At 37.1% G+C, this 57,671-nt stretch carries 56 protein-coding genes, 2 pseudogenes and 1 other annotated feature (1 of these 59 running past the window's edge); of the genes and pseudogenes, 46 read left to right on the top strand and 12 right to left on the bottom strand.

Annotated features, from left to right (window positions below; translation table 11 throughout):
* The 10 genes from ACSR9O_RS23510 to ACSR9O_RS23465 form a co-directional block, all read left to right on the top strand.
* Nucleotides 1–297: the 3' portion of an MFS transporter gene (locus ACSR9O_RS23510; protein WP_101225727.1), read on the top strand. Its footprint begins 1,104 nt before the window's first position; 297 of the gene's 1,401 nt are visible here — the last part of the coding sequence; its start codon lies off the left edge, out of view; its stop codon occupies nt 295–297.
* A 145-nt stretch (nt 298–442) separates the two neighbouring features.
* Nucleotides 443–607 (top strand): hypothetical protein, encoded by a 165-nt coding sequence (locus ACSR9O_RS23505; RefSeq protein ID WP_230178570.1) that lies wholly within the window; start codon nt 443–445, stop codon nt 605–607.
* Nucleotides 608–691: 84 nt separating this feature from the next.
* A complete protein-coding gene (locus tag ACSR9O_RS23500) occupies nt 692–988 on the top strand; it encodes a DUF4181 domain-containing protein (RefSeq protein ID WP_491725201.1) in 297 nt (98 codons plus the stop codon).
* A gap of 240 nt (nt 989–1,228) precedes the next feature.
* Nucleotides 1,229–1,627 carry a hypothetical protein gene (locus ACSR9O_RS23495; protein ID WP_101225729.1) on the top strand — a complete coding sequence of 133 codons (399 nt, stop codon included), beginning with the start codon at nt 1,229–1,231 and terminating at the stop codon, nt 1,625–1,627.
* A gap of 413 nt (nt 1,628–2,040) precedes the next feature.
* Entirely contained in the window at nt 2,041–3,423 is a 1,383-nt protein-coding gene (locus tag ACSR9O_RS23490) for an aminotransferase-like domain-containing protein (protein WP_157831166.1), read from the top strand.
* 216 nt (nt 3,424–3,639) lie between these two features.
* Complete coding sequence (locus ACSR9O_RS23485) at nt 3,640–4,842, top strand: aminotransferase-like domain-containing protein (RefSeq protein WP_491725200.1); 1,203 nt, start codon at nt 3,640–3,642, stop codon at nt 4,840–4,842.
* Nucleotides 4,843–5,154: 312 nt separating this feature from the next.
* Nucleotides 5,155–6,048, top strand: coding sequence for a DMT family transporter (locus ACSR9O_RS23480; protein ID WP_101225732.1), 894 nt, complete (start codon nt 5,155–5,157; stop codon nt 6,046–6,048).
* A 370-nt stretch (nt 6,049–6,418) separates the two neighbouring features.
* Nucleotides 6,419–6,961, top strand: coding sequence for a sigma-70 family RNA polymerase sigma factor (locus tag ACSR9O_RS23475; RefSeq protein ID WP_397314200.1), 543 nt, complete (start codon nt 6,419–6,421; stop codon nt 6,959–6,961).
* On the top strand, nt 6,954–8,369 hold the full coding sequence (locus tag ACSR9O_RS23470) for a DUF4179 domain-containing protein (RefSeq protein WP_491725199.1): 1,416 nt from the start codon (nt 6,954–6,956) through the stop codon (nt 8,367–8,369). The genes ACSR9O_RS23475 and ACSR9O_RS23470 overlap by 8 nt, the downstream gene beginning before the upstream one ends.
* Before the next feature lie 315 nt (nt 8,370–8,684).
* Nucleotides 8,685–8,975: a hypothetical protein gene (locus ACSR9O_RS23465; RefSeq protein WP_101225734.1), complete on the top strand. Its 291-nt coding sequence runs from the start codon at nt 8,685–8,687 to the stop codon at nt 8,973–8,975.
* 204 nt (nt 8,976–9,179) lie between these two features.
* Here the strand turns inward: ACSR9O_RS23465 and ACSR9O_RS23460 are convergent, their stop codons facing one another.
* A complete protein-coding gene (locus tag ACSR9O_RS23460; RefSeq protein ID WP_491725198.1) occupies nt 9,180–10,652 on the bottom strand; it encodes a flavin monoamine oxidase family protein in 1,473 nt (490 codons plus the stop codon).
* Between the two features lie 558 nt (nt 10,653–11,210).
* On the opposite strand from ACSR9O_RS23460, the gene ACSR9O_RS23455 reads away from it, so the two are divergent.
* On the top strand, nt 11,211–11,498 hold the full coding sequence (locus ACSR9O_RS23455; RefSeq protein ID WP_289336388.1) for a hypothetical protein: 288 nt from the start codon (nt 11,211–11,213) through the stop codon (nt 11,496–11,498).
* Nucleotides 11,499–11,748: 250 nt separating this feature from the next.
* On the opposite strand, the gene ACSR9O_RS23450 is transcribed toward ACSR9O_RS23455, so the two are convergent.
* Entirely contained in the window at nt 11,749–12,240 is a 492-nt protein-coding gene (locus ACSR9O_RS23450; RefSeq protein WP_491725197.1) for a hypothetical protein, read from the bottom strand.
* A gap of 593 nt (nt 12,241–12,833) precedes the next feature.
* On the opposite strand from ACSR9O_RS23450, the gene ACSR9O_RS23445 reads away from it, so the two are divergent.
* The 9 genes and pseudogenes from ACSR9O_RS23445 to ACSR9O_RS23405 all read left to right on the top strand — a co-directional run bounded on the left by ACSR9O_RS23445 (nt 12,834) and on the right by ACSR9O_RS23405 (nt 24,157).
* Complete coding sequence (locus ACSR9O_RS23445; protein ID WP_101225737.1) at nt 12,834–13,391, top strand: cysteine hydrolase family protein; 558 nt, start codon at nt 12,834–12,836, stop codon at nt 13,389–13,391.
* Nucleotides 13,392–13,952: 561 nt separating this feature from the next.
* Entirely contained in the window at nt 13,953–14,705 is a 753-nt protein-coding gene (locus ACSR9O_RS23440) for a DeoR/GlpR family DNA-binding transcription regulator (protein ID WP_101225738.1), read from the top strand.
* 546 nt (nt 14,706–15,251) lie between these two features.
* Nucleotides 15,252–16,232, top strand: coding sequence for a substrate-binding domain-containing protein (locus tag ACSR9O_RS23435; RefSeq protein WP_222619974.1), 981 nt, complete (start codon nt 15,252–15,254; stop codon nt 16,230–16,232).
* Nucleotides 16,233–16,312: 80 nt separating this feature from the next.
* Nucleotides 16,313–17,878 (top strand): sugar ABC transporter ATP-binding protein, encoded by a 1,566-nt coding sequence (locus ACSR9O_RS23430; protein ID WP_353752156.1) that lies wholly within the window; start codon nt 16,313–16,315, stop codon nt 17,876–17,878.
* Between the two features lie 80 nt (nt 17,879–17,958).
* Nucleotides 17,959–18,861, top strand: coding sequence for an ABC transporter permease (locus ACSR9O_RS23425; RefSeq protein WP_225988884.1), 903 nt, complete (start codon nt 17,959–17,961; stop codon nt 18,859–18,861).
* Nucleotides 18,862–18,917: 56 nt separating this feature from the next.
* A pseudogene (locus tag ACSR9O_RS23420) lies at nt 18,918–19,952 on the top strand (glycoside hydrolase family 32 protein); the annotation flags it as partial.
* 78 nt (nt 19,953–20,030) lie between these two features.
* Nucleotides 20,031–21,965, top strand: coding sequence for a glycoside hydrolase family 32 protein (locus tag ACSR9O_RS23415; RefSeq protein ID WP_491725505.1), 1,935 nt, complete (start codon nt 20,031–20,033; stop codon nt 21,963–21,965).
* 116 nt (nt 21,966–22,081) lie between these two features.
* Nucleotides 22,082–23,047 carry a carbohydrate kinase family protein gene (locus ACSR9O_RS23410; protein ID WP_230178562.1) on the top strand — a complete coding sequence of 322 codons (966 nt, stop codon included), beginning with the start codon at nt 22,082–22,084 and terminating at the stop codon, nt 23,045–23,047.
* An 810-nt stretch (nt 23,048–23,857) separates the two neighbouring features.
* Nucleotides 23,858–24,157, top strand: coding sequence for a hypothetical protein (locus ACSR9O_RS23405; RefSeq protein WP_101225743.1), 300 nt, complete (start codon nt 23,858–23,860; stop codon nt 24,155–24,157).
* A 124-nt stretch (nt 24,158–24,281) separates the two neighbouring features.
* Here the strand turns inward: ACSR9O_RS23405 and ACSR9O_RS23400 are convergent, their stop codons facing one another.
* On the bottom strand, nt 24,282–24,413 hold the full coding sequence (locus tag ACSR9O_RS23400; protein ID WP_491725196.1) for a hypothetical protein: 132 nt from the start codon (nt 24,411–24,413) through the stop codon (nt 24,282–24,284).
* A gap of 589 nt (nt 24,414–25,002) precedes the next feature.
* Here ACSR9O_RS23400 and ACSR9O_RS23395 point away from each other — a divergent pair.
* From ACSR9O_RS23395 to ACSR9O_RS23385, 3 genes are all read left to right on the top strand, one after another.
* A complete protein-coding gene (locus ACSR9O_RS23395; RefSeq protein WP_491725195.1) occupies nt 25,003–26,355 on the top strand; it encodes a TrkH family potassium uptake protein in 1,353 nt (450 codons plus the stop codon).
* A gap of 515 nt (nt 26,356–26,870) precedes the next feature.
* Nucleotides 26,871–27,341, top strand: a complete 471-nt coding sequence (locus tag ACSR9O_RS23390; protein ID WP_491725194.1) for a DUF6530 family protein — start codon at nt 26,871–26,873, stop codon at nt 27,339–27,341.
* Between the two features lie 13 nt (nt 27,342–27,354).
* Nucleotides 27,355–29,601 (top strand): AAA family ATPase, encoded by a 2,247-nt coding sequence (locus ACSR9O_RS23385; protein WP_491725193.1) that lies wholly within the window; start codon nt 27,355–27,357, stop codon nt 29,599–29,601.
* 227 nt (nt 29,602–29,828) lie between these two features.
* Here the strand turns inward: ACSR9O_RS23385 and ACSR9O_RS23380 are convergent, their stop codons facing one another.
* From ACSR9O_RS23380 to ACSR9O_RS23370, 3 genes are read right to left on the bottom strand one after another with little or no spacing between them, the layout of a single operon-like run.
* Complete coding sequence (locus ACSR9O_RS23380) at nt 29,829–30,110, bottom strand: hypothetical protein (RefSeq protein WP_101225746.1); 282 nt, start codon at nt 30,108–30,110, stop codon at nt 29,829–29,831.
* A gap of 10 nt (nt 30,111–30,120) precedes the next feature.
* Nucleotides 30,121–30,510, bottom strand: a complete 390-nt coding sequence (locus ACSR9O_RS23375; RefSeq protein ID WP_063236560.1) for an SHOCT-like domain-containing protein — start codon at nt 30,508–30,510, stop codon at nt 30,121–30,123.
* Nucleotides 30,511–30,523: 13 nt separating this feature from the next.
* Complete coding sequence (locus ACSR9O_RS23370; RefSeq protein WP_491725192.1) at nt 30,524–30,889, bottom strand: DUF2089 domain-containing protein; 366 nt, start codon at nt 30,887–30,889, stop codon at nt 30,524–30,526.
* Nucleotides 30,890–31,444: 555 nt separating this feature from the next.
* On the opposite strand from ACSR9O_RS23370, the gene ACSR9O_RS23365 reads away from it, so the two are divergent.
* The 6 genes from ACSR9O_RS23365 to ACSR9O_RS23340 all read left to right on the top strand — a co-directional run bounded on the left by ACSR9O_RS23365 (nt 31,445) and on the right by ACSR9O_RS23340 (nt 36,383).
* Nucleotides 31,445–32,647 carry a macrolide family glycosyltransferase gene (locus ACSR9O_RS23365; RefSeq protein ID WP_491725191.1) on the top strand — a complete coding sequence of 401 codons (1,203 nt, stop codon included), beginning with the start codon at nt 31,445–31,447 and terminating at the stop codon, nt 32,645–32,647.
* A gap of 381 nt (nt 32,648–33,028) precedes the next feature.
* A complete protein-coding gene (locus tag ACSR9O_RS23360; protein WP_491725190.1) occupies nt 33,029–33,664 on the top strand; it encodes a Type 1 glutamine amidotransferase-like domain-containing protein in 636 nt (211 codons plus the stop codon).
* An 80-nt stretch (nt 33,665–33,744) separates the two neighbouring features.
* Nucleotides 33,745–34,056: a hypothetical protein gene (locus tag ACSR9O_RS23355; RefSeq protein ID WP_101225754.1), complete on the top strand. Its 312-nt coding sequence runs from the start codon at nt 33,745–33,747 to the stop codon at nt 34,054–34,056.
* A gap of 38 nt (nt 34,057–34,094) precedes the next feature.
* A complete protein-coding gene (locus tag ACSR9O_RS23350) occupies nt 34,095–34,592 on the top strand; it encodes an SRPBCC family protein (protein WP_491725189.1) in 498 nt (165 codons plus the stop codon).
* A 445-nt stretch (nt 34,593–35,037) separates the two neighbouring features.
* A complete protein-coding gene (locus tag ACSR9O_RS23345; protein WP_491725188.1) occupies nt 35,038–35,937 on the top strand; it encodes a DMT family transporter in 900 nt (299 codons plus the stop codon).
* 26 nt (nt 35,938–35,963) lie between these two features.
* The gene (locus ACSR9O_RS23340) at nt 35,964–36,383 is read left to right on the top strand and encodes a VOC family protein (protein ID WP_491725187.1); all 420 of its coding nucleotides are present in this window, start codon (nt 35,964–35,966) and stop codon (nt 36,381–36,383) included.
* A gap of 52 nt (nt 36,384–36,435) precedes the next feature.
* Here ACSR9O_RS23340 and ACSR9O_RS23335 read toward each other — a convergent pair whose 3' ends face one another.
* Nucleotides 36,436–37,302: an SDR family oxidoreductase gene (locus ACSR9O_RS23335; protein ID WP_491725186.1), complete on the bottom strand. Its 867-nt coding sequence runs from the start codon at nt 37,300–37,302 to the stop codon at nt 36,436–36,438.
* Between the two features lie 176 nt (nt 37,303–37,478).
* Here ACSR9O_RS23335 and ACSR9O_RS23330 point away from each other — a divergent pair, with 176 nt between their 5' ends.
* From ACSR9O_RS23330 to ACSR9O_RS23310, 5 genes are all read left to right on the top strand, one after another.
* A complete protein-coding gene (locus ACSR9O_RS23330) occupies nt 37,479–37,913 on the top strand; it encodes a GNAT family N-acetyltransferase (protein ID WP_260356729.1) in 435 nt (144 codons plus the stop codon).
* Between the two features lie 722 nt (nt 37,914–38,635).
* Nucleotides 38,636–38,899: a hypothetical protein gene (locus ACSR9O_RS23325; protein ID WP_101225759.1), complete on the top strand. Its 264-nt coding sequence runs from the start codon at nt 38,636–38,638 to the stop codon at nt 38,897–38,899.
* A 49-nt stretch (nt 38,900–38,948) separates the two neighbouring features.
* Nucleotides 38,949–39,140, top strand: coding sequence for a hypothetical protein (locus ACSR9O_RS23320; protein WP_101225760.1), 192 nt, complete (start codon nt 38,949–38,951; stop codon nt 39,138–39,140).
* A 205-nt stretch (nt 39,141–39,345) separates the two neighbouring features.
* Nucleotides 39,346–40,350 carry a phosphotransferase enzyme family protein gene (locus tag ACSR9O_RS23315; protein WP_427575479.1) on the top strand — a complete coding sequence of 335 codons (1,005 nt, stop codon included), beginning with the start codon at nt 39,346–39,348 and terminating at the stop codon, nt 40,348–40,350.
* 11 nt (nt 40,351–40,361) lie between these two features.
* On the top strand, nt 40,362–40,895 hold the full coding sequence (locus tag ACSR9O_RS23310) for a GNAT family N-acetyltransferase (protein ID WP_260356733.1): 534 nt from the start codon (nt 40,362–40,364) through the stop codon (nt 40,893–40,895).
* A gap of 92 nt (nt 40,896–40,987) precedes the next feature.
* Here the strand turns inward: ACSR9O_RS23310 and ACSR9O_RS23305 are convergent, their stop codons facing one another.
* Nucleotides 40,988–41,785, bottom strand: a complete 798-nt coding sequence (locus tag ACSR9O_RS23305; protein WP_491725185.1) for a peptidoglycan-binding protein — start codon at nt 41,783–41,785, stop codon at nt 40,988–40,990.
* 293 nt (nt 41,786–42,078) lie between these two features.
* Between ACSR9O_RS23305 and ACSR9O_RS23300 the strand changes: the two genes are divergently transcribed.
* From ACSR9O_RS23300 to ACSR9O_RS23265, 8 genes are all read left to right on the top strand, one after another.
* Complete coding sequence (locus tag ACSR9O_RS23300; protein ID WP_260357936.1) at nt 42,079–42,729, top strand: HAD family hydrolase; 651 nt, start codon at nt 42,079–42,081, stop codon at nt 42,727–42,729.
* A gap of 113 nt (nt 42,730–42,842) precedes the next feature.
* The gene (locus ACSR9O_RS23295; protein WP_101225765.1) at nt 42,843–43,337 is read left to right on the top strand and encodes a GNAT family N-acetyltransferase; all 495 of its coding nucleotides are present in this window, start codon (nt 42,843–42,845) and stop codon (nt 43,335–43,337) included.
* A 49-nt stretch (nt 43,338–43,386) separates the two neighbouring features.
* Nucleotides 43,387–43,620: a hypothetical protein gene (locus ACSR9O_RS23290; RefSeq protein ID WP_101225766.1), complete on the top strand. Its 234-nt coding sequence runs from the start codon at nt 43,387–43,389 to the stop codon at nt 43,618–43,620.
* 343 nt (nt 43,621–43,963) lie between these two features.
* Complete coding sequence (locus tag ACSR9O_RS23285; protein WP_101225767.1) at nt 43,964–44,896, top strand: ABC transporter ATP-binding protein; 933 nt, start codon at nt 43,964–43,966, stop codon at nt 44,894–44,896.
* Nucleotides 44,896–45,849: an ABC transporter permease gene (locus ACSR9O_RS23280; protein ID WP_491725184.1), complete on the top strand. Its 954-nt coding sequence runs from the start codon at nt 44,896–44,898 to the stop codon at nt 45,847–45,849. The genes ACSR9O_RS23285 and ACSR9O_RS23280 overlap by 1 nt, the downstream gene beginning before the upstream one ends.
* 387 nt (nt 45,850–46,236) lie before the next feature.
* Nucleotides 46,237–46,779: a hypothetical protein gene (locus ACSR9O_RS23275; protein WP_491725183.1), complete on the top strand. Its 543-nt coding sequence runs from the start codon at nt 46,237–46,239 to the stop codon at nt 46,777–46,779.
* A gap of 398 nt (nt 46,780–47,177) precedes the next feature.
* On the top strand, nt 47,178–47,381 hold the full coding sequence (locus tag ACSR9O_RS23270; RefSeq protein ID WP_034304303.1) for a zinc ribbon domain-containing protein: 204 nt from the start codon (nt 47,178–47,180) through the stop codon (nt 47,379–47,381).
* Between the two features lie 267 nt (nt 47,382–47,648).
* Nucleotides 47,649–48,545 carry a DMT family transporter gene (locus ACSR9O_RS23265; RefSeq protein ID WP_491725182.1) on the top strand — a complete coding sequence of 299 codons (897 nt, stop codon included), beginning with the start codon at nt 47,649–47,651 and terminating at the stop codon, nt 48,543–48,545.
* A 22-nt stretch (nt 48,546–48,567) separates the two neighbouring features.
* Here ACSR9O_RS23265 and ACSR9O_RS23260 read toward each other — a convergent pair whose 3' ends face one another.
* A complete protein-coding gene (locus ACSR9O_RS23260) occupies nt 48,568–49,977 on the bottom strand; it encodes a LysM peptidoglycan-binding domain-containing protein (protein ID WP_491725181.1) in 1,410 nt (469 codons plus the stop codon).
* Between the two features lie 1,024 nt (nt 49,978–51,001).
* On the opposite strand from ACSR9O_RS23260, the gene ACSR9O_RS23255 reads away from it, so the two are divergent.
* The 4 genes from ACSR9O_RS23255 (at nt 51,002) to argS (ending at nt 55,450) form a co-directional block, all read left to right on the top strand.
* Nucleotides 51,002–51,511, top strand: coding sequence for a DinB family protein (locus ACSR9O_RS23255; protein WP_491725180.1), 510 nt, complete (start codon nt 51,002–51,004; stop codon nt 51,509–51,511).
* A gap of 269 nt (nt 51,512–51,780) precedes the next feature.
* Entirely contained in the window at nt 51,781–52,812 is a 1,032-nt protein-coding gene (desA, locus tag ACSR9O_RS23250; RefSeq protein WP_491725179.1) for a Delta(5) desaturase DesA, read from the top strand.
* A gap of 92 nt (nt 52,813–52,904) precedes the next feature.
* The gene (locus ACSR9O_RS23245; RefSeq protein ID WP_101225774.1) at nt 52,905–53,450 is read left to right on the top strand and encodes a response regulator; all 546 of its coding nucleotides are present in this window, start codon (nt 52,905–52,907) and stop codon (nt 53,448–53,450) included.
* Between the two features lie 67 nt (nt 53,451–53,517).
* Nucleotides 53,518–53,736, top strand: a binding site (T-box leader).
* A gap of 34 nt (nt 53,737–53,770) precedes the next feature.
* Nucleotides 53,771–55,450 carry an arginine--tRNA ligase gene (argS, locus tag ACSR9O_RS23240; RefSeq protein ID WP_397314216.1) on the top strand — a complete coding sequence of 560 codons (1,680 nt, stop codon included), beginning with the start codon at nt 53,771–53,773 and terminating at the stop codon, nt 55,448–55,450.
* A gap of 52 nt (nt 55,451–55,502) precedes the next feature.
* Here the strand turns inward: argS and ACSR9O_RS23235 are convergent, their stop codons facing one another.
* The 3 genes and pseudogenes from ACSR9O_RS23235 to ACSR9O_RS23225 form a co-directional block, all read right to left on the bottom strand.
* Nucleotides 55,503–55,835 (bottom strand): SET domain-containing protein, encoded by a 333-nt coding sequence (locus ACSR9O_RS23235; protein ID WP_290370147.1) that lies wholly within the window; start codon nt 55,833–55,835, stop codon nt 55,503–55,505.
* 96 nt (nt 55,836–55,931) lie between these two features.
* Nucleotides 55,932–57,011 (bottom strand): annotated as a pseudogene (locus tag ACSR9O_RS23230) (CotH kinase family protein); the annotation flags it as partial.
* Between the two features lie 110 nt (nt 57,012–57,121).
* Nucleotides 57,122–57,496 carry a hypothetical protein gene (locus ACSR9O_RS23225; protein WP_491725178.1) on the bottom strand — a complete coding sequence of 125 codons (375 nt, stop codon included), beginning with the start codon at nt 57,494–57,496 and terminating at the stop codon, nt 57,122–57,124.
* Nucleotides 57,497–57,671: the final 175 nt, after the last annotated feature.

Here is a 57,671-nt window from a genome sequence, read left to right as displayed (position 1 = left end):
ATTCGATATCGAACATTATCAGTGACATTTAATGTTTCGGTTTCAATATTTGGTGGAACTACCCCTTTAGTTTCCACATGGTTAGTTCACCAAACTGGGAATAACTTAGCACCTGGTTTCTATCTAACAGCCGTGAATATTATCGGATTTTTAGTGATATTATTCTTGTTCAATAGTACTTCAGGAAAATCCCTAAAAGGTTCTTACCCAACAGTTGCTTCTAAATCTGAATATCAAGAAGCTGTTGAAAATCCAAAAGATTCCCTATGGTGGAAAACGGAAAAAAGAGAAAAATAAATGGAATTAAAAAGCACCCATTCAATGGGATGACTACTCGAAATACAGACACTCAAACATGAGTGTCTGTATTTCGGGTTTTTGTTTTACTTATTGAGGTCTCGCCAGCTATTTAACATTATCTATAAAAGGGTGGTGAGGAATTATGAAAAAGAATTATACGGTTTTCTTTTTACTTTTGTTTATTGAAGCTATTTCTAGTGGTATGCCACTTAAAAATTATTTCGACTATTCTATGATTATTGGAATTGGTTTAGCGACAGTATATTCGCTTGGAAAAAAGATCAGGGTAAATAATTCACATCATTAAATGGTTTATAATTGGTAGTCAGGGCAGGTGAGTTTTTTGTTAAATTACATCATTTTTATTATAACTTTTTTTATTATTGCAATAGTGTTTGAACGTTGGTTGAAGAAGAAATTGAAGATTGATAAAAGTAAGGGGGCATTTTATAAAGGTGTCAATCCATTTCAGAGGTGGACTGAAATAGCTATGATAATAGCATTTCTTTTATTAATATGGTTTGTTGATAATCCTATTTCCTGGCTTATTGGCTACTTTCTTATTTCATTAAGTTTTCGTGCTTTCATGGAATGGAAATATAAAAGGGAAGAAAAAGAATACATCTTAACTTTATACTCTATGTTTATTTACCTTTTTGTTTTGGTCATAGGCTTTTATTTAATTTAATATTATCTAAATAAAAACAGCCCCAATAAGGGACTTTTTTTACTGTGTCCTTAATGAACTAACGGGTGCTTTAGCTGAAGATCGGAGCTGTCTTTAAGGCAGCTCTTTCTTTATCCAAATAACGGTGCAGGTTAGTTTGTTTAATAAGCGTAGTATGTTCGTACTGTGTAAAAACAAACACGAGCATTTTATGGAAAAAATTACATTAATTAGTTAAAATGTTTACGAGGTGATTTTGTTTTGGGATACACAGGTTTGTTCGTAATGCTGGCAATTATCTTTTTAATAGTAATTTCCAATAGGCATTTATTTTGGTGGATAAAAGCCACAATAGCAGTCTATTATTTTGTAATTTCTTATATCTTTATCACTACTAAAAACAAAATTGATAAACAATATGAGAATATACTTCCTGTACCAGATGCATATTGGGATATGAATTCAGGATGGGTTAATACAATGGTTGGTTATTATTTCTGGCCTTTGGCTGTAATTCTCCTTTTTATTTACTACAAATGGTATAGAAGTGTACAAAGCAGGATAGCAAAAGGATGGATTGTTGTTAGTTTCATTCCAGCAACTGCTATTTTTTTAATTATTACTTTTTTCTTTGGATTCGGATACGGGTACAGACCATAAGGTTTGTACTTTATTTTTATTGCATAGTTTGTGTCAACTCTACACTAAGCCTTTTAGAACTAATGGTGCTTTACTTCAATAAGGCAAGCCTTTTTCTTATAGAACTATCGGGGGAGAGGGCTGTTTGATCTTTAATTGGGCCATATTCTGGAGTAACTGATTGTGCAAATGACTAAAATTAGAAAAGAAACTGGTGGATAAAAAAGGTAATATGAAGACTGCAAGTAACTCCATAGTTCTTTCCCCCACTAATGGGTTCCTTTCCGGAATATCCATGCTGCGTGAATATTCCAGGGCACGAGCGTTCCGCACACTACTAGTAAAAAATTTAAAAAGAATTTATGGATTTGAATTTGTTGCCATACAATTTTATAATTGTATGATTAATGATTGTATGAAAAAGGATGAGGAATGTGCCGATTAATTCGTTTGAGGATTATCCAATGACATGGAAGCCGACAATAAATCGAGAAGACAGACCGATTTATCAGGCATTAGCTAAGCAGTTAGAATATGACATTATAGAGGGGCGCTTAGTGCCTGGCACGAAACTTCCACCACAAAGGGAGTTAGCGGATTACTTAGAGGTGAATCTAAGTACGATTTCGAAAGCTTTTAAAGTATCTGAGTTAAAAGGACTGGTCAGTGCGACCATAGGTAGCGGCACTTATGTTTCGTATGATGCGATTTCGAACGCTTATTTGCTTGCAGAAGAAAAGCCAAAGCATTTAATTGAAATGGGAGCAATTTTACCAGATCGTGTGTCGTATGGGCCTTTATTTGACTTATTGCAATCGATGTTACAAGAATCAGATTGTGCGAGATGGTTTGGATACAGTCGACCAGGCGATTCGATTTGGCAAAAAGATGCAGGCGTCAAATTATTGAAATTTGCCGGTTTTGAAACGACCAGAGAACATATCTTACTTGCTAATGGCGGACAAAACGCCATCACAGCAACACTTGCAAGCCTTTGTCAGCATGGAGATCGAATTGGAGTAGATCACCATACATATCCAGGCTTAAAGACAGCAGCCGCGATGCTGGGGATTCAGCTTGTACCGATTCGTTCAGAGTCTGATGAAATGAGTCCGGAAGCACTTCTTTATGCATGTAAAAATGAAAATATTAAAGGATTATATATTATCCCAGATTATCAGAATCCGATGACATATACGATGAGCGTTGAAACTCGTAAGGCTATTGCTGAGATTGCTGTAAAGTATAATTTATTTATTATTGAAGATGGAGCGTACCATTTAATCCAAGAAAAAGTCTTGCCGGCTGTAGCGACATATGCCCCTGAGCATACGATTTATATAGCGAGTTTATCGAAATCGATGGCACCTGGACTCCGTCTTGCTTATGTGGCAGTTCCTTTAAAATACCTGAATTCTACTCGAAAGGCTCTTTATAATTTAAATATTTCCGTATCGCCACTACTTGCAGAGTTAGCATCACGAGTAATTGTATCGAATCAGTTTGAAAACATTGTTGCATTTCATAAAGAGGAAACAAAAGCTCGCAATCAGTTGGTTAATCAATATTTAGGTAAAGAGAACTGTTTAGGTGAAGAAACAGGGATTTTTCATTGGTTACATCTGCCGCATCAGTATACAGGTGACCAATTTGAACAACTAGCTGCAGCACAAGGTGTACAGGTATATAGTGGACGGCGATTTGCGGTAGGTAATGTCGCTCCAGCAAATGCCGTACGTGTGGGGGTTTGTGCTCCAGAAACGAGAGAGGAACTTGAAAAAGCTCTTATTATACTTAGAAAAATAATTGAAATGTAAAATAAATATTGTTTGCCATACAATAATTATATTGTATGGCTTTTTTTTTACGTGTTATGATAATTCAAACTTAGTTGGGGGATGAAAGGCAATATTAATTTTGGTGTCATAAGCTTATCATTGGAATATGTTTATTATAAAAAATCTGAATATTCCAATAAAACCGGAATTGGGTAGGTAAAAAAATTGAAATGTTAAAGGAAGGAAGGTTTACAAATGGATAATAAATTTGCTGAGAGGGCCCGTCTAGTTAATTCGTCTGAGACCCGTGAAATATTAAAAGTAACAGAAAGGCCAGAAGTCATTTCTTTTGCGGGAGGACTTCCAGCTCCGGAGCTGTTTCCTGTTGAAGCCCTTAAAGTTGCTTGCAATGTTGTATTGAATGAAGAGGGCGCGGCTTCTCTTCAATATAGTACCACTGAAGGCTATGGTCCTTTGAGAGAAGCTATTTGTCAAAGGATGAAAGCCATTGGGATTAACTCTGCTATTAACAATGTTCTTATCACTTCAGGGTCCCAGCAAGCGATAGATCTTACTGGAAGACTATTTATTAACGAAGGAGATACTATTATTTGTGAAAGCCCAACCTATCTTGCAGCAATTAATGCATTTAAATCATACAATGCAAACTTTGTGGAAGTTGCTATGGACAATGATGGGATGATAATGGAAGAGCTGGAGAGGAAACTGCAAGAGCATCCAAGCGCAAAATTCATCTATACTATTCCCGATTTCCAGAACCCTACAGGTCGTACATTAACACTTCAAAGACGTAAAAGAATGATCGAACTTGCTAATCAATACGATGTACTGATTGTAGAAGATAATCCCTATGGAGCTATAAGGTTTGCTGGAGAGGGGATACCGCCGGTGAAACGTTTTGACACAGAGAACAGAGTAATTTATATGAGCACGTTCTCTAAAATTTTCACTCCAGGCATGCGAATTGGATGGATTTGTGCAGATCAATCGTTTATTGATAAGTACGTGGCTTTCAAGCAAACAGCTGATTTACATACTGACAGCTTTGCTCAAAGGATAACAGCAAAGTATATGGAACTTTACGATATGGAAGAGCATATTAAAAAAATCAAAGCAGTTTATAAAGCAAGATGTACAATAATGTTAAAATGCATAAAAGAATTCTTTCCGGAAGATTTGTCTTACAGTAAGCCAGAAGGTGGATTGTTTATTTGGATTGAGCTCCCAATGGGGGTTGATTCCAAACATATATTTTCAGAGTGCTTGAAAAATAATGTTGCTTGTGTTCCTGGTGTTCCATTCTTTCCAAATGGCACACAGAAGAACACTTTACGTTTAAATTACTCGAATATGCCTGAAGAGCAAATCATTGAAGGCATGAAGCGTATGGGTGATGTATTACATCGTGAACTAAATAAAGAGACAATATGTTTGTAACTAAAGGAAACAAAATATAATTAAATCAAACACCAAAACCATTAATAAATACCTTCTAAATGTTTAATGAAAGCACTAATCTTAAAAATATCCAATTCAAAAAATAAGATTTTAATTATATTTTTTTATAAATCTTACATTTGAATAATCAGGAGGCTTATTATGCCAATATCATTTATAAATCCATATATTACAAAGTCCGTTTCGACATCACCACCACCACCGTTTACTCCTTTATATACGCTTATATATAAAACAGATTAAGAATCTGCGAAATATATAAGCTGTTTCGCAGATTCGAAGGAGTAAACGATGAAATCTAAAATTCAGTTTATATTATCAATGATTATTTTCGGTACAATGGGTTTAGTTGTGAAATACATCGATTTATCTTCGAGTGAAACAGCTTTTCTAAGCAGTTCAATTGGGTGTCTATTTTTAATGTTTGTATTTTTCATTATGAAGAAATCCATTCCATGGAATTTAGTGAAAGTTAATGCTTCTGCCCTTTTTCTTTCTGCGATTGCATTAGGAGGGAATTGGATTTTTCTTTATCAATCCTACGATCATACAACACTTGCTAATGCAACACTGGGGTATTATTTTGCGCCAGTGTTTGTCATGGTTCTCTCGCCATTTGTACTTAAGGAGCTTTTACCAATTAAAAAAATTGTTTGTATTGGTGTAGCGATATTAGGTATGTTATTGATTATTGGAAACGGCATTAGCGCCTCTGGTAAAGATGATCTACTTGGAATCCTTTTCGGATTAGTTGCGGCTGCATTTTACGCAGCCTTAATGTTATTAAATAAATTCATTCAAAACATGGGCATGTTAGAGATTACAATCATTCAACTTGGAACAACTGCTTTACTTCTCTTTCCCTATGTATTATTCACTGAGGGATTTGGTATCTTGGAAGTCTCAAGATCTTCCATTCCTTTTATAATACTATTAGGCGTTGTTAACACTGGTATTGGCTTTTGGTTATTTTTTTCTGGTATGCTAAAGTTAAAGGGACAAAGCATTGCTATGCTAAGCTATGTAGATCCTTTTGTAGCTATACTGATTTCTGCTGTAATCTTACAAGAAAAAATGACAATTGTTCAAATTATAGGTGGCACACTCCTTTTAGGTTCAACTTTTATTAGTGAAAATAATTCAATTAATTTTCGAAAACGACATACGAAGATTTTAACAAAATAAAGAAATGGGGCAGTGAGGGGAAATCCCGCACTGCCTTTTATTATGTTCAAGTAAAAAGACTAAGCTTTATTAATCACCTTACTTCCACCAAACTACTTCTTTATTTAACTTACGCAGAGTTTGTGTCACTCTACAATAAGTCTTAATGAGCAAACGGGGCAGGATAGTTCAATAAGATGTCGCAGCACACACTAAAAGAATGGTACAGCTTTCAAGAAAAATAGAAAGCGGAAACCAAAAATGGTTTCCGTTTGTTTATTTTGAACTTAGGATTTTAATTGCATGATATGCTTTTCTTGGAAAATACTTAAACTTTTTGAAACTTTTCTTGTTTATAGATTCCACTAATTAGTAAAGGGGGTCAAATAAGATGGAAATAGAAAGCCACCGGCTAGTTAAAAAAGCAATCAAAGGTAATAAAAGCGCCTTTGAAAAGTTAGTTCAACAACATTATGAAAGAATCTACCGTACTGCCTATCTTTATGTACATAACGAAGAAGATGCGTTGGATGTTGTCCAAGAAGCAACCTATCAGGCCTTTACATCTATCCATTCGTTAAAAAATCCGGAGTATTTTATGACCTGGCTCACCAGGATTGTCATACGATGTTCGGGACATGTCTTAAAGAGAAAAAGCAATGTCGTTCCTTTGAGTGATGAGATATTGTCAAACCTGCCGGGTCAAGTAAATCCAAACATTGAAGAATCATTACTGCTGATTGATGCAATTCAGCAGCTGAAAGAGAATTACCGTACTGTTATTATTCTATTTTACTATTACGACTACTCGATAAAAACGATTAGCAGTGTCATGGAAATTCCAGAGAATACCGTAAAAACTTATTTAAGCAGAGGGAAAGCGGAGTTAAAAAAGTCCTATAAAAATGAGGAGGAGGACAAATGCCATGGATAAGAAGGAACTCAAAGAAGCAATAGAACAAATAGCTGTACCGAAAGAAAAAGTATTTAGTGCCATTTCCAAAGGGATAAACAAGGAAGGTAATAGTGGAAAGGCAAAGAAAAAAAAGGTTCTTGTAGGTGTGGCGACTGCTGCTGCTCTTCTTGGAATCACCGTAGCCTCAGGATTTGTTAATCCTACAATGAATAGAGTATTAGCTAATACCCCTTTAATAGGCGGGATTTTTCAAGAATTTAATGATTCAACAGGCGTGGAATTAGCTAACCAGGATGCAGTTACAGAATTAAACCAATCAATTACAAAAAATGGGGTAACTGTAAGACTGACCAGCGCTTACTTTGATGGCAATGTAGTATCAATTACAGGATTTGTAGATGAAGATGTTGAAAAGGGGCATAACGAAAAAGGAGAAGTAAGCTTTGATGTAAACTTTGAACACAATAAAGGGGATCATGACCCTTGGTTAAATGGAAAGTCAAATGACATTAAGAAAGTGGAAAATGGATATAACTTTCAATGGAAAATGGTATATCCTTATAAATCATTTAAGGAGAATTCTACTCTTCCCATAACGATTCATAATATCAACGGGATAAAAGGTGAATGGAATTTTGATATTCCAATTCAACAAGAAAAAAATCGTACATTAGCTATTAATCAAGAGCAAGGATACCCGGACGATGAGGTCAAAATTCGTATTAAAGAGATTCTTACCGCAAAAGCGTCATCTTCGCTTGTTTATGAGACCGTGGAGAAATACAAGGGTGATGACATTATTATATTAAAAGCTGTTGATGATAAAGGAAATGTGTATAGGTTTGGAAACCAAACAGTTCTCGAGGATTCTGAACAAAAAGATGGATATCATAGTACCGTTCGGACAGAGATGACCAAGCTGAATTCTACTATTACTTCCCTTACTTTTAATCCGCAGATAAATATCGCAGATCCAAAAGTAAAACAGCTTTTGAATATTAAATCTTTCACCTTAAAAAGCACACGGTTCAATTTAGGCCTGCAGGTAAATGATGTTACTCAAAAAGGTGAGAAATTGGTAATAGATTATCAACTTACAGGGCTTCCGAAGAATTTGAGTAAAGGTAAACTTGAAATAATTAACCATAATTTGAAATACCTTTTCTGGTTGGTTGATAAGGAATATTTAACTAAGATCGACCCGGAAAATCCATGGCCTCCTAAAAACCACGGTATTCCCTTTAATAAAGTAAAAATGATTGATAAGGAAACAGCACACTTCCAATCTACCTTTGACTTAAACGGAGAAGAAAGGATTGAGAATTTTAAGCTGGAAAATACAATGTTGCTATTTGATTTTTCAAGCTTGGTCCCAGCTAAGGAATTAAAACCATTTACTGTTGTACTTTCAGTGGGGAATGAATAAACAATTAAAGTAGCTCATTTTAGGGACCATATAGTTGACAAGTGGAATGCTACTAGTGCATTGAATAATTAGTAATATCGGGGCGATGACTTATATAAGTCACCGTCTTTTTTTATTAGTTAGAAGTCTGTGAAATATTGTACTTAAACTATAGGGTGCTTTAGTTCATTAACAGGGGTTGTTTCGGCAGCCTTTTTCTTATGGCACTAACGGGGCAGGTTAGTTCTACAATATGTATAATATTGGATATAAATATTTAGAGGGGGATTATTATGTTAAAATTAGGTAACTAACAATATAAAAAGGAGTGATCTTATGGAACGTAGGAAATACACTCGCTTATCTTTTTTCTGTTTAGTTCTTTGTATCATTGCATTCATCGCTTTATTAGTCATCGGTACATTAGGAAATGGCAGTGTTTTAGGTCCATTGTTCGCTTGGATTGCGATGTTATCCCCCATTTTCGGAATAATCCTAGCGATCCTAGGAGAAAAAGGTAATATGAAGTTGGTAGCCATTACTGGAAATATAGCCGTTTTATGTACGATATCTTTGTTCGTTGGTGCTATGAGTTTTTATGATGTTTTAGATAGAATACTTGCTTAAAATAAAGAAAAGTACCCCATTTTAAGGGGTATTTTTCTTTTCTCACAGTTTGTGTCAACTCTGCGATAAGTCTTAAAGAACTAACAGGTGCTTTAGCTGAAGATCGGAGCTGTCTTTAAGGCAGCTTTTCTTTATGGAACTATCGGGGCAGTTTAGTTGTATAAGAAATTTCTATAAAGTCCTAATTTATCTATTTTTCCTGTTTTATTTTGGCAAGTCATTCACTTCATATGCAACCCGTATTCCAGATTCAATCGCCCCTTGCATCCAAGCGTGGGTAAGCGAAGTATGTTCACCGGCAAAGTGCACTCTTCCTTCAGGTATAGGGATATAAGGATACAACTCGGTTTCCTGGCTCGGTTCAAAAGCAGTGAAAGCTCCAGAAGAATATTCATTATCGACCCAACTAAAGGAAGTTCCTGACACAAACTCAGAATAGACTTGGTCTCCATAAATTTCAGCTAAGTTCCTTAAAGCATATTGAATGCGTTTTTCGTTGGATAGACCGTTCCATGATAAAGCCTCATCTGCCCATGTATAGCTTGCCAAAACCACAGCAGGTCCTTTTGTACCAATCCCCTGACTGGGGTAATAAGTGAATCGAATCGGAAGGTCAGTTATGGATTTACCACCATATTGATGGTGCCTTTCCCAAAACCTGCTTTTAAACTCGATTCCGATCTTTGTTGCGCTCATATAGTTTAGTTCACGAATCGCTCGCCGTTTATAATAGGAAAAAGAATGGTATGGTTCAACTTTCACAAATCGTAACACTGAAAAGGGGATGGTTATGATGGCAAGATCACCAGTTATGGTGGAATCCTCTAAGGTGTGCTGATGGGTGGAATGGATGGTTACTCTGTTGTTATGTTGGAGAATTTTCATCATCCTTTGATTGAACATAATAACTTCTTTTAATTGCGGGAGAAATGCCCTTGGCAGCAGATCCATACCGCCGGTTATCTCATAGAAACGATTTGCTCCGAAGGACGCCTCTTCTCGCAAAACTTCAATAAATGACATCCCCATATATGCTTCTAAGTCAAGGAGTACACCAATCATATCAACCGCGCCATCTGAAAAAGTCGTTCCATATTGATAATGGTAATAGTTTAAGAAAGTACCTAGTGAGTAGTTTTTAAATTCTTTTTCTACGAGATACCAATTTTTCGTTGGGTCTTGTTTAATAAAATCGAGAATTGGCTGTGTAGCTAATTTCACCAGCTCCTGTGCGCTTTTACCTCTTTCATTTGGGGCAACGGGAAAGTTTAGAATACCAGGAGAACGTTCAAAAATGTTAAGACGTGTTTTGATTCCATTGAGATAAAGAATATCCATTGGAGTTCGGTTAATAAAAGGGTTTACGGTTAGCCCCCATTTTTTTATATACTCTAAGGTCAAAAAATGAACATCAGGAATACGCATTGGGCCTGGGTTAAAATAAAGCCCATTGCTAAATGGGGAGCGTATGGTATAGGCACGTCCGCCTACCCTGTTGTTTGCTTCAAGGATTGTGACGTTGTGCCCTGCCTCCTTCAATAGAGAAGCAGCAACCAGTCCTGCTAGTCCTGCGCCAACAATAGTAATATGTTTGGGAACTTGTGACTTTTTAAGACCATTTCTAATAATGCTGATCATTTGTTGAGTCGTTAATTGATTATTTGTGTTATTAGGCATCTCTTTACCCCTAGTGAAATAGATTTATTACATTGTATTCCCTTGTATAGATGCCTATGTGTTCTTTTATGGATAAAAAAAGTATGTAGTTTAACAGATAAAGAGATAAAGTCTGCTTTTGTGAAAAACTCCTAACAAGGAACAAAGAGACAGGTAACAGCTTATTCGGGCTATCTTTGTACAGTATTTTGATAATTTCCCTAAAGATTTACAAAGATATTTATCGAAGATTGGATTTGATCTTTTAGAGGAGAAAAAAGCAAGAGAATTATGTAGGTTAAGTGATGAACTTTTAACCCGTTCTTGTTGAACTAACAGGTGCGTTAGCTGAAGATCGGAGCTGTCTTTAAGGCAGCTTTTTCTTAATGAACTAAAGGGGCAGGATAGTTGAAGAGTGCTGTTTGATTTTTATTCAACAATTGGGCCATTTTGTTAAAGATACTTCTTAAAGATGGTTGGATATTTATGTTAAAATCAGGGGGGTATACATCAATCTAAATCAGCAGAGGTACTTATATATAAGGGTATTGTGAAATTTGGAGAGGGGAGTAACAAAAGATGGCATTTGCCGTAGGGTATGGAATTGCATTTATAGGAGCACTTGTAGCTTATCAACTTAGCAAAGGTAAGTCGAAAAAAAGAAAACACATTGTTTGGGGTATTGCTCTTATGTTGGCAATTTCACCATTCTTATCTTTTGCGGTTGGGCTAACATACGCATTTATTGTTGGGAATGGTTGGGCAGCTTTGATTATGTGGTACTTGTTCCCAATAGGTTTCATCATAGGACTTATTATGCTACTGGTAGGCATATTTAAGAAAAAAGAAATAGAGAAGGTCATGTAACTTCTTCAACTAAAGGGCGCGATTCTTGAAGAAATTTCGCTTTTCTTAATGAACTAACGGGTGCGTTAGCTGAAGATCGGAGCTGTCTTTAAGGCAGCTCTTTTCTTATGGAACTAAAGGGGCAGTTTAGTTGAAAAAGGAATATTAATTTTATTGGGTTATGGAAAGAACAAAATATAATAAAAAACTCGCCAAAAACTGAACGAGTTTTAAATACCTATTTTTATTACTGGTTGAAATAATAATGCGCTCAACATAAAACGATTATACGATAGGGTGTGGTTTGAGCAGGGATACTTCTTGTGCCAGGTCCATAGAAAACAATTAAATCTCGGTTCGCTGGATATCTTGAAAAGAGTTGCCCATTTGTTAATAATATTTGGGTATAGGGAGATAATTTTAATTGTAATTGTCCATCACTACTCACCAATTGGTTATTAAAATAATCAACTTTTACATTCTGATGTGGGTTATCTTTTACCATGACAAGCGCTTGATATTGTGGAGGGTAAATAAGAATAGCAGGTAAATCTCCATCATAATATCCTGTCACGCGATCTCCTACTATGACCATTTCATGGTCAACGAAGTAAGTTGAGGGTGAAACCACGAAATTTACTATTGAACCCAATTCATTTTCTATTGTAAATAATTTATAACAACCTTCTCTTTCACCATTTTGACCTGTAAAAAAATCACTAATCACCGTGACAGTTCCATGAAATGAATAAAAAGTTGTCATACAATACCTCCAAAATTAAAAGATAGGGGCGATTTTTTATTTTGAGACTATTCGAGATAAGGCTTTTTTAGGATTTTAGTATAATGTAGGGATAGGAGGACAGGTAACAGCATCTATAAGTCTTGGGTCAATACCGTAGAATTGCCAGAAAGCACCGTTCCATCTATATCCAGATACTTCTCCATATTCCACACGAGTAGGGTAAAACCAAAATTGTCTGCCATTTATAAGCCATACATAAGTGTTTTGATATAGACAGTCGACGATATAGGACACAGAAGGTTTTGGTGGAATGAATGTTGGAGGAGGGGATTGTGGACTCATTGTCCCCTGGCGTGGGAAATATCTCATGTGATTTCACTCCTTTTAGTTAGGTTCTCAACATTATATGTTGAGAAGAAGTAAAAGGATTATTTAACGCGAAAACCAAAGATTGTGAAGTAATGTACTTAAACTAACGGGGCAGGTTAGTTCAAGAAGGTATTAGTAAATCTTTTGACGAAAATATAAAGAGCTTAGTAAGAAGCGCTTAAAATACCATTTAATAATAAACAGGAAAAAACTAACTGCTAAAAACTTTAGGGGGGAAAATATTGAAACAAACATTACTGATAATCGATGCTCAACAGGAATTAATAGAAGGTAATAAAGAAGAACAAGGAGTCTTTGAGAAAGAAAAAATCGTTAATAACATTAATACTGTAATTGAAAAAGCGATAAATGAAAGTATCCCCGTTGTTTTTATAAGAGATTTAGATGTTTCAAATGGAGAAGGACCTGGATTCCAGATACACAGGGATATTAAAATACCATCAACTGCTATCATATTTGATAAAGCTGCCACAAATTCATTTTATGGAACTCCATTACACGAACATTTAAGTAAAAACAATGTAGACCATATTGTAATAATGGGATGTAAGACGGAACATTGTATTGATTCAGCTGTTAGAACAGCAACAATCAATCATTTTGATGTAACATTAGTTGGTGATGGACATTCCACTTCTGACTCCAAAAACTTATCTGCAAAACAAATAATCCTTCATCACAATGAAACCCTTCACGGTCACTATAATGTAGACAATTTTTCACTTGTTAGAAATTCTAATGAAGAACTGTTTAAACCTATTCACAATAATTACCGATAATAATCATCTTCAATTAACGAATGCGTTAGCCGAAGATCGGAGCTGTCTTTAAGGCAGCTTTTTTTTATGCAACTAAAGGGGGAGGTAATCCGATAATAAAAAAATACATATATAACGAGGTTTGGTAAAATTAATTAGAGGCTTTAATCATCTTGGTTATTTGTTTCTTTTCTGGAAATATAACACAAGTGGTTGACCCTAGAGTAACAACTTTTCGTGTATTGATGATATGTGGAATCATTATATCTTTCTCTTTCTCTTTTCTCAGTGAGAAAGGACTTTGGAGAAAATTAGCTTAGGTCTTAGTAGATTTGTTGGTTTAGTTTACTTTATGGTTGTTGAATTAATGAGAATAATATTCCAGGGTAATGGATTTTAAATTGTTTATTCAACAAACAGGTGCTTACTTAAAATTACCAGGAGCTGATCAACAGCTCCTTTTCTTATGGGGGTACCCTAATAGTTCTCACATGTCACTGCAAAATTCTATATACTAAAATTAATTGAACTAGAATACACGAAGAATCTTTAAATAGAAGTGTAATACGAGGAGGAGATATCATGCTTATTACGGAACGGCATCAATTAATATTAAAGCTATTAAAAGAAAAGGGGAATGTTAAGATTCATGAGCTAGTAGAATTAACAAATACTTCAGAATCTACTTTGCGTCGTGATCTAGATCAATTAGAAAAGCAGAACTACTTAAAACGTGTACATGGTGGAGCTTCACTTTTACATAGTAAACGAGACGAACCGAGTGTGTTTGAGAAAATAACGCAGAACCTTGAGGAAAAAGCTAAGATAGCAAAATATGCGGCAGAACTAATTTTGGACGGCGACTGTGTTTATCTTGATGCTGGAACAACAACGTATCAGATGATCAAACATTTAAGACAAAAAGATATCGTTGTCATTACAAACGGAATTGATCATTTAGATGCATTACTTGAAAATGAAATATGTACATACTTTATTGGTGGGTTTGTTAAAAAGATTACCAAAGCAACAGTTGGACGTTATGCATACGAAAGTATAAAAAAATACAGATTTGATAAGTGTTTCATGGGTGCGAACGCTATTCATTATAATTTTGGATTGACTACCCCAGATCCAGAAGAGGCGCAAATAAAAGAAAGAGCCATCTTTTTGTCACGTGAGGCCTTTGTATTAGCAGATCATACAAAATTTGGAGAAGTATCATTTTCTAAGTTTGCAGATTTAAACCAAACAAAACTTATTACGAATGAAGAAGGTACAATAACGTTAGGAAAATATAAGGAGAAAACGGAGATAATTATTGTGAGGGACTAAAAACTAAATTTGCTATCGTTGAAGGAAAGCTGGTATTCAAACTGTCTGATTCAGACAGTTTGAATACCAGCTTTTTTGAAAATTCTGAAATTATTTTATTGAAAATTTTCCCCTTTGTTTTATCAATATAATAAAGAATGCTTGATTTATTGTAATGTGGCCAATTAACAATGAGGAAAATCTGCTCCATGTATTAAATATACCATTTGAAACGTTTAATATTTTATGTTATCAATATATTTTTTGTAATAATTGGAACCGTTGACAATTACAAACAGCTCTAATATAATCAAAATCAATCAAAAACAACCAAAATCAATCAATTATAATTCTAATGTGTAAAGGGTAATTATATTGTTTACAAGGGATGAAAGCGTTATCAATAAATAGTCAATGTGAAAAAACTATCAAAATCAACCATACTTCCATTTTTTCAACCAAAAATATTCATTTAAGGAGGTGATCTAGTTTAAGAGATTGAGAGCGTTAACAATTTCTCGTTCAGTAGCTAATTATTTTCATCTTCAAAAACTAGGGGGGACTAATATGGTGAAATATTTAAAAGTAATAGGAATGCTAGTTTTGGCGTTTGTAATTGCCGCGATGACGGCATGTAGTGGGGCTAGTGAATCATCAAATGGATCAACAGACGGTAACGAAGGACAAAAAGGTAACAAACAATTAACGATCGGTGTAGCGGTGGGTAGTTTAGCAAACCCTTTCTTCGTCTCCATGGCTAAAGGTGCTGAAGAAGCAGGAAAAGAATTAGGTGCTGAAGTTCTAGTTGAAAGCGCTGAATATGATTTAGCCAAACAAGCAGCTCAAATTGAAAACTTTATTACGAAAAAGGTAGATATCATTCTTTTAAATGCTGTTGATACAAAAGGAATTGCGGCAGCTGTTCAACAGGCCAAAGCTGCTGATATTCCAGTAGTTGCTGTAGATACCAATGCTGAAGGTGGTGTCGATGCCACTGTTACTTCAGACAACTATCAAGCTGGTAAACTGGCCGGAGAATATGTGATTGAAAAATTAGATGGAAAAGGAAAAATAGTTATTATTGATGGACCTCCTGTTTCGGCTGTATCTGATCGTATTCAAGGTTTTGAAGATGCAATAAAGGATTCCGAAATTAAAGTTATTGCGAAGCAAAATGGAGAAGGGAATCGCGAAAAGGCATTAACGGTGATGGAAAGTATTTTACAAGCTAATTCATCAGGCTCTATTGACGCTGTATTTGCGATTAATGATCCAGAAGCAATTGGTGTTGAAATTGCTCAAGAGCAAGCGAATCGTAAAGATGAATTTTTCATTGTCGGAGTGGACGGTGCTCCTGAAGCTACAGAAGCAATGGCAAAGGAAGGAAGTACAATTGCCGCAACTTCAGCTCAGTCACCTAGTAACATGATCAAAAAAGCTGTTGAAATCGGAATGAAAGTGAAAAATGATGAAGAGGTTGAGGAGCTTATTAAAGTTCCAGTTGAGATTGTAACTCAAGATACATTAGATTCTTACCAAGGTTGGTAAGAATCTTTCAATAAATAGGCTGATAAGGATTCCTCCTTTAATCAGCCTATTCAAATCAATATAAGGGGTGAGATAAAGGTATGGCTGTGAATGAAATGTCCCTTAAAGGCCAACAAAGTCTAAAAAAGCCAGTGTTGAATATGGAAGGTATTAGTAAGACGTTCTCGAGTGTAACCGTATTGAACAATGTGAGAATTGAACTTTATCCGGGTGAAGTACATGCATTAATGGGAGAGAATGGCGCTGGAAAGTCAACTTTCATGAAAATCCTCGCAGGCATTCATACACCTGATGACAATGGTGGGAAAATCTACTTGAAAGGTCAACCAATTTTATGGAAGGACCCTACTGATGCAAGGAACAAAGGAATTAGTGTTATTCATCAGGAGTTAAACCTTTCTCCTAATTTAACAATAAGTGAAAATATCTTAATGGGTTCCTCCTTTCCTAGAAATGGTTTAGGAATGGTGAAATGGGATAAGGTCCATGAACGTGCCCAAGAGGTGTTAGATTCAATGGGGTCGAATCTAAATCCACGCCAATTGGTTTCGACCTTAAGTGTTGCTCAACAACAAATGGTCGAGATCGCCCGAGCATTATCCTTTAATGCAGAGGTACTCATAATGGATGAACCAACCGCCTCTTTAACAGATAAAGAAATAAAAAAGCTATTTGAAATTATTGATGATTTGAAAAAGCAGGGAGTTGCTATTGTATATATATCTCACAGAATGGAAGAAATCTTTAAAATTTCTAATAGGTTCACTGTATTACGTGACGGCGAATGGATTGCAAGTGGGCCGATTGAAGAGACAAATCCTGATCATCTCGTAAAGCTGATGGTAGGACGGGATTTAAAGGACTTGTTTAATCGGTCAAAAGCCTTTGGCACAAAAAATCCAAAGGAAGTTTCACCTGTACTTGAATTGAAAAATGTTTCTGATAACACAATTGTAAAGAATGTATCTTTAAAAATTTACCCAGGTGAAATTGTTGGTTTAGCGGGGCTTGTTGGTGCTGGCAGAACAGAATTGGTTAGGGCCATTTTCGGTTTGTCCGAGTTGAAAAGTGGCGAAATATTGGTTGATGGTCAATCTGTTAAAATCAAATCCTCAATAGATGCTATTGCTAATAGGATTGCACATGTACCTGAAAGCAGGAAAGAACAAGGGTTATTTTTATCAATGTCCGTAAAAGAGAACATCATAATGGCTGAATTGAAAAAACACGCTAAAGCAGGAATTGTTAGTTGGAAGCAAGCAAATGAAAGCGCTAACCAATATATTGAAGACTTAAATATAAAAATAGCTTCCCCAGAACAGCAAGTATCAAACTTAAGTGGTGGGAATCAACAAAAGGTAGTGATCGCTAGGTGGCTATCAATTGCACCCAAGGTATTACTACTTGATGAGCCAACACGAGGGGTTGATATAGGTGCCAAGACTGAAATCCACAAGATTGTTTCAAAGCTCGCAGATGAAGGATTGGCCGTTTTAATGATATCATCTGAACTTCCTGAAGTATTGGGGGTAAGTGATCGAATACTTGTCATGAGTGAAGGAAGGTTAACAGGCGAGCTTTCGAAGGAAGAAGCTACACAGGAAACTATTATGCGTTTAGCTACCATAGGGGGGAGAGAGAAATGAGAGGGAATACGCAAACTATTACACATTCACAACGCCTAAATATAGGAAATGTCCTTTATTCTTTATGGAATAGGCTTGGCATGATCATGATTTTATTATTATTGTGTGTAGTACTTTCATTTACAGCACCAAATTTTTTAGATACAGCCAATTTATTGAATGTATTAAAACAAGTTTCCATTATTGCTATTTTAGCTGCTGGGATGACAATCGTTATTTTAACTGGTGGTATTGATTTATCAGTTGGTGCAACAGTTGCTCTATCTGGCGTTATCTCAGTCATGGTCTCTTCTGCAGGAGTTAATCCTATAATTGCGATGTTATCAGGCGTACTAGTAGGGTATGCAGTAGGACTGATTAATGGGTTTCTTACAGCCAAAGCAAAGTTACCAGCATTTATTGTTACACTAGGCAGCTTCACATATGTTCGTGGACTCGCTTATGTCATTAGTGGCGGTTATCCAATTGTTTTACAAAACGAAACATTTAAATTCATCGGTGGTGGAAGTATTTTCGGAATCCCCACTCCTATTTATATCATGTCTTTAGTATATGTCGTGATGTTTTTTGTTCTTAAATATACGATGTTCGGTCGTCATATTTATGCGATTGGTGGCAATGAAGAGGCAGCTCGGTTAACTGGAATTAAGGTTGAAAAGTCTTTAATCAATGTGTATTCGATTAGTGGTTTACTAGCTGGTTTAGGAGGAGTCGTTTTAGCGGGAAGGTTGTTTTCTGGACAGCCAACTGCTGGTCAAATGTATGAGTTAGACGCAATTGCTGCTGTTATTCTAGGAGGAACAAGTTTAACAGGTGGAAAAGGGAAAATAATAGGAACAATTATTGGGGTTTTAATTATGGGGGTAATCAGTAATGGGTTAACTCTAATGGATGTCAACTATTATTGGCAGTTAGTTGTAAAAGGTGGAGTCATTGTAGCAGCCGTTCTATTAGATCGATTGCGCGGAAATAGTCCAGCATAACGATCACATATCATTTTAGATTTTAAAAAAAGGGATGTGAAATAAAAGTGAAGAGGATCATTAGTATTCTACTAATATGTTCAACTGTCACTTGTTTACCATTTAATCGTGCATATGCAGAAGACCCTGGGTATTATAATGAACCATACCGTAATCAATTTCATTTTTCTCCTGAAGCTAACTGGATGAATGATCCGAATGGTATGGTTTTTTATAAAGGTGAATATCATTTGTTTTATCAATATCATCCGTATGGAACGACATGGGGACCGATGCATTGGGGGCATGCTGTCAGTAAAGATCTTGTTAATTGGGAGCATTTGCCGATTGCTTTATCGCCGGATGAAAACGGTCAGATTTTCTCGGGGAGTGCTGTTATTGATTGGAACAATACAGCTGGCTTTGGAAAAGAAGCAATGGTTGCCATCTTTACGCATGCAGGGGATAAGCAAGTCCAAAGTATAGCGTATAGCCTAGATAAAGGAAGAACTTGGGAAAAGTATAAAGGGAATCCCGTAATGCCAGACCCTCCTTCACAAGATTGGCGCGATCCTAAAGTATTTTGGCATGAAGAATCAAACCAATGGGTTATGTCGTTAGCGGCTAAGGATAAGATTATGTTTTATACCTCACCTAATTTAAAAGAGTGGGAGTATGCAAGTGAATTCGGCGAAGATGGTGGAATACAAGCAAATAGCTTAGACAGAACTTCTTATAGCATGTCATCCCAGACAGGTGAATCATTTAGCTATGAGGGAGATATTACCCTTAATGAAAAGAATGGGAGAGAAGGGACAGGCGGTTTAGTTTTTCGGTCAGATAGGCGTGCAAAGAACGGCTATGTTGCGAGCTTAGATGCCAAAAACGATGTTATAACATTAAGTAAGAATGTAGATGGAACAAACGAGGAAATTGCGAGAAAACCTTTTACCCTCAAAACTTCAACTAACTACCATGTGAAGGTGGAAACAGATGGGGATCAAATTCAAGTCTCTGTAAACGATCAATCCGTTATAAAAAAAACAGATATAGAATTCGATTATGGATACTATGGATTGTCAGCGTGGAATTCAACGGCTGCCTTTCGAAATGTGGAGTTCAAGAATACATCTAACTTTGAAACCAATTTATCAAAATGGACAAATGTAAATGGAAGCTGGGAGAACACGATGGATGGAAAAAGTGGAACCTCTACGGAGGATGCTTTTGTAATGAGTGGTCAAACAGGGGATAACTTTTTTTATGAAGCAAACATTGAGATATCTGGGGAAAAAGGTGGCAATGGAGCCGGCTCGCTCGTTTTTCGTGCAGATCCTCATGCAACAAACGGTTATATGGCAAATATCGATGCTTTAAACGATACAATAAAAATCATGAAAATCGAAAATGGAGACATATCCATTCTAGCTGAAAAAACAATAAATCTAGATACAGATAAAAGGTACCATTTAAAAGCAAGCACTCATGGAAAAAATATTAAAATTTTTTTAGATGGTAATCTCATTCATGATGTAAATGATTCAACTTTTTCGTCAGGACATTTTGGCTTAAATGTTTGGAATTCATCCACGTTATTCCAAGATGTTCAAGTTGGTAAGAACATCATGACAAATGAGAAGGAAGTTACTAATCATGATTTTGAGACAGGTGATCTAACTGGGTGGAGTACAATCGAAGGTAATGCTTTCACAAAAGATCATGTGACAAATGTACCATCTTACTGGGGAGGGGATTTCGGCCACCAAGGAAACTACCACCTATGGGGGTTTACTGATCTTCAAAAGGGAGATGACGCAACAGGTGAACTGCACTCCTCATATTTTAAACTAGGTGGCTCTGGAGAAATCAACTTTCTGTTGGGCGGTGGTAATGATATCAACAACCGCTATGTTTCGTTAGTGAGAGCCTCTGATGATCAAGAATTAATTCGACAAGCCAATACCAAATTTAAAGAAGAAAAATATCAAAAATACGTCTGGGATGCTTCTAAATACATTGGAGAAGTGTTATATATTAAAGCTGTAGACCAAGCTACAGGTGGTTGGGGTCATTTAAACATGGATGATGTTAATGTTTATAATGAAGGGGCCATGCCAAATGAAGTAGACCAAGTTGCCAAAGAGCCTGAGGAAGACGATTCGAAAGAAAGCGGCATCCTTACAGACTGGTCTGCTGTTTCTGGAGAGTGGATACCTTCTACTCATGGTAGTAACGGAGGGATTTGGGAATGTCCTACTCTAATCGAATTACCAATTGATGGTGACCCTTCAAAAACAAAATGGGTACTACAGGTAAGCATTAATGATGGCGCTCCTGCAGGCGGGTCAGGTATGCAATATTTTGTAGGTACCTTTGACGGGAAAACGTTTAAAAATGAAAATTCTTCCGATCAAGTGTTATGGACTGACTACGGGGCAGATTATTATGCCGCAGTAGATTGGAGCGGAATTGATGGTAAGAATGGCGAAAAATATTGGATTGGCTGGATGAGTAATTGGCTGTATGCAAATCATACACCAACTTCGACTTGGAGAAGTTCAACGACATTGCCAAGAAAGATGGAGCTAACTCAGACAGATGAAGGTTTACGTTTAAAACAAACACCAGTTTCTTTAAAAACCATTCGAGATAAGGGTGAAAAAATTTCATATAAAAATAAAGTCATATCTGGTGAAAGTAATCTCCTATCTAAACTATCAGAAGATACATTTGAAATGATAGCTGAGTTTGATGTAGATGATATAAAAGCAACTGAATTCGGCTTTCAAGTTCGTAAAGGAGCAACTGAATATACGACTATTGGCTATGATGTTGCCACCAAACAATTATTCGTAGACCGTTCAAATTCAGGAAGCTTTGATTATGGGAACAATGTGGTCGGTAAGCATGACGGACCGTTAAATGCATTAAATGGGACTGTGAAAATGCATATTTTCATTGACCGATCTGCTGTAGAAGTGTTTGGAAACAAAGGTGAAACGGTTATTTCTGATCAAATTTTCCCGGATCCATCAAGTAAAGGATTACAAATTTATAGCAAGGGTGGAGAAGTTACATTAAAGTCTTTGAAAATATACCCTTTAAAGAGTATATGGAAAAGATAAAGACTAAATTTCAATCCTATTAAAGATGGGTTGATAGTAAGAGTTTATGAAGGCTGTCGAAAATGATCGATAGCCTTTCATTTTACCTAAATCACAAGAATGGAGATGTAATGTAAATGAATAAAACAAACCGCGCAGTCATATGCGTTGGGGAGCTTTTGATCGATTTTTATTGTACAGATATTGATGTTAATTTAATGGAAGGTAATCATTTTCTAAAGAAAGCAGGGGGTGCACCAGCGAATGTCGCAGCTGCTATTTCAAGGCTAGGTGGGGAAGCAAGTCTTATTGGAAAAGTAGGAAATGACCCATTTGGATTATTTTTAATAGAAACGATAAAAGAGGTGGGGGTTGATACATCGATGATTGTTACTGATGATTTGGCACCAACTACTTTAGCATTTGTTTCTTTACAAGCAAATGGTGAAAGGGATTTTGTATTCAATAGAGGAGCGGATCGAAATTTAACAGAGGATAACTTATACCCAGATAGATTAAGTGGTGCAAAGATCATTCACTTTGGATCTGCAACTGCATTTCTGGAAAACCCTTTTAAAACAACTTATTTAAAGGCAATGGAATTTGCACAAAATAGGGGGATATTTCTATCGTTTGACCCTAACTTCCGACATGATTTATGGAAAAATAGAGTGGCTGAATTTATTAGTTTAGCTAGAAAGGGTATATCAATGGCTGACTTTGTAAAAGTAAGCGAAGTAGAGCTTGAACTAATCACGGGAAAAATGGATAAATATGATGGAATAGCAATGCTCCATCATTTAGGAGCAAAAATAGTGGCTGTTACCCTTGGATGTGAAGGCACTCTTCTTTCAAATGGAAGTGGAATGAGTGTAATAAACAGCGTCGAAGTAAATTCAATTGACTCAACTGGTGCTGGTGATGCATTTGTCGGTGCTGCTTTATTTCAATTTGCAAATCTTGAGTCCTATGACACAATTCTTAGTGATTTTAGTAAACTTAAAGAAATCATTCTTTTTGCAAATAAAGTAGGTGCCGTCGTATGTACGAAGGTAGGAGCGATTTCTTCTCTACCAAACGAAGAGGATATATATAAGGTTTAGTCTTCGTCGTATTGTTTCGAATATTTAGTTTATATTGGTCCCTTAGCGGATAAATATTATATATATATAAATAAGAAGAACCATGAACTGAAGTGAATTAGATTTTATTTTGATTAACTAGTAAAAAAACAGATGAATAACAAAATCATGCCTTAATCGTTACTTAGAACAGTAATTAGGTAATTACTAATAGTGCCTCGCCCATTTGGATTGAAGGCACTATTTAGTGATTTAAGAAAAATGAGCCCACTTAATGTGAACTTTGTGAAATATTGTACATAAACTAACGGGTGCGTTAGCTGAAGATCGGAGCTGTCTTTAAGGCAGCTTTTCCTTATGGAACTATCGGGGGCAGGTTTGTTCAATAAGGGACTTGAGTACAAGCTGCTAAAATAGTTAGAAATAGGCAGGGAAGGGTGAAGTAAATGTGTGGAATCAATTTCATTTTAGCTAACACTTATAAAGAAACGTATAAGGAAGAAACATATGTAGAATTTGAAGAGGGAATACATTCATATCTTTTAAGCAAGGAAAAGGACTCTAATAACGAGTTATGTTTACTTCTAAATCTTAATATTTATGGTGAAACAATATTGTATAGAGACGAGATTAATGAATTAAAATTTTTTTGCATAGAAGCGTTAGAGCGAAAAAAACATATATTTGCCATAGGTGATTAGTTTTAAAAAGTCTTAAACTTGGTGCGTTAATTCAAGATCGGAGCTGTCTTTAAGGCAGCTGTTTCTTATGGAACTAACGGTTTAATAAGGAATGCTATAATAGCAAACGATTTTAAGGAGTTAAACTCTTATGATAATAAAAATTGACTTTGGTGACGATTTTATTCAATACCTTTCTTGTTCAACAAAAGTAGGTAGGAAGATGAATAGTATTCAGGAGGACTTTCTAAATTGGATTTTTGACGAGGAAAAGAATACAGAACATTGGGCTTTAGAAAATGGGGAAAGAATTCACCCTAATTATGATGCAAAAGCAATTGTTGAATGGTTAAACAATGTAAGATTTAAGCGAGGAATGGCGAAAGCTAAATTAATCACGAATCCTCAATTATGTGTTAAAAAAAATTATATTTTTAGAGTGTTTTTTTAATATTTACTGGTCAAACCATAAGATTGTGGAAAAATGCACTTAAAATATCGGGGAAGGTTAGTTAAAGAAGGTATAATCAATTAATCAACAAGAATATGAGGAACACGAGGTCAAAAGTGATGTATCAACCATAAAAGGCTGTCAATTGGCGGCCTTTTGAAAGTAAATCAAAGTCATTGTTTTTTATTAAATCCTTGAAAATGTAAGCGCTTTCTATTATAATGATAATGGGTTGGATGGCATGTGTGGCTGTCATAGTATCTGGCGTAGGCGGGGCCGATACTAGGAAGAGGGCTTAGGAAATGTCCTTTTTTATTTGTTAAAACTAGTTTTTTTATGTGGTCAGAAGTCAAAATGTTAATGTCCAACGATGTATAAATACATACATAAACAATAAAAACGAAAGACATTAAACCCCTTGAGGCCTAAGGGGTTTTTAGCATGCTGCTTAATTACATATTGTTCGTAAAAGTATACTATTATGGACCTACAGCCTTCATAATTAGATAAATCAATGATTGAAATAGAAAAAGCTCTAGTGGTTAATCTAGTGGTTTTATTGATCATCTAGCAAACCCTTGCTACATCAAGGTTGTATAAAATCCTGAATATACGATAAAAAATGACTAAGAACCAAACCCTTGATACACATGGGTTTGGCTTTTTTAGCTACTACCTAAAATAGAGTTGTATAACATATTCATTCGTTCCTTTGAGGTCTTCTTCAACGGGGCAGTTTATTTTCTTAATTTAATGGACAAATTATTATAAGTTGAAATTGTGTAATGGTACGTTAGTACAAATAGGTTTATGTTTGTCAAAAAACATATAGAAATTGGAGAGAAATGAATAGTAAAATAGAGAACTTAACAAAACGACTATCTGCTGCTCAAATAATTGTTTTTTATTACCTAGTGGCTGTAGTGGTTTCAACCATTTTATTGCTGCTTCCTATTACTCAAACGCAGAATGCAGAGCTCTCATTTATTGATGGAGTATTCATTTCTATTAGTGCGGTAACTGTAACAGGATTATCTTCGGTAGATGTAAGCCAGCTGCTTAGTGTTCCCGGTACGTTTATTTTTGCAATCATCCTCCAGTTTGGTGGAATTGGGATCATGGCTTTCGGAACAATACTATGGCTTGCATCAGGAAAGAAAATAGGACTCAGGGCAAGAATACTCATGACGACGGAACAAAACAGCCCCACTTTTTCCGGGATTGTTCGGTTCATACGAATGATCTTCTTTTTCTTTGTCATGATTGAGCTATTAGGGGCTATTGTCTTCGGTACATATTTTTTGAAGTATTTCCCAACATGGCAAGAGGCATATTTGCAGGGTTTCTTCGCCTCTGTGTCTGCTACGACAAATGCCGGTTTTGATATCACAGGAAAATCACTGATTCCGTTTGCAGACGATTATTTTGTCCTGACCCTTAATATAGTACTCTTTATTATCGGATCCCTTGGGTTTCCTGTTCTAATGGAGGTAAGTCAGTGGCTGAGGCATAAGGGTAAGATGCCATTCCGGTTCACCTTGTTCACAAAAATTACAACCGTAACTTTTTTCATACTGATCGTAATCGGAGCCATTTTCATCTATCTGTTTGAGTACAGTCATTTCTATTCAGAAACCTGGCATCAATCCTTTGTCCATTCTTTGTTTTATTCGATATCTTCAAGGACTGGCGGAATGGCGATCAGCGACGTCAACCAATTTTCAGTGCCTACCATTTTGTTACTGAGTATTTTTATGTTCATAGGGGCATCCCCCAGCAGTGCTGGGGGTGGGATAAGAACCACCACGTTTGCTGTGATGCTGCTTACCATTTACAACTATGCGAAAGGGAACAGAACAATAAAAATATTCAAAAGGGAGATCGATGAGGAAGATATCATCAAGTCATTCATCGTTTTCACAACAGGTATGATACTGTGCAGTTTGGCAGTTGTCATTCTTGCATGCATTGAATCTGCCTTTTCCCTAATGGAAATTTTATTTGAAGTTTCCTCTGCTTTTGGCACTGTAGGCCTTTCGCTAGGCATTACACCGGAATTGAGTACTGCTGGGAAGGCCGTAATCATGATTTTAATGTTTATAGGGAAAATCGGGATGTTTACCTTCTTATTCAGTATGGGAGGCAAACCAGTTAAACATCCGTATCACTATCCCAAAGAGCGCATCATTATAGGATAAAAAATGTACTACAGCAAAGGTTATCAATTAATAAAGATATACAAAAGTGCAATAGTTGTATTGAAAATCCTTTTCTTCTTCAACTATCTCCTCCACTTATATTAAATAAGCAGTAAAAAGGATCCTTCAGTTTTGAAGATCCTTTTTTTATACCGTCTCATGAGGATAAATACGTATAAGAGACATATATAAATCAGACTCTCGAATATACCCCGTTCTTCTTCTAATAATGCGTTCCAAAAAAATCGTGAAATCTTCATTATTTAAACATAATCAATTTTATTATGCATAACAATAAACGTAATTAACTTTTGTTTGCAATATAACAAACATAATAATATAATGTTTGTTAATTAGCGAGAGTGGAATGTGGTGTTTAAAATATGAATTTCGCCTGTCCTATGTTTATCAGAAATCTTAAATAAGAAGATAATTAGGATTTCTAAGCAGGAATTTTTGACGGAACATCGTATTGGGGGAAGGAAAAAAACGAAAAAATAAAAAGGAGCAATGATATGAATAAAGATGAATATAAGTATAAATCAATTATCACTGTTGAAAATTACGACAAAGTAGATGGTAAGGCTGCCTATGGTAAAGAAATCGAATCGTTAAGCACAGGAATGCTACAGGGGAAATCTCCTAGAACAGGAGATATCGTTGGAAAAATTGTAATGACTGATGATTCTGCTCAAGAAATTGAGTTATCTGCCACTAGAATTTTAGATTTAGCCATCCTTATTTTATCGACCAACTTATATTTTAGAGATGCTTATAAATTTGAAAAGCTGTATGATCCTGAAAATCAAATCGTTACTGCTTTAGGGTTGCAGGGATATAAGATGCAATTAGAAATTGACACAAAAAATGAGAATTTAGATAAAGATATTCAATATTTTTATGATATGTTGCAATCGGATGGCGAAATTTTGGGAGAAAGATTTAGAATCATCAACGATATTATGAAGGAAATGGGATATCGGTAAGGAGAATCATAAAATGATAAGAGGATTTGTCGTTTCAGATGGCAGAAAATTTACAGAAGAAGAAAAACAAATGATTTGGAAAAAGTCTCCTAGCCATCAAGAAAGTGTGGAGGAATTACGTGTTGCAGATACAATCAATAGGAATTGGCATAATGGAGAACTGCGAGTCATCAATGTACTGCTAGAGGGGGATGCTGGCTCAGGTAAAACACAACTTGCCAAAGCTCTCTCTCATGATCTTCGATTGCCATATACGAAAATTACCTGTTTTGCCGACATGGATAAATCAGATGTTTTCGGCTCACTTTTGCCAGTAATGGAAGAAGCACAAGTGGAAGATAAAAAAATAATTCAGTTTTTTGAAAATAATAGCACGGCTCAGCAGCTTTTAGAAAATTTGTCTTCCTATCTACAGTTAAATATGGCAGAAACGAAAGAATACTTGGCAAAACTTGAAAAGAAAATCAAAGACACCGGTAAGAATGTAACATATAAGTATTATCCATCAGAAATTGTTCGTGCACTACAAGAAGGCTACCTGTTAGAGATACAAGAACCTACTGTCATTAGAGATGCATCGGTTTTAGTTGCATTGAATTCTGCTCTTGAAATTGATGGTATTTTAAATACTCCAACTGGAATGATCAAACGGCACCACGATGCTGTAGTAGTTATTACAACCAATAGAAATTATCAGGGGAATAGACCCCTTAATGAATCATTACGTGATCGAGTTCAACACACGGAACGAATGAATCTTCCTTCTAAGGGAGTGATGGTCAACCGGGCTCTCAGTAAAGTTGGTTTTGCAGATGAAGGGCTATTAGCAATGATGGCTGAAATCATTATTTTATTAGATGCTACTTCAAAAGCTAATGGAATCAAGGGTGTAGCAGGAATGAGAAGTTATTTCTATTGGGTGAATGCAGTGCAACAAGGAGAAAATATCTTTGATTCTATTTATCAAAAAGTCATCTATAAAATTACCACCGATGAAACTGAGATTAGAATACTAGAAAAAGAATTAGAAAGCAGTCAATTATTGGAGCGTATTCAATCTTATTTACTGAATCAAAAGAATCCAATGAACAAACCGCAAGCTCCTCCAGGGTCACCAATGGTAGATAATTATGAGGAACAACAAGACGGTGAGGAGGAACTTCAAAAAGATACATCTTCCATTGATTTTACAAAAGAAGAGGAGAAAATTCAAAATAGTGATTCCGCTCTGCCTCAACAAGAAAAAGGGAAACCGTTAGAGATTTTTTCTGAAAAGAGATCAAAGGACATTGAAATCGATAGTAATAAAGGAAAAGAGCATGAGGAATCTCAAACAGGTATTTCTCAGCAACAAGTAAAACAGTTGCCGGAAATACTAGAGAAGCAAGAAGCTGATAAGAAAAAAGAGTTGAATAAAGAAGCTCGAACGCTTATGAAAAACACGATTCATCAAAAAGAAGGGATCATTATCCACCGCCCTCATGCAACGAAGGAAAGTATGAGTGAAGCAGAACATATTAAAAAGGAAATAACACCTCTTGTGGAGAGTATGGCAAGAAAAATTCTTGCTGTATTAGAAAAAGAAGAGTCAGTAACATACACTCCAGGGAAGTTATACGGTACGCGATTTAATGCTTCTAAGGTTGTGATGGGAGACTATCGTTACTTTGATAAAAAAAATCCTCCAACTGATAATCCCTCTCTAGCTATAGCGATACGTATAGATGAGTCTGGTTCCATGGTTCGGGCTCAACGAATGGAGAGTGCCAAAAAAGCAATAATCGCTTTAACAGAGTTTTGTAGAATGTTAAATGTTCCTTTGATGATTTATGGAGACACTGCAGATATTAGTAAAAGGGAAATGACTTCACTATACTCGTACAAAGAGTTTGATGATGGGTACGAAGGGGTTATAGGAAAAATTGCGACAATGAAGCCTCGCCAAAATAATCGTGATGGTGTTAATTTACGAATATTGGCAGAAAAATTATCGAAACAAATCGCTTCTACCAAGTTATTGATAAATATTAGTGATGGGCAACCAAAAGCCATGCCTAATTATTCAGGGGATGCAGCGAGGGTGGATATCCGATCAGTTATTAGTGAATATGAAAGAAAAGACGTGCTATTCCTATCTGTTGCTATCGGAGAAGATAAAGAAAAGATTGCAGAATTACACGGAAGAGAGAGATTCCTCGATATGACTGACCTTAAATCGTTTCCTCAAAAATTAGTGGAAACAATCAGTCGCTTTTTATAGGAGGGATTTGAAAATGGTTGAAAAAAGCAAAAAGGCACTGGTACGGTATCAATAAAGATTTTTCCGTTTTTTTAACCCCGTCCTATATTTAGAACGGGGTTATGCTTGTTTGAGGTTTGAAAATTAAATAACTTTATTGTCTTTTTACAATTTTCTCGGTATTGTAAGCGAAAAATTAGGCCTTTTCTTCAATATTCCAGTCAGTGGTCGGTGTATTCCATGATAAATTATAGTCTAACCTTAACCTCAGTACCGTCCTTAGCTTTGACATCTACTAGCACGATCCCCCTATAATTTTTCAGTTCCTTGACGATAGGCTTTAGCGTTTTTTTGTCTATTAGTGGAAAGGTAAAGTCCAGTTTTTTTCTTTCGAAGTGCACTTTTGTCCATTTGTTTGCATTTTGCTGAATAAATTTTGAAGATAAAATTGAAATAACAATGTTTAAAATGGCATATGGAATTGGAAGGGTAAACCGAACGCCTTTCGCTTTCACTTTAACATGCATCATAAGCGAATCACTAATCAATGATGACTGAAACGGTATCCCCGTTTGCCGATTTAATATCAACAATTTGGCCATCTAATTCGTTTTCGATTGCTTCAATAATAAGACTTATGTCTATATCTTTAACGTATTTTTCCGATTGAGGAATACTCGCTGCGATGCTGTGTCCAGCCACTAATACTGCCTTGACAAGTTTTATAGGCAAATTGACCGTGACATTATCATTTTCGGCGGATACAACACGAACTTTTAAGGTTTTATCTAAATATTTAGTCGGTTTTTCAAGAAGCTTGTTACCTGTTTCTTCTTTCTCTTTTAATATTTGAATCAGTTCTGATCCCTTATCTGCATCAATCTTCCCTTCTTGAACCATTGTTAACACTCTTGTAATTTCCTCTTTCATGATAAATTCCTCCCTATTCCTCTTTTAAGAGCTTAATGGCTTCTTCTGTTGTGATTTCGCCATCTTCCAACATGGTGACAACTTTTTTCTCGTCCACTTCATTTTTCTTCTTCTGTACATATCCAAGCGATGAAATGATGTCAGTTAGCTTGCCTCGAACCGTTGGATACGAAATCCCCAGTTCCTTTTCAACTTCTTTGATATTCCCTCTGCATGTTAAAAATACTTCCACAAAATGAAGCTGATCCTTTGATAAGGATGCCAGCTTAGATATTTCAAACTCATTTTCAATCGTAGTGTGACAATGAGAGCACTGCAACTTTGTAATTTTCAATGTTTTACTGCAAACAGGGCAATTTGTGATTAATTTATAAGCCATAATGAAATCCCTTCCTTTTAGTTAATTCGATTATAAAACAAGGAATTGAAAATATAAATAATAAAATTTAAATTTTTAATAAAAAAATTCAATAATATTAATTTAAAGTTTAATATTATTGATTATTCGTTTTTATTATCCATTCAAGTATTATAATGGTTGAAATTGTAGACATTTCTCTTGGGTAAAATAACCAGTTACATAATGAGCACGATTACATAGTCTTTGAGATGCTGTTCAATAATCCATTTGATATTAATATTCCAATTATGATGATTCAGCAGTCGGTGGCATTGATGTATTATTTATTGATCTAACTTGAAAATTATAAGCTTACGGGTTGATTAATCTCCGATTATGCAGTGAGTTGAGGACTTAGTCTTTATTAATGAGTGGAATGCCGTTTTCAGCTAAGCTCCTCTAATGTACCAAAACAAGGGTGATTAAGAATTTGAGATTTTCCAGTATTGTACTATGATAAATTTATATTATTTGAGTTTGGAAGGGTTTGGGACAGTGACCATACTCTTACAGATTTATTTAAGGAGTGGTAAAATGGCACGTGTTTTATTTATTAATGCTGGGTCAGAAGGACATATCAATCCAACTATTGGGGTTGTGCAAGAGCTTATTTCGCGTGGAGAAGAGGTAGTGTACTTTACGATAGAATCTTTTCGAGAACGTATCGAGAAGACGGGAGCTACTGTACGAACAATTGACGGTGAAAAATTTATAGAAGCTTTTCTCTCAGGCGGAAGAAATTATTTACTCGAAAGAATCAACGGTCTTTTAAATACGGTAGATATCGTCATCCCTAGCGTTCTTGAACAGATCAAAGGAGAGCATTTTGATTACATCATCCATGATTCCATGTTTGGCTGTGGACGTTTACTTGCCCAAATCCTTAAGCTTCCCGCAATCAATTCTTGTACTTCTTTTGCGCAGACAAAAGCATCATTCGATAAAATGCTGGAACAGCTTTCTAAAGAAATTCCTCCAGAAATAGTTAAACCTATACACGATGAATTTCAAAGACTGACGGTAATGGTGAAGGAAAAATATGATGTGGAGATCCATTCTACTTACGAAGTTTTTTGTAATCCTGCACCACTTTCAATCGTTTATACAACTAGGGAGTTTCAACCTTTTAAAGAAGCATTCGACCAAACTTACAAATTTGTAGGTCCATCCATCTCTTCACGGTTAAAGCAGGATAACTTTGACCTTGCTGATATCAAAGGAAAAAGTCCCATTTACATTTCTCTTGGAACAGTTTTTAACCGGTCTCTTGATTTTTATAAGCTTTGTTTTGAAGCATTTGGAAATAGCAATCACACGGTTGTCATGTCGGTCGGTCAACAAACCCCACTAATTGAATTAGGAGAGATTCCCCAAAACTTCATTGTGAAAAAATATGTTCCACAAACGGAAGTGCTAAAATATACTAAATTATTTATCACACATGGTGGAATGAATAGTACCAATGAGGGTCTCTACTACGGGGTTCCGCTAATTGTAATCCCACAAAGCGCGGATCAGCCCATAATTGCAGGGCAAGTTGCCAATATCGGAGCCGGTATTAAATTACAAATGCAAAGCTTGACTGCAAATCAACTGCGTGAGGCAGCAGATCATGTTTTAAACGACCCATCTTACCATAAATCTGTTTCAAATATAAGAGAATCCTTTCAAAAATCGGGTGGATATCACCAAGCTGTTGATGAGATTTTTGAATTTATAGGTCAATACGACATTTAAAATAAATTATCGGTGGCATTTTCTTGGTGGCAATTCTTTTTTTATAAATGAAGGAATGAATCAATTTGTATTTTTGAAAGATGGAAAAGTGGTCTGCTATTTATATGGTTATCCTTAGAATAATGGATATGGTATATTTTTTGAATCTGAGGATGCTGGCTATATGCTTAATATTAAGGATGATTGAAAATTTCGAGTAGACAGAAACGACAGTGTCGTATATTTGAGAAAATAGGCAAGGGTTTAAATGAGGGTGCTGCGGCACCCTTTTATTATGGAGCTACGGGGCAATTTAGCTGAAGAGCGGTGACATATAAAGGTATTGTCCTATTTACATAGAATATTTTAAGAGAATAGCACGTGAAAAATTGGGGGACATATATGGACATTTGTTTTATTGGTGGCGGAAATCACACGGATAATGAATTAGGTGAGGTGTTCCTGGAACTTTCAAAAATGATTAAACGTGATGCTAAGATTTTAATAATTCCTTTTGCAACCGACAATTCCAGGTATGAAGGTTGGATGGCAAGTATCAAACAAGCCTTTTCAATCATGGAGAATGTAAGTATTGAATTATTAAACGAAGACCTTTCAGACAAAGAAATGAAAAAGTCTATAAAAGAACATGATATTCTTTACTTTATTGGTGGAAAGCCAGAAAGGTTAATCCATGTTATAGAAGAAAAAGGACTTGTCCCAATTATCAAAGACTTTCAAGGTTTAATCATTGGATATAGTGCGGGTTCATTAGCTTTCTGTAATGATTGCATAATAACAAAAGATAAAGACTATCCAGAAACAGTAGTGATCAAGGGCTTAGGATTAGTTGGGTTTAGCGTTGAGGTCCATTATGAGGATAATATAGATGGAGAATTAATTTCCCTATCAAATGAACGAAAGATATATGCAATACCAAATGGAAGTGCGATTTTCTCCAAGAACGGGGAACTATTTAAAGTTGCAAATGATATCTATTCCTTTCAAAATATGAAAAAGGAAATAGTGAATTCCTAAGTCTTAAAGAACCAACAAGCTCTTTACCTCAATTGGAGCAAGGGTGCCGGGCGCTAAAGGATAGAGAAAAGGAGACTGCAATGAAAATAAATTTAATGATTTTCATTACATCAATAAAAGAACAAGAAAATGGTATATCAATGATGAAAACAGTTGAATCTGATATTCGTCCTGTTAAAGGGGATATAATGGATGATCCAGGATTCGATTCAGGATTTCATAATGGATATGAAGTTGTAAAGGTTTCGATTAATTATGCCTCAAATGAATGTTTTGTTTCGCTGCACCCGCTTGCGATTGAGATTAAGGAAATCAGGATGGAAACCTATATAGAGAAACTGGAAGCAAACGGTTGGCGTGCTGTCTCAAAAGAGGAATTGAAAAGTATGTAAAAAGGTAAACCCATAAAATTGACGTAAGGAGCATGTAAATGGAAAAATACTCAACAACCACTTTAAAGATGACAAGAAATTTTGATGTAGTGCCTGAAATGGTTTTTGATGCATGGTTGAACCCTGAGATGATGAGAAAATGGTTTTTTACATTGGAAGGGACAAATAAGGTGGCACAAAATGATCCTCAAGTGGGAGGTACTTGGGAAATTATTGATCATCGCGATGGAAAAGATTATCGGGCGATAGGGGAGTACCTTGAAATGGACCCTCCCAATAAATTAGTGTTCACTTTTAAAATGCCGCAATTCAGTGAATTAGTAGATACAATTACAGTTGAACTGAAAGAACTTCAAAAGGGCTGTGAAATGGCATTTTCACAAAAAATCACCGTTCCTCATGAAGAAAATTGGACAGAATCCGATATCGAAAAAGCTCTTGGAGAGTATCACGATGGATCTGAACATGGCTGGAACTTAATGTTTATGGGACTGAAGGAACTGGTTGAAACTGGACAAGTTAGCTATAAAGGCTAATAGTCGTGGGCCACAGTTTTTAGACAAAAGGGAATCGGAATCGCATCCCGAACCCTGAAGGTCGGAATGGATCGAAGAAATTTGCGACACTCCTGCCGAATAACTGGCTAGCCGAGACCCCACAGGCGCTTGTGCCGAGGAGGCTCGGCAGACAGTCGGCGGTAAGGGAGCGGATTTCTGAAATCAGATGGAATGTTTTCGAAACTCAATTACAGAGTTTGTGCTAATAGTCGTTTGCCAATGAAAAGCTCTCCAAATTAACTGGAGGGCTTTTCGGAATGTAGTTTTATATATTGACAATCCCCTTTGAATTGGTAATATTTACTTTATTATTACATATGTGATTTTTAATAGAAGGCGGTTTAATTATGGATGGGAAAATCAGTTACGACGAGTTTCATAAACTGAAAGAAAGTGGGCAATATCGCAAATTGGTCATGTTATTATGACTAACTTTATGTACATATTTTGTTTATTAGTATGGGGACTTAATTTTATTGCCGTTAAGATTCAAGGTACACCTGTGAGTTTAGAATTATCTTTAACATATCGTTTAGGTTTGACGGCCATCCTATTTTTCAGTTTATTGTGCATGCTTAGACCAAAAGGAAAACCCAAGAAAAAGGATGTTCCATTCATTATTGTGTTTGGAATTTGTAATTTTGCTTTAAGCTATTTATGCCTTTATTACGCCACTATCTTAAGTTCAGCAGCAATGGTTACGTTAATATTTTCATTGAAAGTCATTTTAACGCCCATTGCCCTTCGTGTTTTTTTGAAGGAACCATTGCATTCACGTATCTTAATTGGCGGGATAATTGGTGTGCTGGCTGTTTGTATTGTTATTTATCCGAGTTTACATGATATTCATGGATTCAATGATATAAAGGGCATCATGATGGCTGTTCTTGGTACCATCCTTACTGCATTGGGCGATGCAAGCTCAGCTAGAAATGCCAGGAAGAAAGTGAACCCAATCTATGCCAATGTACTTGGATTTACAGCAGGAGGAATTCTTTTGGCGGCCATTGTGTTCATTCAAGGACAAGCAGTCACTATACCGACATCCATTACATATTTATCTGCTTTGTTCTATTTAACTATATTCGCTTCCTTTGGAGCTTGGCTATTCTACCTCAAGCTTGTAGAAAAGATAGGTGGGGCGAAAAGTGGATACATGGTTGCCCTTTTTCCGGCAATTGGAGGTATAGCTTCAGTGATGATTGGTGAATCAGATCCAACCATTTTCTTGGGAGCTGGCTGTCTTTTCAGTTGTTTAGGTGCGGCGATTGCATTAGGTTTTGGCATGAATATTGGTAAAAGTAATTTGAAAGAAGAAATTTAATTCGAATTTCAGAGAGGGATGGGACAATGGAAAGTAAATGGCCAAATGATATGAAAGTAGCGCAAATGCGGGTTGCACGTCCTACTGATCAACTAAAAAAGGTTATAAAATTCTATTGTGAAGGATTAGGTTTGAAAAAAATCGGTTCTTTTGAAGGGCACGAGGGATATGACGGTATCATGATCGGTCTTCCTGATTCCAGCTATCATCTGGAGTTTACTCAACATAAGGATGGCAGTCCTTGTCCTGCCCCATCAAAAGATAATCTGCTTGTCTTTTATATTCCTGAACGTAAAACCATTGAGGAAATCACGAATAGGTTGAAAGGTATGGGCCATGAACCGGTTTCTCCGGAAAATCCATATTGGGAAAAATCAGGTGTTACTTTTGAAGATCCGGATGGTTGGAGAATTGTATTGATGAATTCGCCCGGCATAGGAAATTAAATTTTGAAATGAAAACGACCGAAAAGCACCATGCTTTTCGGTCGTTTTGGGTTTATGAGGACATCGTAATCCCGCCATTGATGTGAATGCACTGTCCTGTTATATAGGCACCTTCATCAGATGCCAGCAGCACGTAGGCACCTGCATGATCTGCTGGCTGCCCGGGGCGGCCAAGCGGTGCCTCGGTACCAAATTCGGCAACGGATCGTTCGTCGAATGTCGCAGGGATGAGCGGAGTCCAAATCGGTCCTGGTGCAACCATATTGACCCGGATCCCTTTTTTAGCCACATTCTGCGCAAGGCTGCGTGTGAATCCGACGATTGCTCCTTTTGTCGCTGTATAATCCATCAAAGTTGCATGGCCTCTGTAAGGATTGATCGATGTTGTGTTGATGACCGAGTTGCCTTGTTTCATATGAGGAACCGCGTGCTTGCTCATGTAAAATACTGAATAAATATTGGTGCGGAACGTTTTGTCCCATTGCTCGTCCGTGATATCTTCAATGTTTTCCGTCGGAAATTGCACCGCAGCATTATTGACGAGGATGTCCAGCTTTCCGAACTCGTCCAGCGTCTTAGTAATCAATTCTTTACAATTCGCCTCCACGGAAACGTCACTTGGAAGTAGGAGGCAGCGAACGCCTTCCGCTTCAATCAGCTGCTTTGTTTCTTCGGCATCACCGTGCTCATCTAAATAATTCACAACCACATGGGCGCCTTCCTTTGCATAAGCAATGGCAACCGCACGTCCGATGCCGCTATCTCCGCCTGTAATCAAGGCAACGCGGTCCTTAAGCTTACCGCTTCCTATGTAATCCTTTGGCTGAATCGGAAGTGGATTCATCTCAGATTCAATACCAGGCTGTCTTTCCTGCGTTTGTCCGGGCTGTCCATTCTTTTGCTGTTCATATATATTCAATGAAATCTCCTCCTTTTAAACTATTGATCTAGTCATACTTTAGCCGTTAAAAAGTACGGTTAAACATCGACATTCCCACCGATTCCATCTGCAAACGATTACAAAAATATAGTGAAGAAGGACTTACGGTGTTCAAAGTTGAATTACATTTAAATGAAAATTTCAGGGGTGTTAATATGAATTCGACAGGAACAATACAAGAATTGACCAAAAAAGAACAATGGTTAGAAGCCTTTCCAATCATGAATCAGTTGCGTACTGACTTAACTCAAAAAACATATCTGGAGTTACTTGAAGAAATGAGGAAGGACGGATACTGTTTGTTTGCTTTATATATAGATAACCAGGTTGTATCCTTGGCTGGTTTAAGCTGGAGAGTGAACTTTTATAATAAACGTCACGTGTTTATTTATGACCTTGTAACAGATTCTGCACACCGCTCATTTGGATATGGAGAGAAGTTATTAAGTTATATACATAACTGGGCAAAAGAAAACGGAGCTGCATATGTGGCATTGGAATCTGGGATCCAACGAAACGAAGCCCACCGATTCTATGAAGAGAAATTAGATTATGATAAATGGTGCTACTCATTTAGAAAAACGCTGTGAGTAAGAATAGCGACGTAAAAGAGCTGAGTATTCAGCTTTTTTTGTGCCATTTTATGGAGTAAATGGAGTGAATGTAAGACACGTTGTCCACTATGTGTATTGGATTATTAACATTTTAAGTAAGAAGAGATCAATTTAAGATAAATTCACGAGTAAACACGTGAAATTCACAAGTAAAAGTTCGAAATTCAAGAGTAAATCGCTGAAACTCACAAGAATAAGCCCCAAACTCACCGCAAATGCTCCAATACCCAGAAATTGGAACGTTTATTGCAAGTATAATAATGAATCCAATTCCTTTGAAAAAATATATTGAACTACTCATCTTACTAACGAGAATATCCTTCTGCTGCAGAGTTTGATCAAAAGTCCTTATTTTGATGTTTACGTCAAGATGAAAAGTGAGGAGTTCGATGAAGTGTTGGAAATGCTAGTTTGTTTTTTTGTTTTATAACGGGAGTCGTGTTTCTATATTTTGGTTTGTTTCAATACAATTGGCTGTATAAGGGTGTAAAGGAGATTGAAGAAGACAATGATTTTCCTTTCATAAGCAGTTATTGGTTCTGGCGGATTTTGTTCATCGGAATCAGTTTATTCATCATTTTTAGGACTGTAAATTCATTCTTTCGCTGAAAAACCCAAATTTTTGTAATGATTTATTTAGCCTTGGACATACTTAATTAAGATATCAAAATGTAACATTTAATTAAGGAGGAAACCAAATGGCTAACGAAAATATACAAATGAAAATGGAACATATTTGGCAGGATACCTGTGGTTCTTGGGAAAATTGTACGGAAACCACAATTCAGTCATTCTTGGCAAAATCCGAAGAAGGCAATATAGATCCGCAGTATTGCATGAGCTGGGTGGAACAACATAAAGCTCAAATACCCGAGTGGGATGCCGTTTCAAAAGTGTCGCTCGACTGGGTTAATCAACATACATCAACGGGTTCACCCATTTCAATCAAGGAAGATTATTAAAAGGCTTATGAATGGTTCGAATTCCACTATATTTAAGAGGTGAAGATAGTTGTCAAATAATGAGGAAAACGGTAAATCAAATCGTCGGGATCCAGATTACAGAGTTAATGCTTGGGATGAAATGAATGGTGAAGATAAGTTTGTACAATCAGCCATCCAAGAGGAATTCAATAATCCAGTAATTGAAGAAACGATTTTGAAGTTCAATAAAATAGCGAATGAAGAAGAAAAGGAAACTTGATTTTTGGACGCGCCCTATAGGGCGTTTTTTTTTGAAAAAAGGAAGAAGGAACTGCTAATAACTTATTATTCAAAAGCTTTATCTTTTAGATTTATAAAAAACAATAATATACAAATAAAGGGAAAAGGCATCTTGGTATCGTATAAAGCATAGTATAAATCGTTTTTATTAATAAGTTAGCAATATCATTATGGGAGTGAAGATCATGGAAGCTGCTGTAGAACGGATTTTTTCTAATGAATTGGTGAAATTGGCTGGAGATTTTTTTCAAGTGAATGCGGGGAATCCGGTTAAACTTGGAGATGCAGAGAACTACGTATTTGAGGTTTACAGGGATGGAACGCCATACATTTTAAGAATGACACATCAATCACATCGTACAAAAGCTCAAGTGCTTGCTGAGTTAAAGTGGATTGAGCATTTACAGAATAATGGTAGTGAAATTCCTAAGGTTCTCTTTTCGAAAGATAATAACTTAGTTGAAATTGTAAAGGGCTCGGATGGTTCAGAATTTTATTGTTGCCTGTTTGAAAAAGCTCCTGGTGTAAGAATGAAAGTCACCGATGAAAATTTCAATGAACCTTTATTTTTTGAATGGGGAAGAACCATTGGCCAAATGCACAAACAAACTAAAAGTTATAAGCCAAAAGCGGAATATAAAAGGCTGGATTGGCATGAAGAAGAATTATTGAATGCTCAGCTCTTTCAATCCGATGTACCGGAGCAATTGATGCGCCAACAAGAATTAGTCACGAAGAAGTTAAATGCCCTTCCGGTTCATCAAGATAATTTTGGATTGATTCATTCTGATATACATAACGGCAATTTCCATTTTCATGAGGGGAAGATTCATGTTTTTGACTTTGATGACTGTTCTTATCATTGGTTTGCCAGTGATTTGGCCATACCTCTGTACTATCTGATGTGGAGCTTGGAACGTGAAGGGACAAAAGGGCTCGATGAATATGCTGCCAAGTTCATGAGGGAATTCATAAAAGGCTATGAGACGGAAAATATTCTTGCGCCTATAGAATATGAAACGATTCCTCTATTTTTAAAGCTAAGGGATTTAACGTTATATAATTTTTTCCATAAAAAATACGATTTGAAGAATGCGGATAGTCCATTATACAAAACCGTTCAAAAAATCGAACAAAGAATCATCGAAAGCCGTCCTATTGTTCACTTCGATCCGAACATGGTTCATTAAGGGGGATTGGAATGTCAGATATAAAAAATAATGGGCTTGCATATAGAATTCGGACTGGTGTATTGGAAGATGCGGAAGCGGTTTTGGATGTGCAAAATTCCGTTATTTCCGAAGGCGAGTATTTTATTGCCGTATCGGAGGAGTTCAATAAAACATATGAACAGCAACGAGATTGGATACGAAGGTTATTGGAAAATGAACGGGAAACCATCATCGTGGCCGAAATAAATGATAAAGTGGTTGGATGGATAGCCTTTCAATCGGAGAATAGGAAGAGAATGTCCCACAAGGGCTCATTTGGGGTGATGATCAGAAAAAATTTCAGAGGGATGGGATTGGGAAAGGAGCTTATTGAAGCGTTATTGGATTGGGCAGAAGCCAATCCGTTGATTGAGAAGGTGAGTTTAGGAGTTTTTTCCACAAATCATCGGGCAATATCATTGTATAAAAGGCTGGGGTTTGTTGAAGAAGGCCGTAAAATAAAAGAATTCAAGATGAGCGAAAGTGAATACGTTGATGATATTATCATGTACAAAATGGTTTGATCAGACCGAAAGAGCATGAATGGATTCATTACATGCTCTTCTGGTTTGGTTATGTATCTATTTTTATAGTAAAACGATATTTATGTCATGCATTATTTAATTACTCTTACCTTCACTTGCTTTCTTCCCCACGTTAAAGCATCCGCTTCCTTCGCGATGAAGACATCGATTCTGTTTCCTTTGATCGCACCGCCCGTGTCTGCAGCGATAGCTTGTCCGTAGCCTTCGACTTCAACGATGGAGCCTAGCGGAATCACGTTCGGATCGACTGCTATCAGTTTGGCATCATCATATTTTTCTAAATCGACACCCATTCTTGTAGTGCCTGAGCATCCCTCGCAACTTGCTGTATATGCTGTACTTGTAACCGTCAGTTCTTTAACGGCTGAGCTTGCCGAACTGGCTCTTTCTTCTAATTTACTGATGGTCCGTGCACCGGCTATACCGTCAGCGGATAAGCCCTTTTGCTTTTGAAAGTTGATAACGGCTTGCTTTGTACCTGATCCATAAATGCCATCGACCGTTGATGAGTAAACATCCCAGGCTTTCAATAGCCTTTGCAGTTCAGCTACAGGCCTTCCCATATCCCCGCTTTTCAGTACCTGTATTTTCTGATTCGTTTGTGTTCCTGCTATTCCATCGACTTTCAGCCCTGATTTTTCCTGGAACTTCTTTACGGATTCCTTTGTAATCGGTCCGTAGTAACCTGTTGCTTCATGATAGGGAAAAACCCCTTTTGTCAGTAATAATTCTTGTACTTGTTTTACATCACTATTACTCATCCCAAATGAAAGTGTGCGATCCAAGGCAGCGGCTTCGCCTTTTGTTGGCATGCAAACTCCTAGAATGAATACAGAAGCCGTTAGGATCGTTAATAAAATTTTCTTCATGTTTATCCTCCTCGTTGTTTCCTGCAATTAAACCATTCGTTAAACTATCACTCTTTTAGGCGCAGTTAAGGAAAAACACCGCGAAGGCACTAAGTAATTGTTAAAACATGTAACATATAAAAAAGAAATGAGGCGGACATCGGGTTACCATATCCTTATTGATTAACTAATTATGGAAAAAATCACCTTCATATGGAAACGGACCGGAACCGTTTGGTTGAACAGGGGCATTCATTCATGTACGTTTAAGTTAATAGAAGTTCTATTTTAAGGTTAAAGGAGGAAATCATTTGATTAAGGCAGTTATTTTCGACTTTGATGGTTTAATTTTAGACACGGAAACGGCTTGGTATGAGGCTTATAAAGAAACGATGGCTTTTTATGAATCTGATTTGCCCCTCGAACATTTTGTTACATGTATCGGAACGGATAATACTGAGCTTAATCAGTACTTTAAAGATCAGTTGGGGGAAAGGTGTAATATTGAAGAAATTGAATCCAGAGCAAAAAGCCTCCATGAAGTAAAGATGAAAACATCACAGGCACGTGAAGGTGTGAAGGATTATTTAGAAGAAGCAAAAAGAAATGGATATAAAATCGCCCTCGCTTCAAGCTCGACAAAAGAGTGGGTCACTCATCATTTGGCGGAACTCGGACTGTTACACTATTTTGAAGTTATTATCACAGGGGATGAAGTCAAGAAAGTAAAACCAGCGCCTGATTTGTATGTAAAGGCAATTGATGTTCTGGCCATTCAGCCGACAGAAGCCGTAGCATTTGAAGATTCGTTAAATGGGCTTCAAGCGGCCCTGACTGCAGGTTTAAAATGTGTGATCGTTCCTAATCCCGTGACGGAAGCTTTAGCTTTTGAAAATCATCATTTACGCCTCCGTTCCATGATGGATAAGAGCTTGTCTGACGTCATAAAACATATTGAGCAATAAGCGTTCGAAGGAAAGTGTAGTATGATAAAGGGATGAAACCGAGCCGAAGATGGCAGAGTCTTCGGTTTTTCTGGTTTTAATGAAAGTTATATTTTGGTGGGGAGGGTGAGTTTATGGGATTGCATATCAATGACGAAGGAGTCCGGCTGCGGGAGGTCAATGAGAGTGATCTTCCAGTCTTTTTCGAGCAACAATTGGATCCTGCCGCAAACTATATGGCTGCCTTCACATCTAAAGATCCATCAGACAAGGCGGTTTTTTTGACACACTGGAAGAACATCTTATCGAACCGGGATATTCAAAAAATGACCATAATCCACAACGGATGTGTTGCGGGCAGTATTCTCAAGTTTGAACAGTTTGGTAACCCGGAAGTGAGTTATTGGATCGGGAAGCAATATTGGGGGAAAGGGATCGCTACAGGGGCACTGCTCCATTTTTTGCCGAAAATAAAAGTCCGCCCTCTTTATGCCCGCGCAGCCAAGGATAATCTTGGTTCCATCAGGGTGCTGGAGAAATGCGGATTTGAAAGATTTGATGAAGACAAAGGTTATTCCCATGCAAGAGGCAAAGAGGTTGAAGAATTCATTTTGAAACTTGAAAGTTAAGATAATAATAACAATATCGTTTAGCCTATGAGGAAACGGGTGACAGACAATGGGATATAAGATTTTTTCCATCATTTTTATTTTATGCGGTCTTTTTGTAATGTGGTTCGCCATTTTTGGCAAAAAGAAAGAGATTAAAGAGATCGGCATACCAACGAATTTCATCGATGTAGTTTTAATGATGATATATAAGCTTTTACCTTCCATTATTAGAAAAATCCTTCTTTTTGCATTGGGTCTGTCCATTTCTATCGGATTTACCTATATATTGATTAAGTTATGAAAAATTTTCCTTATTAGATTAAATAATCCTGAAACTTTATTCTTGCGGAATCGTATTAAATGGTAACGATATATAGGAGTTGTTGCTATTTCGAGGAAAAAAAGTGATGGCAGTGTTTAGGATAATTGGGGCGGGAAGTTGACGCAGACGGAAGGCTTGATGTTATTTCACAATAAGGTCAGGTCAAGAACGGGAAACCATAAAATTCAAATCTATTGATTGCAGCTGATTCAAGGGGTGTTTATATCCAAATGGAAGAATATCAGTATAGTAATAATATGCATAATATGGTAATGTTGAATTTGTGTGATTTTGGAAATTTATAAAAAAAGGAAGGTATTATATGTCTGAATCGGTTCTTAAGGTTCAATCCTTAACTAAAAAAATTGGAAAAGCAACCATCGTAGACAATGTTAGCTTTGAAATAAAAAGCAATGAAATATTCGGTTTGCTTGGTCCGAATGGAGCGGGTAAGACCACGATCATCCGTATGATCACAGGTCTCATCAATCGTACGGGCGGTACTGTCATGATCAATGGCAGTGACCTGGATAATGATTTTGAAGGTGCGATGAATCAATTGGGGGCCATTGTTGAAAACCCGGAGTTCTATAAGTACATGACAGGCAGAAAGAATATCCTGCATTATGCCCGAATGTCATCCAATGACATATCCACTGAGAGAATAGAAGAGGTCATTAAGCTTGTCAAACTGGATCATGCCATCGATAAGAAGGTTAAAACCTATTCATTGGGAATGCGCCAGCGCCTTGGAGTGGCACAGGCCATTTTACATAAACCGTCGTTATTGATTTTTGATGAACCGACGAATGGCTTGGATCCGCAAGGGATCCGCGAGTTTCGTGATTATTTGAAAGTATTGGCAAGTGAAGGCGTCGGGATATTGATTTCATCACATTTACTATCGGAAATGCAATTGATGTGTGATAGTTTTGCCGTTATCGAAAAGGGAAAACTGATCCATACGAAAGAACATATTGTTGATGAAAAAACCGAAACGATCAATGAAGTTTCATTCACTGTCAGTGATGGGAAGCTAGCTAAAAAAATCCTTCAAGAACAGTTTGCGGATATTACGATTCTAAAAAATGGTGCGAAGACAATCTCCGTATCGGCCACCCGAGAACAAACGGCCAATATAAACCGGAGTTTTAATGTAAATGAACTGGATGTCTTTGAAATTGGCATAACCAGAAAATCGCTGGAAGATAAATTCTTCGAAATCACTGAGCAGGAAATGAGGGAGTCTGTATGATGTCCTTAGTAAAAAATGAATGGATGAAAATCTTTTCAAAAGTATCAACTTATATATTCATCGCTTTTCTATTATTGGCAGCATTAGGGGCTGCGGTCATCGATTATAAACTAAGTCCTGACGAAACGAATAAAGATTGGAAGCAAGAGTTAAACGCAGATATCCAAGAACAGCAAAAGGCTTTGGAAGCTAAGGAAATCAGTGAAGATGAAAAAGCCGCCATCATGGAAGACATTAATTACAACAAGCAACTGTTGGCTGATAATATAAACCCTGACTTAAACACGAATTGGACCTATATGGCTGAATGGACTACATCATTAACATCATTTGTCACTTTATTCGTCGTTATAGTTTGCAGCTCGCTCGTTTCTTCGGAATTTTCCGATGGCACCATTAAACAACTGTTGATCAGGCCTTATAAACGTTGGAAGATCCTACTTTCCAAATATATTACTTCCCTGTTATTTGCAACGTTACTACTTGCGAGCCTTCTTATATTCAGTTATCTAATCGGAATCATATTCTTTGGCAATGGTTCGTATTCAGACAAAATCATGGATCCTGCATCTTTCGAATTCAGTCTGGTGGTAGTCGGCGAATATTTCGTAGACATGATCGTTTACTGGATACCAGGATTCCTAGTCATCACGACCATCGCTTTCATGTTAAGCACATTATTTAAAAACCAAGCACTTGCAGTAGGGATATCCATTTTCATCCTATTTGCTTCTTCGACATTAAATATGGTCATTCAATCATTCATCGGAAAATACGAGTGGTTAAAATTCGTCTTATTCCCCCACCTTGATTTAAGGGGCTATATTTCCGGAACCATAGAAATGTTCGATGGAGCTACACTTGGATTCTCGATGGGTGTACTCGGCATCTATTATCTTATCTTTTTAGCGCTAACTTTCTTCTTCTTCCAGAAAAAAGATATCACTAATTAAATAGAGCGAAAAACCGAAATCAGTGGCTGATTTCGGTTTTTCTTATGCAAAAGGAATGTTGCTGCTTAGAATCTGGCATAAAGTGAAACCTTTATCCAAAATTATCCGTATAAGATAATATGAGGATATTCAGTTGGGTGCAGGGGTGAAAAATGAATAAAAACAAGGTTCTATGAATTGGACTTATAGGATTTTCTTTATTTCTAATAGGCATGATGATTTCACAATGGACAGTTGCTGGCGTAGTGATCGGGATAGGCGGAGGTTCGTAATGGGGATCAGTTCCTACCTGTTTGCAAGTCAGTAGCTCCATGTACATATGAACAATACACTAGTTAATTGCGGACTTCGCGGAAATAATCTGATAGAGATGGAGCAGATTTAAAGATGGGGAAAATGCATTATAAACGAAAGTTAGTCATTGTATTTATAATTATTGGAACAGCATTAGGGCTCTACGTGTACTCGGCATTCTCTCAAAAATTGACAAAATCAACAGATTTGTCTGATGAATCTATCGGGGGATTTAAAGTGTTGGATAACATATCGAGTCCGGAATTCATTAGGGAATATGGAGAACCCATCGATCAAGATAATAATAATGCTTATGATTATTATTATTGGAAGGGCGGGTTGAAAACGGCCTCTATCAATACAGACGAGGATAAAGGGAAAATCATGCGGTTGATCATTTCAAGTACGGACGACGATCAATTTGAAAACTCCCTTCAAACAAGCAAAGGTATTAAATTAGGAAGTAAGAAAGCGGACGTTCTTTCGAAGTACGGAGATCATTATTATAAAAGTTATGAACAGGGAGCCGATATTATCGGCTACATTGACCATAAACGAGATATTACTTTAGAATTTTGGTGTGTTCAAGGTGGAAGGGTTGCAGAAATACGATTGGATGATGCAGAGGTCATGTAATGTTTTTTCACCAGCGTCCCCGATTAAGGGTCTTGGCTGTTTAAGAGAATAAGAAAGTGATGCGATAAATAATATGTTCATAAAAAATTTCATCTATCATTACATCATTTATCCAATCATATTTGTTGGGTTATATGCAGCATTTACCATTTTCAAACTTGATACCCCGGTTCCTATAAATGATGCTCTGCATATGGTTTTACTCTATTATTTTGCAATAAGTGTGTATCATGCTTTTCCTACTATAAATTCTAAGGGGAAACAGAAAAAATTTCCATTTTTTTCATGATCTCTGAAACCATTTATTACTTTATCCGTATATCTAAGTATGTACGGTGCTTAGGAGCACCGGTATTTATCGGCATTTATCATTTTAATAAATTGGGAGATGAAGGATCATGAGCGAAAAGGGTTGTATGAAATGCGGAAGCAATGATGCGGCTAAGAAGGATGTAGCCATGACAGGAACAGGCTTGTCAAAAATGTTCGATGTCCAGAATAATCAATTTACGGTTGTGTATTGCAAGCAGTGCGGTTATTCGGAGTTTTATAATAGGCAATCATCTGCAGGCAGTAATCTGCTGGATCTATTCTTGGGATGATCATTGGCAAAACAAGAATCCCCTTTTTCATGAAAAGGGGATTCTTGTTTTTTATTCATTTTAGGAAGAGAATTACTGATGGAACCGGACTAGGCCGCCAAAATAAAGGAAGGCAGGGAAGACGAGATCATGACAATCTTGCGCGAGATAGCAGGTGTACATTAATGATTCCGGATCAAATGTGGGCGAATATCATTACTCGTGACGGCATGCCCGAGAAATGATAGTATTAATGTAAAAAATGGAAATTTCATGAGGGGAAATTAAATGAATAAAATAGCACTTCTTCAACTGTCTCTAGCCATGACAATCTTCGGTTCTGTCGGTTTCTTTTCGGAACTATCAGGACTTCCTGCATTGGAATTGGTTTTTGTTCGCTGCATTTGTGCTGCCGTATTCTTATGTGCAGCCTGGATGATTACCGGACATTTCAAGAACGAAATATGGAATGGCAGGGAGGTAATGCTCATCATTTTATGCGCGGTGGCCAACTTGTTAAACTGGATATTCCTCTTTAAATCCTTTGAGCTGATATCAGTGACAATCGCCATTTCGCTTTATCATTTAGCGCCGATCCTTGTACTCATTATAGGGAGCTTCATCTTTAGGGAGAAAATGAATTTATTCTCCATCTTGGCCATTTCCCTTTGCTTCATTGGCACATTACTCATTATGGGAACAGATGGATTTCGATCATCATCTCCTGAATGGGAGGGCATCATGTATGGAATCATTGCTGCATTTTTCTATGCGGCAACCATGCTTTTAGGAAAGAGCATTACAAAGACCAGTGTATATGCGACCACATTTCTGCAAATGTTCATTGGATTTCTATTACTGATTCCTTTTGTCGATTATTCCGTATATACAACTTTAAATTCTTCCGAATGGTTTTATACGGTTCTTACTGGCATCATCCATACAGGCGTCGTGTATTTGCTGTTTTTTAATAGTATTCGCCATTTGCCTACAAATGTAGTATCTTTCATGATTTTTGTCGATCCGGCAGTTGCCATCCTTTTGGATATTCTGCTTTCAGGATTTAAACCGGACGGTATTCAAATTCTAGGTATTTCCTTGATATTTATTGGGGTGGTCTATTCACTTAAAACGACTAGACCGACTGAAAATGATGTCATGCAGAAAAGGCCGCACACAATGTGAGGCCTTTTCTGCATGAATTTACCTATTGATTAAAATGATAGACATCCCAAATGTCAGGGGTTTCTGATCCAATGTACCAAGCAGCTGCACCGCCTAGATGATTTTGTTTTACCAGGTCAATCCGGAGCTTGATCGATTTTTTATCCTCTATCCAAATTTGATGCTTTTTCCCTTTGGAAGTATACATCACGTAATTTTGTTGAGTCTTTTTATCCCATACCTTTTTAAGTTTTTGAGATGAAATGATTTTGTTGACCTCAGCCATGGTACGGTCATGACTTATCACTTTTTTGGTCGACAAATCGGTCACCCATTCTCTCGTATAAAATGGTACAGCCAATATGATCTTATGAGCAGGTACTTCTTTCATTAAAAGCTTGGTTCCTTCTTTGATCCAAGGTAACGAGGAAACGGACCCGGCTACTGGGCTCCCTCCCCAATGCTCGTCATAACCCATTATGATTATATAGTCCGCTATTTTGCCAAGTGCTTTCCTATCTAGACTTTTTGACCAATAAGGGTCGTCATTTTCTCGGGTGACATCCACAGACACATTAATTCCATGCGGTTTTAGTGCCTTTTTTAGTTCGCCTATGAAAAGTACAAAGTCCTTCTTATTTTTTGGGTCGATGTTTTCGAAATCTACATTTATTCCATCACTTTTCGTTTTAACAAGTGAATCCCGTAAAGTTGAAACCAATTTCTGGCGTTTTTTTGTATTGCCTAGTACAGAACCAGTTAAAACAGGGTCAAATTTATTCCCGATAAGCTGCCAAACTTGTTTTCCTTGTTTATGTGCAGCTTGGATGTATTTTGTATCTACAGAAACCGAAACGTAATTACCGGTATCCGTCAGTGTATAAGAACGGGGAGAAACTACATTCAAATTGGGTTGTTTAAGTTGCTGGGTATAGTTTTCTTTCGATCCATTATGCTTCCAGCCCATGACGATACGGTTTTGCGCCTTTTTTTGAAGCTGGGATTTCTTTATCCATCCCTTTTTTCCGCCAAGCAATTGGACCTGGTAGTAATAATCCGGAACCTTCAATTTTTGGCCCACTTTAAGGGTAACCGAACTTAAGTTATTTAATTTCGACAATTCACTTGTTGTTACCTTGTATTTAGTAGAAATCTTCCACAATGTATCTCCTGATACAACCTTATGAATCTTATATTTCTGGGGAATCTTCAGGTTTTGGCCGACAGTTATTTCGGAAGATGTTAATTTATTTTCTTTTTGTAGCGCACTTACTGTAACACCATATTGATTTGCTATTTTCCATAGTGTGTTTCCAGTCTTTACTTTATGAATGATGGGCCCAGCGGAATCCCCTACTGAAGAAGAAATGACGGGAAACGCCTCGCCCTTTTTTAAAGTCTTTAATAGAGTAGAACCTAATTTAGGAGAACTAAAAACTTTTGTATTGTCCACTTTAACAGAACCTATGTATTGGGTTTTCCTTGATGAATGACCACTGGTTGGAAAGAGACACATACAAAGAAGGCTTAACATAATAAAATATCCAAAGAATTTTTTCACAATTTTTTTATTCCCCTTTGTAAAATTTAACTTTACTAGTTTACTATGGAGAATAGCTTTAAAAATAGAGGTACATTGTGGAAAGGCATTTCTAACCTTCGTGTGGGTTGAATTAATTCATGTGTAGGTCGAATTAATTCACTGAAGGACGAATTAATTCATGTGTAGGTCGAATAATTTCGCTGTAGGTCGAATTAATTCATGAGTAGGTCGAATAATTTCGCTGTAGGTCGAATTAATTCATGTGTAGGTCGAATAATTTCGCTGTGGGTCGAATTAATTCGTGTGTAGATCGAATTATTACGCTGTAGGTCGAATTAATCCAAGTGTAGGTCGAATTATTACGCTGAGGGTCGAATTAATTCATGTGTAGGTCGAATTATTTCGCTGAGGGTCGAATTAATTCATGTGTAGGACGAATTATTACGCTGAGGGTCGAATTAATTCATGTGTAGATCGAATTATTTCGCTGAGGGTCGAATTAATTCATGTGTAGGTCGAATTATTTCGCTGAGGGTCGAATTAATTCATGTGTAGGTCGAATAATTTCGCTGAGGGTCGAATTAATCCAAGTGTAGGTCGGATTATTTCGCTGAGGGTTGAATTAATTCATGTGTAGGTCGAATAATTTCGCTGTAGGTCGAATTAATTCATGTGTAGGTCGGATTATTTCGCTGAGGGTTGAATTAATTCATGTGTAGGTCGAATAATTTCGCTGTAGGTCGAATTAATTCATGTGTAGATCGAATTATTTCGCTGAGGGTCGAATTAATTCATGTGTAGGTCGAATAATTTCGCTGTAGGTCGAATTAATTCATGTGTAGTTCGAATTATTTCGCTGAAGGACGAATTATTCCGTATGAAGGACCGTTAATTCGTAAGTTCTAGTCCATATATGAAGAAGGGGAGATTTCATATGTCACATTTTGCATTACAGTTTCATGATTTTAACGCATGGGCAAACGAACAAATCTTTAACCGCTTAAAAGAGCTTCCAAAGGATGTTTACCATCAAGAAGTACAAAGTGTGTTTCCATCGATATCGAGTGTGATGGCCCATGTGTATCTTTCCGATCTGGGGTGGGTGGAGGTTTTTTCCGGTAAAAGCATGAAACATGCATTGGAGTTGGCTGAACAACTGAAGGAACAAACAGAGTCAAAGGAATTAGAGGAAATGGAGGCCATGTTTTTTGAGTTGTCCGGTCGGTACAAATCGCTGCTTAGCCAAAAAGAAAATTTAGATAAGCCTCTTATAATTGAGAATCCAGCTGGCGGTCTAATGAAAACAGGTGTTGCCGAATTGATTCCGCATGTCGTGAATCATGGAACATATCACCGTGGCAATATCACAGCTATGTTGCGACAAATGGGTTATGCCTCTACTTCGACGGATTACGGTCTTTATTTATTTTTAAAAGGAGAGTAACGGGACTTCATTTGCTTACTGATGGGACTGTAAGCACTGACAGTCCTGTTCTTAAAGTGAGGCTACCTGTCATTTTGAAGATAATGGAATCCTATACATGTGAACAGGTTAACCGGTTCTTCCTGGTTGACCTTTTTTACGTTTGCTGCTGGAAATGACTTGTACATGACATTTGTCATCTTCTAGTCATGACACCTGGTACTAATAATTTTAGGTTGATTTCTTTATACTATGTAATAACGACAAATAAAAGGAAGTGCAATTAAATAATGACCTTGCAAAATACGAAAAACTTGAGAAAACAAATTGCTCCTTTTGAACAATCAACGACAAAGCAAAGTATATGGCAGATCATCAATACCTTGGGGCCATTCATTATTTTATGGTACCTAGCATATATAAGTCTTTCCGTTTCTTATTGGTTAGCTTTAATTCCAGCTGTGATTGCTGCTGGCTTCTTGACAAGAATATTCATCATTTTTCATGATTGTACGCATCATTCGTTTTTCAAAAGCCGCCGTGCGAATAGAATAGTCGGGACTATCATGGGTGTTTTGACTTTATTCCCGTTTGATCAATGGGGACATGAGCATTCTGTGCATCACGCAACAAGCGGTAATTTGGATAAGCGGGGTACAGGGGATATTTGGACCCTTACGGTCGATGAGTATTTGGCTGCACCGTTTAAACTTCGTTTTGCCTATCGTTTTTACCGCAATCCAATTGTTATGTTTGGTTTGGGACCGATTTATGTTTTCCTTCTTAAAAATAGATTTAACCGTAAAGGCGCTAGAAAGAAGGAAAAAAATAATACGTATTTGACGAATGCATTAATCGTCGTTTTAGCGGCATTGCTTTGCCTGGCAGTAGGCTGGCAGTCGTTCCTTCTTGTACAAGGTTCCATTTTCATGATTTCTGGTTCAGTCGGCATTTGGCTGTTTTACGTCCAGCATACATTTGAGGACTCTTATTTTGAAGAAAATGAGGAGTGGGAATATGTATTGGCAGCAGTGGAAGGAAGTTCTTTTTATAAACTTCCAAAACTGATGCAGTTCCTCACTGGTAATATCGGTTACCATCATGTTCACCATTTAAGTCCAAGGGTACCTAACTATAAATTGGAAATGGCGCACAACAATACGCAGCCTTTAGAGAACGTTCCAACGATTACTCTTGCGACAAGCTTGCGCTCACTCCGTTTCCGTTTATGGGATGAGGAATCCAAGAATTTTATCGGTTTCAAAGATATAAAATATTTAACGAAAAAAAGCGTTCCCGCTCAAGTGAAATCTGAACTGTAACGTTCAGTATCATTCCAGACTCCCTTAATAATCCTCGGATTTGGGGGAGTCTTTGCTTCATATAAGGAACTCGATAAAGGAGAGAACTTAAAATGATTCGAATTGTCATTGCAGAGAATCAGCAAATGCTGTTAGAGGCAATAAGTTCTCTACTCAATCTTGAAGAAGATATAGAAATTGTCGGGCAAGCCGGTAATGGAGTAGAAGCGGTGGCCCTTGTTCACCAATTACAGCCTGATGTGTGTATCATGGATATGGAGATGCCTGTAATGAGCGGACTTGAGGCAGCAGAAGCATTAAGGTCAATTGGATGTAAAGTGGTCATTTTAACGACATTCCGAAGAACTGGTTATTTTCAACTCGCAATAAAGGCTAATGTAAGTGGTTATTTATTGAAGGATAGCCCGGGTGAAGAGTTAGCTTGCTCGATTCGCAGCATAATGGATGGCAAGCGAATATATTCCCCAGAACTTATAGATGAGACTTCCAGCAATAATGGCCGGGAAATGGGAGTGTTAGGTTTGTTAGCCGATGGTCAATCAAAAATTGAGCCGTCAAATCAGCAAAGCGGCACAATTGGAACAGTAAGGAAATATTTTTCCACCATCAAAGATAAAATGAAGTTACCGGCTGGTTAGGATTTGTTTCTTAAATCCTGTTGACACGTTTTTTTAAATTGTGTACGATGGATTAAATTATAATATTGAAAATTCTGTGATGAAGAGAGTAGTTCATTTTGAAATGGAAAGCGAGTTAGGGATGGTGGGAGCCTAATGCAGGACGGATGAATGAAGCGCACTTTGGAGAAATTTCTTGAACCGTTTAGTAGGGAATATCGGGGAGTCACCTCGTTAACAATGGAAAGTGGTCACAATTTGTGGCAACTAGAGTGGTACCACGGGAATTCATGCTCTCGTCTCTTATTTAGAGGCGGGGGCTTTTTTGTTTAGGAGGGAAAATGACGATGAATAAACCAATTGCAGAATTGATTTCAACTGCTTTGAACAATGAAATGCCAGCTAGTGAAATAGAAAAATTAATGGAAAAGCCAAAATTGATGGAATTAGGCGATGTCGCCTTTCCATGCTTTACTCTTGCGAAAAAATTCAGAAAGTCGCCTCAGGTGATTGCGTCTGAAATAGCCCAACAATTAAATAGTAAGTTGATCCAAGAAGTGAACGTTGTGGGTGGTTATCTGAATATCTTCGTCAATCAACAGCTGGTGACGGAAAACGTGCTGCAAACGATATTAAGTGAAAAGGATCAGTATGGTTCGATGCAGCCTGTACAGGAAAATGTCGTGATTGATTATTCCTCCCCGAATATTGCCAAACCTTTTTCCATGGGGCACTTACGCTCAACGGTCATAGGGAATGCACTGGCTAACATCGCCGAAAAAAATGGCTACAATGCTGTGCGTATTAATCATTTAGGAGATTGGGGCACGCAATTCGGCAAGTTGATTGTCGCATATAAGCTGTGGGGCGACAAAGAGGCAATCGAAGCTTCGCCGATTCAGGAATTATTGAAGATCTATGTGAAGTTCCATGATAGAGCCGAAAGTGATGAATCGTTGAACGAACAAGCACGAGCAAGCTTCAAGTCGCTTGAAGATGGGGACGAGGAAGCACTGGCATTGTGGAAATGGTTCAGGGATGCGTCTCTAAAAGAGTTTGAGACGATTTATGATTTATTGGGCATCCGTTTTGATTCCTATGCCGGCGAAGCGTTTTACAATGACAAAATGGATGCGGTTGTCGGGGAACTAAAAGAAAAAGGCTTACTTACCCTATCCGAAGGTGCCTATGTCGTGCAATTGGAAGATATGCCGCCTTGTTTGATTACGAAAACGGATGGTGCGACACTTTATGCCACGCGTGATTTAGCTGCCGCCATGTATCGTAAAAAACAGTATGAGGCGAAGAAAACATTTTATGTTGTCGGAAACGAACAATCCCTGCACTTTAAACAACTCTTTAACGTCATTGAAAAAATGGGGTATGAATGGTCAAAAGATTTGCAGCACGTAGCATTTGGCATGATGTTAAAAGATGGTAAGAAAATGTCGACTCGTAAAGGGAAAGTCGTGCTCCTTGCGGATGTATTGGCAGAGGCGATCGAAACTGCGAAGCGCAATATTGAAGAAAAAAATCAAGCGCTTGAACAGAAGGAACTGGTTGCAAGACAGGTCGGTGTCGGAGCGGTAATTTTTAACGATTTAAAAAATAACCGCATGAACGATATTGATTTTTCATTAGAACAAATGATGAATTTTGAGGGAGAAACAGGTCCATATGTACAGTACACATATGCGCGAATTTCCTCATTGCTTGAAAAAGGTGAATTTAACGAGCAGGCCATCCATTTTGACGCTTTAGGTGAATATGCGTGGCCAGTCATCCAGCTGCTAGAGCAATATCCGAGCATTGTCCAAAAATCGTTTGAACAAGCCGACCCATCACAAATCGCGAAATTCAGCTTGCATTTATCGCGTGCATTCAATAAGTATTATGCACATACAAAAGTTCTAGTTGAAGACGAATGGAAACAAATGAAACTCTCATTCGCTTTTTCCGTAGCGATTGTATTGAAGGATGCGCTAAGTTTATTGGGAATTTCCGCGCCGAAAAAAATGTAAAGGTAAAATGAAAGAATCCATTTTGAACTTTCAAAATGGATTCTTTAAAATCTTATTCAATGACATCGAACCATAAGGGGGATTTATCATCAATTTCACCGTTGTAATTGATCGTGATTTCTTCGCCAGCCTTTATGTCTTTATGTGCATAAAAGTCTATCGTTAAATCATCTAAATTATTATCATACTTCGCATTCGGAGTGTATGAATGATTGAATAGCGATCCATTTCCTAAGGCAATGGCCGTTTCATCGTCATCTCCCCAATAGAAACAGTGATGAAAGAGTGACGTTTTCTTTAAATATTTCCATTCTCTTTTGGGTGAAATGATGACAGGTGATGCCTCAATGAGTTCATCCTTTTTAATATCCCTTACCGCATATATTCCCCTGCCGTATTTCCCCGTATTTTTAATACAGATTGGTGATACGGCCTCTATTGCTTTTTTCCAGTCCTGCTTGGCTTTCAGTTTTGTTTCGTCTAGGTCACCAAGATGCTTATTTAAGTAATCACTGCGATTGCGAATGAAATCGAAGATGAATTCTGGTTCCTTGTCAAATAGATCCACTTTATTCTTTTTATATGGATCAAGAAGGATGTGGGGGCGTATCGCCTGGTGCAGTGATAATACTTTATTTTCCATGTGATTCACAGTAAATGTGGTTTCCAATTGTTCAACCAAGAGGTCTTTGTAGAACTTGCGGTATTCCGGAACCTGCAATAGAAGATAACTAAGGTGATTTGTCCTTTTTCCTCCAATAGGGACATATGTGTGTTCCATGATCCCGCCACTGACTTTGCGTCCCCAAGTGGCATCATAATCCCAAGGAATGATTTCAAATAAGTTTGTTTCACTATTGCGATATAATGCATAGTTATGAGTGAAACCGTCGTTATTCATTGAACATACAGCTCCAGCCAGCCAGCGTAAGTATTTATGAATATCAAGATGCTGCGAGACTTCTTCAGGAAATTTGGCAAGCGGGGTGGTATTGATTTTTCTGATCAATTCAATAAGGTATTCATCGTCGGACGGTTTTCCAAACGCTTGTTTATAGCCTGATACAAGGGAATCTTTCGGTTTCCCATCCCTTTCCAATGAAAAGTTGGCATGATTGTTGACTGCATAATAAATGGGACCGGCAGGAAGTCCTCTTTTTTCCAAAAAGAATTCATCAACGGACTCCAGTTGTAAATATACCCCTTTACACGAGCCGTTACGATATAAGTCAATATGCTGACTATGGGGGGAAAGAACTCCAAGGTCTTGGAAGTAATCGAGTGAGAGTTTATTGCGAATGAGGGAAGGATCTTTGTATTCGGCATTGAGATGGATTTTGTGGGCACCAAAGAATTTTTCTGGCTTGATGAAATCAATCCAATAGGATCTTTTCCTGAATTTTCGGGTATAAGAGCCCCGATAGGCAATATCGATATCATAAATGTCGTTTTCCAATTTCAAATAGGCGGGAATGGGGTCATTACTCCATACGTCCGCACGTAAATCTTCTAGATCTCCTTCTTCAATCATTAAGAAATAAGATGGAATATGATAAGGCATACACTCACCTTCCTTTCTTGAAGATGTATTATGGTCAAGCGCAAACATGTAATGTATGAAAAAATTCAACTTAATCAACCAGAGATTGATCAAGTTGAAGCTTTTTAGATTTAACTATCTTCTTCTTTTTTTCTTTCCACTTCCAGTGGATGTACTAGATGTAGATGTGCTGCAAGTAGATGTGCTGCAAGTAGATGTGCTGCAAGTAGATGTGCTGCCAGTAGATGTGCTGCAAGTAGATGTGCTGCCAGTGGATGTGCTGCAAGTAGATGTGCTGCCAGTGGATGTGCAGCCAGTGGACTTGCTGCCAGTGGACTTGCTGCCAGTGGACTTGCTACCAGTGGACTTGCTGCCAGTAGACTTGCTGCCAGTAGATGAGCTACAGCTGCTGCTGCTGCTGCTGCTACTGCTACTGCCAGATGAACCGCCTTTTCCTTTTTTTCCTTTCGGCATAAAGACCCCTCCTTTAATAAGGTTAATTTCATGATATGCAGTATGGTACAAACTTGAACGTTGGTTAACGACAAAAGGGCTAAAAAAAAAATGGCGGAGATTAAAATAGTAATGTAGAGTTATGGCGGGTCACTTCAATTAGAGTGTCTGCCTTTTCTGAAATGAAAAATGCCCCTTACTCCCAAATGGGAATAAAGGGCATGTACC

The sequence above is a fragment of the Peribacillus sp. B65 genome (assembly GCF_058513295.1).
This window is presented reverse-complemented; position numbering and strand designations above follow the sequence as displayed.

What these genes read in the sequence shown, in the direction of transcription:
- ACSR9O_RS23485 (WP_491725200.1), top strand. Translation starts at nt 3,640, where the DNA reads ATGGATAATAAATTTGCTGAGAGGGCCCGTCTAGTTAATTCGTCTGAG.
- ACSR9O_RS23305 (WP_491725185.1), bottom strand. Translation starts at nt 41,785, where the DNA reads ATGAAGAAAATTTTATTAACGATCCTAACGGCTTCTGTATTCATTCTA.
- ACSR9O_RS23390 (WP_491725194.1), top strand. Translation starts at nt 26,871, where the DNA reads ATGAATAAAGATGAATATAAGTATAAATCAATTATCACTGTTGAAAAT.
- ACSR9O_RS23290 (WP_101225766.1), top strand. Translation starts at nt 43,387, where the DNA reads ATGGGATATAAGATTTTTTCCATCATTTTTATTTTATGCGGTCTTTTT.
- ACSR9O_RS23295 (WP_101225765.1), top strand. Translation starts at nt 42,843, where the DNA reads ATGGGATTGCATATCAATGACGAAGGAGTCCGGCTGCGGGAGGTCAAT.
- ACSR9O_RS23405 (WP_101225743.1), top strand. Translation starts at nt 23,858, where the DNA reads ATGATAATAAAAATTGACTTTGGTGACGATTTTATTCAATACCTTTCT.
- ACSR9O_RS23340 (WP_491725187.1), top strand. Translation starts at nt 35,964, where the DNA reads ATGGAAAGTAAATGGCCAAATGATATGAAAGTAGCGCAAATGCGGGTT.
- ACSR9O_RS23325 (WP_101225759.1), top strand. Translation starts at nt 38,636, where the DNA reads ATGGCTAACGAAAATATACAAATGAAAATGGAACATATTTGGCAGGAT.
- ACSR9O_RS23315 (WP_427575479.1), top strand. Translation starts at nt 39,346, where the DNA reads ATGGAAGCTGCTGTAGAACGGATTTTTTCTAATGAATTGGTGAAATTG.
- ACSR9O_RS23465 (WP_101225734.1), top strand. Translation starts at nt 8,685, where the DNA reads ATGGAACGTAGGAAATACACTCGCTTATCTTTTTTCTGTTTAGTTCTT.
- ACSR9O_RS23270 (WP_034304303.1), top strand. Translation starts at nt 47,178, where the DNA reads ATGAGCGAAAAGGGTTGTATGAAATGCGGAAGCAATGATGCGGCTAAG.
- ACSR9O_RS23425 (WP_225988884.1), top strand. Translation starts at nt 17,959, where the DNA reads ATGATCATGATTTTATTATTATTGTGTGTAGTACTTTCATTTACAGCA.
- ACSR9O_RS23330 (WP_260356729.1), top strand. Translation starts at nt 37,479, where the DNA reads ATGAATTCGACAGGAACAATACAAGAATTGACCAAAAAAGAACAATGG.
- ACSR9O_RS23280 (WP_491725184.1), top strand. Translation starts at nt 44,896, where the DNA reads ATGTCCTTAGTAAAAAATGAATGGATGAAAATCTTTTCAAAAGTATCA.
- ACSR9O_RS23345 (WP_491725188.1), top strand. Translation starts at nt 35,038, where the DNA reads ATGACTAACTTTATGTACATATTTTGTTTATTAGTATGGGGACTTAAT.
- ACSR9O_RS23380 (WP_101225746.1), bottom strand. Translation starts at nt 30,110, where the DNA reads ATGATGCATGTTAAAGTGAAAGCGAAAGGCGTTCGGTTTACCCTTCCA.
- ACSR9O_RS23310 (WP_260356733.1), top strand. Translation starts at nt 40,362, where the DNA reads ATGTCAGATATAAAAAATAATGGGCTTGCATATAGAATTCGGACTGGT.
- ACSR9O_RS23255 (WP_491725180.1), top strand. Translation starts at nt 51,002, where the DNA reads ATGTCACATTTTGCATTACAGTTTCATGATTTTAACGCATGGGCAAAC.
- ACSR9O_RS23400 (WP_491725196.1), bottom strand. Translation starts at nt 24,413, where the DNA reads ATGACAGCCACACATGCCATCCAACCCATTATCATTATAATAGAAAGC.
- ACSR9O_RS23475 (WP_397314200.1), top strand. Translation starts at nt 6,419, where the DNA reads ATGGAAATAGAAAGCCACCGGCTAGTTAAAAAAGCAATCAAAGGTAAT.
- ACSR9O_RS23410 (WP_230178562.1), top strand. Translation starts at nt 22,082, where the DNA reads ATGAATAAAACAAACCGCGCAGTCATATGCGTTGGGGAGCTTTTGATC.
- ACSR9O_RS23285 (WP_101225767.1), top strand. Translation starts at nt 43,964, where the DNA reads ATGTCTGAATCGGTTCTTAAGGTTCAATCCTTAACTAAAAAAATTGGA.
- ACSR9O_RS23375 (WP_063236560.1), bottom strand. Translation starts at nt 30,510, where the DNA reads ATGAAAGAGGAAATTACAAGAGTGTTAACAATGGTTCAAGAAGGGAAG.
- ACSR9O_RS23265 (WP_491725182.1), top strand. Translation starts at nt 47,649, where the DNA reads ATGAATAAAATAGCACTTCTTCAACTGTCTCTAGCCATGACAATCTTC.
- argS (WP_397314216.1), top strand. Translation starts at nt 53,771, where the DNA reads ATGACGATGAATAAACCAATTGCAGAATTGATTTCAACTGCTTTGAAC.
- ACSR9O_RS23275 (WP_491725183.1), top strand. Translation starts at nt 46,237, where the DNA reads ATGGGGAAAATGCATTATAAACGAAAGTTAGTCATTGTATTTATAATT.
- ACSR9O_RS23440 (WP_101225738.1), top strand. Translation starts at nt 13,953, where the DNA reads ATGCTTATTACGGAACGGCATCAATTAATATTAAAGCTATTAAAAGAA.
- ACSR9O_RS23370 (WP_491725192.1), bottom strand. Translation starts at nt 30,889, where the DNA reads ATGGCTTATAAATTAATCACAAATTGCCCTGTTTGCAGTAAAACATTG.
- ACSR9O_RS23435 (WP_222619974.1), top strand. Translation starts at nt 15,252, where the DNA reads ATGGTGAAATATTTAAAAGTAATAGGAATGCTAGTTTTGGCGTTTGTA.
- ACSR9O_RS23450 (WP_491725197.1), bottom strand. Translation starts at nt 12,240, where the DNA reads ATGACAACTTTTTATTCATTTCATGGAACTGTCACGGTGATTAGTGAT.
- ACSR9O_RS23245 (WP_101225774.1), top strand. Translation starts at nt 52,905, where the DNA reads ATGATTCGAATTGTCATTGCAGAGAATCAGCAAATGCTGTTAGAGGCA.
- ACSR9O_RS23225 (WP_491725178.1), bottom strand. Translation starts at nt 57,496, where the DNA reads ATGAAATTAACCTTATTAAAGGAGGGGTCTTTATGCCGAAAGGAAAAA.
- desA (WP_491725179.1), top strand. Translation starts at nt 51,781, where the DNA reads ATGACCTTGCAAAATACGAAAAACTTGAGAAAACAAATTGCTCCTTTT.
- ACSR9O_RS23365 (WP_491725191.1), top strand. Translation starts at nt 31,445, where the DNA reads ATGGCACGTGTTTTATTTATTAATGCTGGGTCAGAAGGACATATCAAT.
- ACSR9O_RS23350 (WP_491725189.1), top strand. Translation starts at nt 34,095, where the DNA reads ATGGAAAAATACTCAACAACCACTTTAAAGATGACAAGAAATTTTGAT.
- ACSR9O_RS23505 (WP_230178570.1), top strand. Translation starts at nt 443, where the DNA reads ATGAAAAAGAATTATACGGTTTTCTTTTTACTTTTGTTTATTGAAGCT.
- ACSR9O_RS23460 (WP_491725198.1), bottom strand. Translation starts at nt 10,652, where the DNA reads ATGCCTAATAACACAAATAATCAATTAACGACTCAACAAATGATCAGC.
- ACSR9O_RS23470 (WP_491725199.1), top strand. Translation starts at nt 6,954, where the DNA reads ATGGATAAGAAGGAACTCAAAGAAGCAATAGAACAAATAGCTGTACCG.
- ACSR9O_RS23395 (WP_491725195.1), top strand. Translation starts at nt 25,003, where the DNA reads ATGAATAGTAAAATAGAGAACTTAACAAAACGACTATCTGCTGCTCAA.
- ACSR9O_RS23355 (WP_101225754.1), top strand. Translation starts at nt 33,745, where the DNA reads ATGAAAATAAATTTAATGATTTTCATTACATCAATAAAAGAACAAGAA.
- ACSR9O_RS23360 (WP_491725190.1), top strand. Translation starts at nt 33,029, where the DNA reads ATGGACATTTGTTTTATTGGTGGCGGAAATCACACGGATAATGAATTA.
- ACSR9O_RS23455 (WP_289336388.1), top strand. Translation starts at nt 11,211, where the DNA reads ATGGCATTTGCCGTAGGGTATGGAATTGCATTTATAGGAGCACTTGTA.
- ACSR9O_RS23385 (WP_491725193.1), top strand. Translation starts at nt 27,355, where the DNA reads ATGATAAGAGGATTTGTCGTTTCAGATGGCAGAAAATTTACAGAAGAA.
- ACSR9O_RS23430 (WP_353752156.1), top strand. Translation starts at nt 16,313, where the DNA reads ATGGCTGTGAATGAAATGTCCCTTAAAGGCCAACAAAGTCTAAAAAAG.
- ACSR9O_RS23415 (WP_491725505.1), top strand. Translation starts at nt 20,031, where the DNA reads ATGGATGGAAAAAGTGGAACCTCTACGGAGGATGCTTTTGTAATGAGT.
- ACSR9O_RS23480 (WP_101225732.1), top strand. Translation starts at nt 5,155, where the DNA reads ATGAAATCTAAAATTCAGTTTATATTATCAATGATTATTTTCGGTACA.